Raw genomic sequence first — 52272 nt, forward strand, 5'->3', positions numbered from 1 at the left:
AAGTGCTTTTTCAAGAAAGCCTTGGCTTTTTCGTACGTTTCTAAACCTCGCGTGATAACAGTAGATAAGAACCCTGCCTATCCTGTAGCAATTCAAGCGTTAAAAGAAGAAAAACATATGCCCGAAGGCATAAAGCTAAGACAAGTTAGATATCTCAATAATATAGTGGAACAAGATCATCGTTTTATTAAGAAACGTRTACGTTCTATGTTAGGGTTCAAGTCTTTTGGCACAGCTACATYCATTCTTGCAGGAGTAGAAGCCATGCATATGATTAAAAAAGAACAGATTGATTTACAGGATCAGTCTGTTCAAAACCAGAAAGAATTCATCCATCAATTGTTTGGGCTAACAGCATAAAATACAATTCCGCTAGAAATATATGCGCTATATTCTCTTTTATTTTACTGTTCAAAACCAGAAAGAATTCATCCATCAATTGTTTGGGCTAACAGCATAAAATACAATTCCGCTAGAAATATATGCGCTATATTCTCTTTTATTTTATCTTTGCATCAGAACCGCAAAAGATATGGACAACACCAAGATTTGGGAAGGTGTAGGGCATTCTGTCGTACTAAATAAAGTACTAAGTAAAGATGTACACTTATATCCAGACTATGATCATGAATTGATCAAACTAGTGTTAGATAGATATGTAAGATTGTTTAATGAAAGAGTAATACACATTAGAGGATTAAAGCGTTTTGTAAAAGACATCTTTGGGGATGGATACAAAGAAATTCTGTTGAATCCTAAGGGTGGCGATCCATCTAAGATTTGGATGTATTATCTGGTATTCTTGTTAGGAAGCCAAGAAGAAGAGCAAATAGACATAAATCTAGTCAATAGGCTGATAAAAGAAAAGTTCGGTCTATTAAATAATGAGCTAAAGCTTGATAATAAACGGAATGAACAGATGCTTAAACAAATCATAGAGACAGAAGGGTACAGTGAATTACTAAATAAAGGTGCGGATAAAATCCGAAATACTTTGTTTGATTAAGCTTTGAAATGTGATTCTATCCTGTATTCATTTGATGGTAAGATTCAAAATTCAGCTCACATCTCAAAAACTAAGAATACTTTTCATTTTGAGATGTGAGTGTTTTTTTATTCATAGTTATATATAAACCTAGTAATTCAAAAAATCAAACATAGAGTGATGTGGATCTATAATAATCCAACAATTTTCCATTTCATCTCAATAAGATAACAATTCTTTTGATTTTGAGACAGAATATTTTCATGAAATCAACTACCGATAATTTATCTTATGTTAACTATATGAACGGGGATTATCTTTGGTTCATACAACCATTATGCGTTGGGTTCATCAATACGGTCCTGAATTAGATAAGCGAATTCGACGTCATCTTAAATCAACCAATGACTCGTGGAGAGTCGATGAAACTTATATTAAAGTAAAAGGTCAATGGATGTACTTATATCGTGCAGTTGATTCAGAGGGGAATACCATTGATTTTTATCTAAGTAAATCAAGAGATAAAAAAGCAGCCAAGCGCTTTTTCGTATGTTTCTAAACCTCGTGTAATAACAGTAGATAAGAACCCTGCCTATCCTGTAGCGATTCAAGAGTTGAAAGAAGAGAAACATATGCCTGAAGGCATACAACTAAGGCAAGTTAAATATCTCAATAATATAGTAGAACAAGACCACCGGTTTATTAAAAGGCGAGTTCGTTCTATGTTAGGATTAAAATCATTTAAAACAGCAATCTCTATATTGAGTGGTGTTGAAGCCATGCATATGATGAAAAAAGGACAAGTGGTTTTACCGGACAAGTCCGTCCAAAAACAGAAGGAATTTATTCATAAATTGTTTGGCTTAGCTTCATAAGATAGAAATGTAGAGGAAATTGCTATTCTATGTTTCTAACTAACATTTTTGCACCAGAACCAAAATACATCTGGAAGTTGAAATGCGGTTGAATCTAAGATACGAATACGCTTAAAAATAGAAGTATATGGAGAAGAAAGAAGCATAGATGAAGATAATTTTCGGTCGAGAAGTTTGGCTAATACTTGCTGTAAAAACTGCACAGCTGTAACGTTAAATCGTTGATTCAGTCCTTCAGGACTGATAAGTACTGCTGTTGATGCTTGTTGGGTTAAGGAAGTTTTCGCTACCCCTTGGCTTATCCATACGCATAAAGATAGTAGATCTTTTGCTTGATACTTACTAGCTCGCTGTACAAACCCAACATCTCTAGCAATGTTCTGTAAGATATTTGGAGATAAAAGACTCTGAATCTCCTGTGCAAATAATTGTAACTCGTCAGATATAGAAACAGACATACAAAAAACGCCATCCTTTCCTATGATTCTACAGAAAGAATAACGTATTCTTTATTTTTTGGATATTTTAAATTGCATATAAATAGACTTTTTTAATTGTTTTTCACTATAAGTACATTACAATGAAGTTATTCTACTTCTTTACTCTACCTATATACACTAATCCGTTAGAACGGTTACCATTCATTGTTACGTATTCTACTTTTTCATACTCTAATTTCTCGAAATGCTTTGTCCATTCCTTTACACGCTTTTCACTATAATGTCGCAAAACAGCCCCATCAGGTAATTCAAATACACCATATGTACGATACCTATCCTGATACTGCTCATAGCGTGCTTTATTTCTTTCATCCTCATTTAGTAAAAAATCATTAATATAAATAATACCCTCTGGTTTTAATACCCTTTTAATTTCATTTAAAATAGAATCCTGTTCTTGATTTAGATGTACACCGGTTAGAACTGCAAATAATAAAGCTGAATCAAAAAAATTATCCGGGAAGGGAAGTTTTCCGCTTTTAACAATATTAAAATCAATAACCACATCATTTGATTTAGCTCGTTTAATCATCTCTTCCGAAAAATCCACACCATATAGATTCGTAAATTGTTGTTTTTTTAATTCAAGTAATGTTCTTCCGTACCCGCAGCCATAGTCCAATAATGGTGCATCCTTATTTACATACTTTGAGAATAAGTCAAGTTGAAAAGGTGTCGTGAATTCTTTTTCATTTGCTACTCCATTCCAGTATTCTTGCTGTTTATTCATATGTGGCAACATTCCTTTCCCATAAATTCCCTTAATTATATTCCTAATAAAAAGAAAAAACAGCCTTTACATTCATTTGTTTATTTGATACAGATCTGAAATAGCTATAAAAAGCGCTTCCTATCTCTATGATTCTACAGTGGTCTGACCCCATTTGGTGAGACCATTAATAATTGTACGAAATGAATAGCGTTTTTCTTGTATTAAGACGATGTGGTTAACTACGATAGGTAAAGCTTCGATGCTATCTCTGCCTTTTCTTCCGCTCCAACTGTATCCACAGCTTGTTAAGAATTAGGGAATTTTAAGGTGACATGACATGCGTCAGGCTCCATAATTGTAAAGTGTTTTAGTATTCTACGCTTGAACCGAAAATAGCCTTTTATTTAACTTTGGAATATACATTACTAAAAATACAGAACGTCCTATACTAAATACGATAAAGGCGAACCATAAGCCGTGATTTTGAAAGCTAGACACTGCGATAAATTGAGCAACGAGATAAGCAATCAATGCCAAAATCATCGAGTTTCGAATGGGTGCTGCTTCTGTTGTTCCTGTAAAAATACCATAAATAATAATTCCAAAGCTTGCCGAAAGAAGGAATAGCGTAATCCATATTCCATAGCTGTTTGCCAACTCAATAACACTTGGTACACTCGTAAATAGTGTAATTATATTATGACCAAACAAGGTGTAAATACCTGCGATAAAACAGGACGAAAAGATCGCCCACTGACACGATAGTGAAAGTGTCTTTTTGTACAATTGTTTATCTTTTTCCCCAATTGCTTTTCCTACAAAAATACTAGAAGCATTCGCAAATCCGTCAAAGCAGTAAGCCATGATGTAATGAATTTGGATAAGAACAACATTTGCTGCCAAAACCTCTGTTCCAAAGGAAGCCCCTTTCGCTGTGAACATATTAAACATGGTTAACAAACAAAATGTTCTTATGAATAAATCGCGGTTAACGCTAATCATTTTTTTGAACGAAGCAAGATTAAAAATTTCTTTTAAAGGAAGCTGCTTACATGTAAAAGGAACAGCCTTCCATATAATGATGATACCTATCATAAAGGCCATTATTTCCGATATTAAGGTTGCCGCAGAAGAATAAAAATATTCCCTACTACAATTGCCACTACAAATGGTCTTGTTAGGGCTAAAACCCCTTGCATATCACCGTTTGCTCCATACGCTTGAGCAGCAAAGCCCGATGTACTCACTCGCAAAAAACCAAATAACCAATACATCGTATTAAGAATGATGGTTCCTACAGCCACTCCCCCAATATAAGCAGGTTCAGGCAGCTGCCCGACAACTGCTGTATCTACAGCCCCTAATAAAGGGGTTGTTATAGTTGAAATGATCAAGGGAATGGCTAATGTAAGATAGGATCGATGATTCATAGTTTTCCTCCTTCATCTCTCATGCCAGAGAATGGGAGTAATGCCCTCTCCAGAAAGAGAACGGTAACGGGGATGCTCGGAAAGAATGGACGAGAGCAAAGTTTGCACAGCGGGGTGCCGCGAGGTAAAAAACTGATCTTCATTTTCGCATAGTTCAACTACTTCCCCTTTCTCCATCACAGCCAAAGCATCAGAGATAGAATAGGCAGCTTTTATATCATGTGTAATAAAAAGGTATGAGAGACCAAAAGCTGACTTCAACTCACTCAACAAGTTTAAAATGTTTGTTTGGTTGACCATATCCAAACCACTTACCGCCTCGTCTAATACAATTAGCTTCGGTTTTAAGGAAATCGCTCTCGCAATATTAATTCTTTGCAGCTGTCCTCCGCTAAACTGATAAGGGTACTTTCTCATGTCCTCACGATTCAGACCAACTCTTTCTAGTAACTCTCCAACAGTCCGCTTCTGTTCATCTCGGGACATTCTTTCATAGTTTTGTAACGGTTCGATAATAATTTGTTCCGCAGTCATTCGTGGATTTACCGAAGAGTAGCAATCTTGAAACACTACTTGAAGATCGCAGCGAAGCCGTTTACGGGTGGTACGGTCTGTGTTATAAAAATCATGTCCCTGAAACAGAACCTGTCCCTTTTGCGGTTTCTCCAATCCAAGGATTACTTTTCCAAGCGTACTTTTCCCAGCTCCGCTCGTTCCGAGAAGACCGAGACACATTCCTGGCTCTATGGAAATAGAAACGTTGGAAAGTACCTCTTTTCGTTGATCCGTTCTGCCAAACAAATTATAGGAACCATACATATGCGTTACGTCCTTAACCTGCAGTAAACTCATGGGCTCACTCCCTATTTTTAAGATAATAATGCTACTTCAATAATGTTAGAAAATCCTGAGATCTTTCGTTAAATTGCAGCGTCGGTCGAGCATGAAGCAACTTTTTCGTATACTCATGCTGTGGATGATCAAATAGCTGATAAACGTCCGCTTTTTCTACAATTCTTCCGCGCTGCATCACAATGACATCGTCAGCCAGTTCTGAAATAACTCCTAAATCATGAGAAATTAATAGGATAGACGTACCATATTCCGAACGAATAAAATCCAACTGCTGCAGCACCTGCAATTGGTTTGTTACATCTAACGCTGTTGTTGGCTCATCAGCAATAATTACAGATGGCCGCAGGCACAAGGAAATAGCAATCATTACCCGCTGCAGCATTCCTCCGCTTAGCTGAAATGGGTATCTTCGCATGATGTCTGAAGGATTTGGCAAATTCACGTCTTGCAAAGAGGCAACAGCCAGTTCAAATGCTTCCTTCTTTGTTAAAGCGGTATGAGTGCGAATCGTTTCAATGAATTGGTTGCCAATTGTATATACAGGGGTAAAAGCGTTCATTGGGTTTTGCATAATAAGAGCAATCTCTTTTCCGCGAATACGCCGCATCTCCCTCGCACTTAGTCCATTTAACTCTCTGCCGTGCAATTGTATGCTACCTTCTATACTCGTTGTTTTATAGTCTAGCAGTTGCAGGAGTGACAAGGAAGTAACTGTCTTGCCGCTTCCGCTTTCTCCAACAAGTCCGAGCACACGCCCAGGCTTTAGTTCAAAATGGATGCCCTGTATTAAGGGAATTGTTTCAGTGGAAGTTTTCACCTTTACATACAGGTCACTTACCACCAAAACATTATGCTGTTTTTCTATCAATTGTCTCATTCCTTTTTAAAAACTTCGTTTTACTCCAAAGCGATCTGATAAAGCTTCTCCTAGTACATTGAAAGTGATAACAACGAGCATAATCATTACACCTGGATATATCATTAACTCCGGATTGCTTCGTATATATGATTTTCCTTCGTGAATCATAGCACCCCACTCCGGTGTGGGCGGCTGAATACCAAGTCCTAGAAACGACAGGGCAGAAATATCCATAATAGCCCACCCCATTTCGAGTGTCCCCATCACGAAAATCGGAGGAAGGACATTTGGGATAATATGTCGCCTAATAATTTTCCAGTGCGAAGCCCCGTTTATTCTCGCGGCCGCAATAAAATTCTGCTCCTTTAAACTAAGCACTAAGCTTCGGAACATTCTAGCGTAATACACCCACTGCACAAGCACCATTGCTAAAATCACCTGTTTCATCCCAGGACCGAATATCCCTACGAGTCCAAGAATCAGCACAAGATTTGGGAATGCCATTACTCCCTCGCAAAATCTCATCAATACAAGATCAATCCAGCCTCCCTTATAACCGGCAAATGTTCCGATAAGCAAACCAATCCCTAAGGAAGAAATAAAAATTAAAGACGCAATCCCTAAGGAAATCCGAGCACCATGTAAAAGACGGGACAGATTACATCGCCCCAAATAATCAGTACCTAATGGATATTCCATAGAAGGTGGCTTTAGTTTTAATGCTAAATTCACTTGAATTGGATCATGCGGAGAAATCCACGGAGCCAAAATCGTAAGCATAAAAAGAACGATTAAAGTGAATGAGCAGACTACGATGGTGGTTTGATGTTTGAAAACACCTCTTATACTCGTAATCATTGGTCCATTCCCCCTTTCCAAGAAATGCGCGGATCCATATGCATTTGCAAAATATCTACAATTAAGTTGCATAAGATAAATAGACAGGCCGCAAGAAACACATAGCATTGGATGACTGGTATATCCCGGTTAAAAATCGCCTCAATAAAATAACGGCCAAACCCGTGCCATGAAAAAATGGACTCAACAATAATCGTTCCAGTCAATAGCTTTCCAAAATTCATCCCAATCCCCGTAATCATCGGCAAAATTGCAATTTTCAATACATGCTTTACCATAATGATATGCTCATGAATGCCTCTTGTTCTCGCATACAAGACATAAGAATCCTGTAAATTCTCCAGCACACTAATGCGTAGCAAACGAGTATAAATTGCAATGAGCGGCAAAGCCAATGTTACGGATGGAAGAATCAAGTGCATCCATGTTCCTGCTCCCTCCACAGGAAACAGATTAAACTTCACTGAAAACAAATAAATTAATAAATAACCGAGCCAAAACTGCGGAATTGAAGCACCGAAAAAAGCCAGAACTCGACTAAACTGGTCCACGACACCATTTTTCCTCACTGCAGCTAAAAATCCGATAGGCACACTAACGAGTACAGCTACGAAAATACTGCTAAAGGCGAGCTGGATCGTTGCAGGCATCCGGTACACAACCTCCTGCCAAACTGGCTTGTTAGAAAGATAGGATATACCAAAATCAAGTTGGCATATCTTAATAAGAGATTGAATATATTGCACAAACAGTGGCTGATCTAGGCCAAACTCCTGTCTTTTCTGTTCTAACATCTCCGCTGTCGGCTGAATATGAGCAGCTGCCAAATATGCTTCAGCAGGGTCGACCGGCGACAGATGAATCAATAAAAAAGTAAGAAGTGTGGCAAAGAGAAAAATAGGAATGATGGCAAGAAATCGTTTGATAATATAGCTACCCATTATTTCTCCTCCTGCCGTTTCCTAGTTATTAATGTTAATTCCAGTGAATGGATGATCATCACGATTTGCCGGGAATTCAAAGCTAGTTACATCCTTTTGATACATAGCTGTTTTCTTAATATAAGAAATTGGCACGATTGCTGCTTGGTCCTGCAATGTCTGTAGGATAGAGCTGTATAATTCTTTTCGTTTTTTCTCATCCGTCGAGGCAAATACTTCTTTTATTTGTTGATCAAGCTGTTGCTTCACTGGCAAGTTTGACAAAGCATCTGAGAATCCAAATCCGTCCATTGAAACAATGTTAAGGAAGGTATGTGGATCATATGGAGCTCCATAGTTACTGTAGAAGTTCAAGTCAAAATTATTTTCGCCAAAACGTTTTACTTGAACAGGCAGCTCAACACCAGTAATATTCAGCTCAACACCTATCATCGCCCACTCAGCTTGAAGAGCTTCTGCCATTGCCTTTTGGATTTGGTTTGATTTATCATACATCAACTCAAGCTCCAATGCTTTACCATCTTTCTTTCGAACACTTTTTCCGGATGGCAGCTTCCATCCTGCTTCTTCTAAATACTTCTTCGCTTTTTCTACGTCATACTTAATAGGCATTGTTTTAATATTGGTATATAGGAGGTTTGGAGCCAAAATATTGTCTGCCTTCTCTTCCAGTCCAGAAGTTACTCCTTCTACCATCGCTTGCTTGTTAAAACTATATTGAAGCGCTAAACGTACCTTGATGTCAGAAAGCTGCTCTTTTGTCGTGTTCATAACCAATTGTCTTGTTGCAACAGGTTCAGAAATACTTGTTTTATATTTTCCTGACTCCTTTAATTGTTTAAAAGCATCTAAACTAATAGCGCCTTCTCCATAAATTAAATCGAGTTCACCTTTTTCGAAAGCAAGCACTCTCGTCTCTGCATCAGGAATTGTTTTAATTACGATTTTGTCAACTTTCGGACTTTCACCCCAGTAATTCGGGTTGCGAGTAAATACCGCATATTCATCCTTCTTATATTCCTCTAGCATCCAGGGGCCCGTTCCAATAGGTTTCTTCACTCCTTTTGAAGTATCACCATCATCCGGGAAGCCTGCTTCACCTAAAAAGCGTACTGGACGGACTACCGCTAACTCCTGCAATGTTGGATAATAAGCCTGCTTTAATGTGATTTTAAAGGTAGAATCATTTACTGCCTCAGTCTTATCAATCATGTTGATTAATCCTAGCCAGCTATGCATTTTCACATTTTTCATAATCGCATCAAAATTCTTTTTCACGATATTCGAATTAAAAGCGTTTCCGTCAGAGAATTTTACATTTTGACGAAGTTTAAAAGTATACTCCTTGCCGTCCTCAGATATTGTCCATGATTCAGCCAGCGCTGGCTCCAGCTTACCGCCTTCTTTATAGCTAACCAATGGTTCGTAAATCATCGCTTGTGCAATCAATTGCGAAGGATTGTAAACATGCGGATTCACCTCTCCTATATCCCTCGGCCAAGACAAAGTGAGAGTTTTTTCTTTATTACTCGTTTCTTTTTTAGCTGCCTGCTCATTATTTTGTGGTGTACAACCCACAAAGACAATAGACAAGAGTAGAATCATTGCTGATAGTAATATACCGATTTTCCTTTTCTCTCTAAACATTAGTAAATACTTCCCCCTTAATATTAATAAAACAAACAAAAAGGCTTGTTCCAAAACTCATGATTTACGACACTATTTTTAATTGTAATCAACTTTATTTTCACTAGCACCAAGAAAGATATTCAGACATATTACAGTCTGAATATCTTTCTTGGTTACATACTTTTCTTTTTTGAATTTGCAGTATCTTGATAATGCTCCCAATATTCAATGTTTTCAAGCCCTTTAATACTTCCTTTATAAAAAATAGGATCTTTACCAGCAAATACTTTGTTTACATAAAAATACATTGTCAATTTTACGGTATCTCAGGAATCTTTAACTCTATTTTCCTCTATAGATAAAGAAAATCATTAATAGATTTCTTTAATATCAGATAAATATATGAGAAGACTTTTTGCTGTTCATTTATTAAAATATGTGTTTGTTGGTGTAAATCAAGGTTGCGAACTCACCCCTTACATGTTTATAAAAATCCATTCTGATAGTAATCAATAGTGATTAGGTGATTTCTTGTTAATTATCTTAAGAACATGGATTTATCCCCTTTCTCACTACTAATCTATATAAATAGCCTGTAAGTAAAAGAATATAAGCTAAGTAAAAAATTCAAAGACCTCACCTTAAAGCGCTTTCGAGAATAAACTAATAGAAACATATCTTTAATTTATAATCAAAAGTACAGAATCTTACCCAAAAGTACAATTTTTTATAAAATAATTTTTAAAACATTTAAAAATTCATTTTGGCGCAAAAACTTCGAGATAATCATCGTGAATTTCTAAGAATATGGAGTTAAAATTACGACAGAAAATATATAAAAGGTACCGTTCTATACGTGGTAATACACATATCGCTATCAAGAGAAAGTTAAGAAATCGAATTCCCTCGCATTCATCAATTTAAGAAGTCTATTATTCCTTAAAACGAAAAAAATGAGCTGAATTGTAAGAAACAACTGTACAGAGATAAAATTTTCGTTTTGGGATACTTCGAAATCTTAGCTTGATAGACATGGGGTACCGACAGCATTTCGGAAAAAAACCATGCTAAGGCTAGGTCACGGGGGTGCGTACATTTAATGGGGGAAAATCATGCAATAAGTATTAATAGACATTATTCATATATATAGACAGGACCAACAAATTTTAGTCTCAATTTGTTGGTCCTGTTTTATTCTTAATCAACGTTAGAACCGTACATGAAATAGTAATACATAGCTTGTTTTAGCCACTCCTCTTCTTCCGCTGTAAATGGAGATGCAGGCATTAGATACTCTTCCTTTTCTATTTCATCGATATTTTTAACCATTTCTTCATCCATAAGCTCCATTGCAGAATAGAGATATTCATTAGCTCGCTGCATCCATCTACCCACCAATTCTTGGACTTCTGGATCATCTATCGGTTTTCCAAACAATTTTTTTACTCCTTTTGTAAAACGAATATATTCTTTAACAGATGTTATTAAATCTTCTTTTAATTTTTCATTTATACGTTCATCATTACGTCACCTTGTTCAATCAGCTTGCACTCGTATTCAATTAACCTATACATATCTTGAAAAAAAATGCCTATATCTGTCCCTAAGACTTTTATTATATGACGAATATTCCTTTTTCCTAGCAAACAATTTTAATCCTCAGGGGCAAATTTATCAAATATAACGATATGTCCTTTTGGCTTGGAAACACGTATCATCTCTCTCATAACTTTTTTGGGATCGGGTATAACGCTTAAAATGAGACTTGCGACTACAATATCGAATTGAGGATTTTGTGCGTCCATATGAAAGAATTTAACCTGATTATCAGGGTACTTTTCTTTTGCCTTTTGCAGCATTTCCATTGAGTAATCAATGGCTGTTGTATCTAATTAATCAAATGGAAAGAAAGCCAAATCTCCTCCTGTCCCTACTCCAACAAATAAAACCCTTTGACCTACCACTATTAAGAAAACATCATGAACAGGTACTCAACATTTATATAAAACGATTCCAGCTATTATTCATTTTCATCCCTCTCATTTCTTTATAATTTCATACTATCATGATTTGTTAAGGAAGAGACAGAATGAGGCATTATCGGAAGTGGGATTCCCTAGGAAATCCGCATGGGTACTGGTTTACTCGCAATCTTCGAATTTATTTCGTATGCAGAATTTTATGCAATGCCCGAGCGGCGCGGGTTCTGGTCTCCCTATCCTTTGACAAGTCTCCCTACTTTTCTCATAAAATCATGCATACTTTTTGTTCTTTTAAAACTTCATGTAAAGTAATTGAAATCAAGGCTGGATAACCCCTTTTCACGAAATGTTCAAAAAACATAACATTTAGTTTATATATGATATTATACTTAAAACAACATTAGTTTTTCTCAACTTAACCCCTAATGGGGTCCCGCCAACATTACGCGGATTTACAACGTTAAGGGCTCTAAGAAGAAAAAATTCCTTATTTCAGTCACGCTAAGAATCTGTTTCTATATGTCATAAAGTGTTTTGCAGGGATGACATATTACAAAATTCCCATTCAGGGCCTTGTGACATACTCTTTTCTAGACATATCGGGCCTGTCATAAAGCATACTTTTTGACAGGAGCCACAAATAAAAAATACCTTATATTATTGTTGTTGTTTGAAAACGTTAGTCATATTACTCCATTTAAGGGCCAGATTATGGAACAACTAATTGACAAGAAAAGCTATTAAATTTATTGCAATCTATGGCCTTTGTTGGATATATATTAAAGAATGCTTATTTAGGGTAAGAATTGTTCTTCCGTTTCCTTCTATTAACATAGATTACAGGTGGTGCATTGTGAAAGAAGTAATATTCGTCCAAAATAAAAAAAGAATCCTTATGAAATTTGTATTTTTAAAAAAGGATATAGTGCTTACCATTTCACTGATACTAGCAGTTGTAAGCTGTTTTATATATCCGCCAAGGCTCGAATATATTAACTTTGAAGTGCTGGTTAGCTTATTTAATCTAATGGTGGCCATAAAGGCCTTTGAAGAGCTAAAGTTATTAGACAAACTTGCCGTTGCTATATTGAATAAATGTAATAACAGCAGGTCAATATCAGTTATTCTGATTTTGTTATGCTTTATTTGTTCCATGTTTGTAACGAATGATGTCGCTTTGCTCACTTTTGTACCAATAACACTTGTCATTAGTAAAAAGACACAAATGAATATGATGGATACGATCATCCTGCAGACAATTGCGGCAAATATCGGAAGCAGCTTGATGCCTATGGGGAATCCGCAAAATTTGTACATCTATTCTTACTATGGAATTAAGCTCATCCCATTTTTGGGTTCAATCCTGTTATTAGCTGTGCTTGGCATCAGTTTGTTGTTTATATTTACTCAAAAACTTCATAAAACAGAATTAAAAATAGAACTTCCTGTTATTACCATAAAGGATCGAAAAAAAGCTACAGTCTGGATCCTGATACTTGTCATTATTATTGCATCTATTTTTGGAGTCATTAATTATTACATTGCGCTAATAATTACATTGATGACAGTATTTATTTTGAATAGAAAATTACTATTTAAGATTGATTATTTTCTTCTGATAACCTTTGTCTGTTTTTTTATTTTTATTGGAAATATTTCTAACTCAAATGCAATGGAGACATTTGCTCGCGCCAATTTAAGAGGAGATACATCAGTCTTTTTTAGTTCCATATTTTTGAGTCAATTGATTAGCAATGTGCCTGCTTCAATTCTCCTGTCAAACTTTACTTCTGATTGGAAACCCTTATTATTAGGAGTAAATATCGGAGGACTTGGAACAATTATCGCATCTTTAGCCAGTGTAATCTCCTATAAACTATTCATTCAGGCCAACCGTAAAGAGAGCAAAAAGTATTTAATCAAATTCAGTGTTTACAACTTTTCATTTTTAATCATACTTGCATGTATACAATACTTCATCTTTAAATTTCTAAAAATCTTTTAAAAAAATGATTACCGATGGGAGTATAAAAACCTATAGTGTTCTTATTCCTTTTCTGAAGTAATGAAAAAAGCCCAATTTCTCAGCATTAAATTGAGAAATTGGGCTTTTTAATATCGGTACGTTTAAGGGGTACGGCAGCCATTCCTTCTTTTTGGAGCCACTCACAAAAGTGGTCTTTTTTATGCGATTTTACTATACCGAACTAGATTTCAGTGTAGTTTTTGTTTATAATCCATTATTTTTTCTTTACCGAACATACTAAAATAAGAGTATGTTTAATGAATTATATAGGGGCCTCGCCACATGCCCATCAACTTAAGAATTACTACTGATAATGGGTGTCATGTAAAGGAAGGCCAGTACATAACAAAGAAAACTTTATCATATTTTACTATGAATAGTTTGTATATTATGTAAAGTAAAGAGATGCATCAAATTTCCATATTCATGGACCCAGCGCATGATGGTTGTAGGATGAACCAAAACACCACGTTCCTTCAGTATTTCAGATACATCGCGATAACTTAAAGAAAAACGAAAGTAATAGCCAACGGCTATTAAAATAATAGCTTTCTCGAACTGTTTTCCTTTAAAATATCCCATCTGTGATTCTCCTCGTTTTCTTTTCCGAAAGTGTAGCGTAGTTTAGAAAACTTTGCAACAGAACCTTTTTTCATTTTGGGGAACAATGAATTTCTTAAGTTGATAGGCATGTATAGTGAACCCTTATTATGAATTTTAAGGATAACATCATCATTCAAATGACTGTCGGAAATATAATGAGTTACTTGTCGTACATTCCAATTGTCGGCTTGTTACAAACGTTAATATTATTTAATTTGTTTAAATATCTGGAATAATGGTAACAGCTATTGTTCGAACTGGTGCATCTATTTCATTGCTCGCGGTATGGTAGTATTTAGTTATTAATTCATTTAATTCGCTTTGGAGTTGTATAAAGTGTTCCTCATCTATCTTTAATTCTACTAAAGAAAAAGTAGCACCATCTTCCCTACAGTTTTGCTCTTCTAATTTCTTAAGATAACTTTGATATTGATCCATAATTGATAATTGATAATATGAAACATAATCAAGTTTCTTCTCATTAGAAGCTTTTTTCCAATCTTCTACATTAAGTCTAGCCTCGATTTCATTTAAAGCGTAATATTTCTCGGAAACAGATTTCACCTTTTTTTCTTTAATAACGCGAATAATGCCAGAATCCAACATGATTTGTATATGTCTATATAGAGTTGCTTGAGGTACATCTTTAATAATTTTCACCATTTCTAAAGGGGTTAATCCATTTTCTTTATTCCTCATTAGTACCTGAGAAATTTTTATTCTTACTGGATGCATTAAGACTTCAACTTTATTACCCATAATGTTCTCCTTGTTTGTGTTTATCGATTGTTTTTCTATTTACCCATCAATTACATTCTTATTATAAATAATGAGAATGGGTATTGCAATGCACTCCTTTTAAAGTTATCATTATCATTATCAATAATGATAATGATAACTTTAAAAGGAGTGTTAAAAATGCAACTGCACTATGGGTTTGATGAATTAAAAAATATTGACTTAATGGCTTTTATCCCCATAATATTGCCGTTTATTGCAGTAGGTACCCTATTAGTTTTAATTGCATTAATTGATCTATACAGACATAGAAAAACTAGAAAAAGCGTTCTGATTTGGACATTTACTATACTTTTTGTTAATACACTTGGTCCAATTCTGTACTTTGTTATAGGGCGAAAGGATAGTGAGAGAATATGAAATTGGAAATCAAAAATGTGACGAAAACATTTAAAGAAAAAATCGCTGTTAATAACTTCTCGATGGAACTGCAATCGGGAGAATGTGTCGGCTTAATTGGACCGAATGGAGCTGGGAAATCAACATTAATAAAAGTGGTTTCAGATATTATTGACCCACACGCGGGCGAAGTTTTGCTGAATGGGAAAAAAATTTCGAAAATGAAAAGGGAAATAGGCTACCTGCCACAGTACCCTAACTTTTTTCATTGGATGACAGCGAAAGAAACACTTACGTTCATGGGACAACTTTCTGGATTGCAAAAAGAAGAATTAACAAATTCAATACCTGAAATTTTGACAAAAGTTGGACTAAGTGGTGAAGAAAATTTAAAAGTTGGCACATTTTCCGGTGGAATGAAACAGCGACTCGGTATTGCACAAGCACTATTGCATAAGCCTTCGCTTATTGTCATGGATGAGCCAGTATCCGCATTAGATCCAATCGGCCGAAGAGAAGTGTTAAATCTGATCAAAGAAATAAAAAAAGATACAACGATTTTATTATCAACCCATATATTGGGTGATGCGGAAGAAATATGCGAACGATTTGTAATTATAAAAAATGGATCAAAAATAGAAGATACAACAATCACCGAATTGTTAAACTGCAATAGCAAAGATAGGATAAGCTTAGAAATCACAGCGAAAGATCAAAATTGGATTGACATTGTAAAAAGATTACCTTATGTAAAGGAGATAGAAATCATTGGGCATAAAATCAAAATAAAAGTTAATAACATCGAAAAAAACAAAAATATGTTACTAAAAAATGCACTTGAGCATGAAGTGGACATCGTAAAATTTGAAGTTGATAATGATACTTTAGAAGAAATATTCTTAAAATTGGTGGTGGAAAAATGAATAAATTTATTGTACTGATAAAAAAAGAATTTGTTCAAATGGTACGTGATTTTAAAGTTATTTGGCTACCGATCGTCTTTATCTTTTTAGGGATAACTCAACCTATAGTAACTCATTACTTGCCTTCAATTTTGGGAGCATTAGGCGGTAGTCAGGGTATTACAATTGATCCGAGCATGACAGCTCAAAAAGGTGGAGAAGTACTAGCTAGTACATTAGGATCTCAATTTGATCAGCTCGGACTTATGATTCTTGCAATCTCAATGATGGGTATTATTCAAATAGATAAAGAAAATGGCATGCTGGCCTTTATTTTAACACGACCTGTTACTGTTATTTCGTATATATTTGGAAAAATTGTATCAAATTATTTGATAGCAGCTTTTAGTGTAGCAATTGGATACTTTGCTTCTTATCTATATGTAAATTATCTTTTTACAAATGTTCCATTTTTACATGTGATTACTGCACTATTATTTTATCTTGTATGGGTATTTTTTATTGTATCTTTTACAACGATGATTAGTACTATTTTTAACAGTCAGGGTATTATCGCATTAATTTCAATTGTTTTCCTTATAGGTTGCAAAATTATTGTAGGTTTAAATCCAGTTATAGATTTTGTAAATTCAGCAAGTATGAGCAAACATGCAATGGAAGTCTTAATCACAGGATCAGTAAATTTAAAAGTAATAGATAACGTACTAGTAACGCTTGTTTGGATTGTACTAATATTCTCTGCAACGTATTATTGGATTGCCAATAAAAAATTTAATCACGAATAAGCAAAATGAAAAGAGGTCTACCACATTGGGCTGTCCCATCGTTATCAAGCTAGGGTTTTGAAGTCCCCCCTATAAATAGAAATTTTCTTTCTCTATAGTTAGTTATTTTGAGAATTCAGCTCATTTTTGCGTTTTTGGGGTATTTGCTTTTCTTAGCTAGATAGCGATGGGGTACCGCCAGCATTTCGGAAAAAAAAACACGCTAAGCAAATTTCGACATAAAAAGCTGAAATTATGACAAAGATGCATCAGCACGTAAGTGCTGATGCATCTTTGTCAACAACCTGGGAACTCATTCTTTAAACTAGTAATTCCGCCTACATTTAAAGATATGCACTCCCTTATTTACATTCACATCAAATTTAAAGAATAATTTAGGAAAGAAGTATCCTTTTGATAGCCATTCTTTTCATACAATTTTTGCGCATTCGTATTCTCAGGAGCGGTTTGAAGTTCTAATGATTTGGCATTAAATTGAATAGCATGCAATTTTGCTTTATCTAGAAGGGCTTGAGCTATTCCTTGTTTTCTTGCTTCCTCTTGCACATATAAATCATTTAAAATCCATGTTCTCTTCATAGAAACGGAAGAAAATGAGGGATATAACTAAGTAAAGCCTAGGTATTCTCCTTCATGAACTGCTACAAAAATAACAGATTCTTCATTTTTTAAGCGGTCTGAAATGAAGGATTCAGCATCCTCATAATCAGAAGGTTGCTTATAAAAGATACGATATAAATTAAATAAATGAGAAACACGTTTCAGATCCGTTATTGTTGCTTGGTATATATTCATAATTCCGCCTCCTTAATTTATAACAATACCATTTCTTTATACTTATTCGTAATTACGTTGTTTCCTCATGTTGCTTTCTCTGAAAATCTTTTTTAGTTTAAATGACTGTTTTTTCTCTTTTATCTTAACTGTGTCAGGTTGAATGGTGGTGGTTAACATGACACCCACCCTAATGCCTCCTATAATCGTCATTAAGGTGGGTGTTTCTCCTAACCATACCCTAGCGATAACAAAAGATAAAAAAGGAGTGAGGTAAAGAGAGCTTGTAGATTCTGAAGCTCCTCTATGTGTGATAAGAAACCCTAATAGTATATAAGATAAGACTGTAGGGAACATTCCTAAGTATAAAGCACTCCATGTTGCTTCTTGTGGAGCTTTTGTATGTCCTTTACAAGGGTACATTTTAAGAAATGAAGGGGCTTCCCATTCACATAATCAGTAAAAGCAGAAGTAAAGTGGTACTAATTTTTTCGGCATTAGTACTCTTTGACTAATCACCATTTTAAATAAATCTTATACAATATTTTTTAATAATTATTTATTTTAAAATTATATTTATTCAATTAAAATTGTTATTTATATAATTCCTGTTATTTGAAGTGGAAGTTTATAGCTAAGTTTAAGAAAATACATTTAAGTTCCAAATAATTATCGTCGTAGATAATATTAAACAGAGTGTTGCAGGAATAATCATTAAGATAGATTGATGTGCCCGAAAAATATGAGCATGCATGGCTCCGACCATGAGAACTACTAATAATATATTTGATCCCAGAGCTAAGTATTGATTCCAGATACCACCGATTATTCCTATTGCTCCAACAATTTCAATAAAACCGATTATACACATGAGCCATAATGGATATTGATAGTGTTGCCAATGTTCAACCTGAAAAGGTATACGGAAAAGTTTTATGAATCCCCCTACTAAAATAAAAATTGCTAAAACTACCTGGAGAACAATCATCATTCGAGTTCGCTCCTTTTAAGATCTTGTTTGTTTCCGTTTTCATTTACAAATAACTAGATATATATGTATTTTATAAATAACAGAAAGAGTAACATACATATTTTAACGTTTTTATACGCTAAGAACTAAATAGTAGCTAAAAAAGTTGTTCATCAGGATGACCTTACTGTTTACATATTACCTAACAAATTCACTTTGTTTTGCTGACTATACCGTGACTCATAAGTAACCCCCTCCTGTTAGTTTGTTCTTGTTTAACTATTTTCCCCCCTCCTTTTCCTTAATTTTATCATTTGGAGAAATTAATTTATTGTACAAATTTGGATGAATAGGATATTCATGTGAGGTTGATATACCCGTCATATTATTAGTAGTCAACGATGCATAAAATTTTCGTTATGGCGGTAATTAAAAATCTTAGATTAATGGCAAAGGGATGGTACCCCATTAATCCTTTTTTCTCTATAACTAAAGAAAGTTATTAATACCAGATAAACAAATGTAGAAGACCTTTTGCTATTCATCTATTAAAGTAAGGGTTTGTTGATGTAAATCAAGGTTGCAAACCCGTCCCTTACATGTTTGTAAAAATCCACTCTGATAGTAATCAATAGTGATTAAGTGATTTTTTGCTAATTTTCTTAAGAACATGGATATATCCCCTTTCTCACTACTAATCTATATAAATAGCCTGTAAGTAAAAGAATATAGGCTAGGTAAAAAATTCAAAAACCATCCTTTAAAGCGCTTTCAAACATAAGCTAATAGAAACGTACCTTTAATTTATAATCAAAAGTACAGAATCTGACCAAAAAGTACAGGTTTTTATAAAATGATTTTTTTAATATGGGGTCCTACCACACATCCATCAACTTAAGGATTCGGACTATTCTTAAGTTGATGGATGTGGGGCGGCACCCCAATATGCTTGGATTAAAATCATTGCAAACAGCTAAAAAAGTGATTGCTGGAATAGAAGTTATGCATATAATCAAAAAAGGACAAACTCCCCAAGGTGAGAAGTCTGTCCAAAAACAGATATATCTTATCCATGATCTCTTTGGTTTAACAACATAAAATTCAATTCCACTAGGAATCTTTCGTTCTTTTTTCATATCCCACTATTTTTGCACCAGAACCAACAATAGTGAATTAGAATAATGACTTAATACTTGCTAGGACAGTAAGTACACCTATAACAATGACAAATACATTGCTCATTTTCCCTCTGTATTTAGCTAGTACTGGTACTTTACGGATCGCATACATTGGTAATAGACATAAGATAGCAGCAACTAACGGACCGCTAAGGGCATCAATGAGTCCAAGAATACTTGGATTTGCATAAGCAACATACCAGCATGTTAATACGACAAAAGCAAGGATCATTGTCTTAACTGTTTTTTCTTCTATAGCTTTTCCGCGTGTTTTACTGAACTTGATAATCATGTCACGCATTACCTCATATGCTCCTATATAATGGCCAAGGAAGGACTTTGTTATGGCCATAAAAGCAATGATAGGAGCTGCAATAGTGATTAGAGGCGAATTAAGCTCATTAGCAAGATATGATAGAATTGACAAGTTCTGTTCTTTTGCCATTATAAGATCATTTGGAGTCAAACTCAAGGCACTGCTCCAAACAAAGAACATAACAACAGCGAATGTCATGATATAACAAACTTTTTGTATTTGAGCACATTTGGCATCAGTAGCCTCTATTCCATAGGTAGCTCTCTGTTTCACAACAAATGACGAAATAAGAGGAGAATGATTAAACGAGAATACTATGATTGGTAGTATCATCCATATCGTTCCAAAATATCCTGTTCCTGTTGAAGCAGTAGAAACACTTGAAAAACTAAGCATTGACGTATTCCACTGTGGAATCAAAGATATTGCGATAAAAAGTAGAGAAGCTATGAAAGGATATACTAGCATGCTCATTATCTTTACAGTGATATCTTGACCAAAATTTAGTATAGCTATAAGACCGAGTACTAATACAAGCGATAAAATGGCCCTTGGAGGCTCCTTCATGTGCAATTGATTCACGATAAAACTACTTGCAGTATTTGTAAGTGCAACCGAATACATCAGCACGATAGTATAAATTGAGCCGAAATATACTATGTTAAAAATTATACTTGCCTTATTTCCGAAATACTCTCTTATTGTACCTGTAATCCCCTCATCAGCAGAATTGGAAGCGTATATCATTTTAGCAAGCGCCCTATGTGAGTAATACATAACAGGATATGCAAGTATGGTAATTAACAGTAATGATAATAAACCACCTGAACCTGCATTAATAGGTAAAAAGAGTACTCCTGCTCCAATTGCTGTTCCAAAAAGGCTCAATGCCCAGGTAGTATCCTGTTTATGCCACTTTTTAGGTTCTGGATATTTCTCATTTTTTACTGCAGTATTTTCAGCTTGAAATTCTATTTTTTTTGCAGTATTCCCATTCATATAATAATTCCTCCTTTAATCGCGGTATGAGCCAAGGATAATCCTCGTTCCTCCATCATTTCTACTACATCACGAAAACTTAAGTTGTCAACGTACTTTTAACAAAATAAGATCTGGCTGATAACGGTTCCATTTTCATATTGAATAAACTTTCCTTCTGATCACACACCTTTTTTAGAGTAATCGTATCAGTATGTCCAATTTTAGAAGATTACTTGCAAGGTCTTTAGAATTTTTACACCAGAACCAGGTTTGATATTTTCTCCGGAGGTAATAGATTATCTCTCGACGCCCTCATTATAACTTGTATATTTATAAGTTTAATATTTTTTTATTTTTAGAAAGATTGAATAAACAGAATTTTGAATAGATAATAAATTACACTTGGCATGTAGCAATTGTGTCTATTGCTTGAAGCTGTATTAGTTAGTAGAAAAGCAATAATAATACAGAGCTCCTTTGATTAACACATTGATTATATTGGGAACTCATTATAAAGGGTCACTATATCATTCTGGGAAAATTGTACGCTAAGGACTACAAACCCTTATCATTACATTATCTTATAAAGATGAATACATGTTCAGAAAAATAAAAACCTAAGTTTAATTGAACATGATTATAGCTAGAAAACGTTGATATTATTGAGTTTTATCCTCTGTTCATAAACATAAGATTTTCTGAACAAATATCTCTTAGCGTACAGCAAAAGGGGTTAATTGTGACAAAAATGTGTCTAAACGTACAGGATTCCCGGAATGATATGGTGAGGCCTATAAAGATAGTTATATTTTCCTTTGTTGAAACAACTTATTTTAGACGTGAAAGCTGTTGTAATAGATGATTAATGTAGATGGAAAGGAATAAATTAAGGGAATATAAAATCATTTTTAGATATTTATTATTCATTTTGCATTTATATACATTTTTCAGAAAAAAGGAACTTCTTTTCAGGGTGCCGATACATCGCTATTAAGCTAACAAAACTAAATTTCCTTAAAATGAAAAAATACGCTATTCTTTCTGTAGAATCATAGGAAAGGATGGCGTTTTTGTATGTCTATTTCTGTATCTGATGAATTACAATTATTTGCTTCAGAAGTTCAAAGCTTCTTATCCCCAAATATCTTACGAGATCTTGCTAGAGATGTTGGTTTTGTGCAACGAACTAGTAAGTACCAAGCAAAAGATTTAGTCGCTTTATGTGTATGGATGAGCCAAAATGTTGCTACCACTTCTTTAACTCAGTTATCTAGCTGTTTAGAGGTTCTGTTGCAAAGTTTGAAAAAAGCATAAACAGATTGATAAATGAGGAGAACTATTTAGGCAGTGATTAATAATTTTTGTAATTCACTGTATGCTGAAAAGACGGAGTCTGATCGAAGACTTCGTCTCTGTTTATATATCGCTTGAATTGTTTCAACTCCTTTTATTGTTCGTGAAGCATGACGAAGATATTGAAACCCAGCCGACTTTGTAAACCGACGTTTCACGTGCCGATGGTCTTGTTCAATGAGATTATTAAGATGTTTGAGGGTACAGTGTTTTGTATGAGTGTAAACACCATTTTTCTGTAATTTTTTAAATGCGCAAAGTAATGCAGGGGCTTGATCTGTAGTGAGAACCGTTGGTTCTCCAAAATGCTTTACCAATCTTTTCATGAAAGCATACGCTGCCTGATGATCACGTGTTTTTCGAAGTTGAAAGTCTAATGTGTGACCATCGCTATCAATCGCACGATATAAATAACACCATTTTCCCTTGACTTTGATATAGGTTTCATCTAAATGCCATGATGGTTGGGAAGTTTTGTTTTTCTTTTTCCAGATCTGATAGATAAGATTTCCATATTCATGAACCCAACGCATGATCGTTGTAGGATGAACCGAAACCCCACGTTCCTGATCTCAGATACATCTCGATAACTTAAGGAAAAACGACAATAGTAGCTAACAGCTATTAAAATAATATCTTTTTTAAATTGTTTTCCTTTAAAATATCCCATTTGTCATGCTCCTCAATCTATTTTGCAAAAGTGTAGCTTACTTTTTAAAACTTCGCAACAGAACCTTTATCAATCTTTACAAAAAGACACCCAAGAATTAACAAAGATATTGTTTCGTCTATTTAATCTCTTACAGAAAAACGGACGAAAATCTCATAGGTATGAGAAGAAAACGGTCTTTGATATCTTAGGCGTTGTATACAACATTTCTATGTCTCACAATCAAGTAGCGTAATCCAAAAAATTGAAACCCGATAGGGTTTATTTAGTATGCAAATCTTCAAGGGGTTTAAAATGAATATTCAGAAAAAAGGGAAATATTGCATGAAATTCAACTTATATAAGCTTAGCTTGATGGCTATGTGGCGAGACCCCTAATAGCATTTCCTGTGGTTATTATCTCGCTATTTTATCATGTGCTTTTGAAATTTTTTCCTCATTTAAATTACTGTGCTTTATCGAATAAACGAAATATATTACTGCTCCAATAGTTATCCAAATACTGAAGTACACCCATGTTCTTAATGGTAAATTTAGCATTAAGAATACACAACATACAATTGAAATGATTGGTAATATGGGTACAAACGGTACCATAAATCCACGTTTTAAATTTGGGTGTATTTTACGGAGGATAATAACTGATACACTAACTAGCGCAAACGTTACCAAACCACCAATATTAACTAAATTCGCTAATTCTTTTAAATCAATAAATCCAGCTATCACAGAGCTTCCTATTCCCGCCAATCCAATTGTAAAGGTTGGTGCTCCAGTCTTTTTATTAATCTTCGCAAGTGATTTTGGTAACAGTCCATCACGACTCATTGCAAAGAATACTCGTGTTGCAGCGTACATGGTCGAGAAAATAACAGCCATAAGGCCAATTACAGCCCCTGCAGCAATTACACCAGCGACTTTCCCTTGCCCTACGACTTCCATTACATAAGCCATTGCCTCAGGGACATTTAATTCTTTATAGGGAACCATTCCTGTCATAACAAGGCATACTATAATGTAAATAAGTGTACATATGATTAACGATACAATAATACCGATGGGAAGATTACGTTGTGGATCTTTTACTTCTTCTGCCGAAGTTGCTAATATATCAAATCCCATAAAAGCGAAGAATACGGCTGCTCCACCAGCAAAAACTCCACTTAAACCGTATGGTGCAAACGGTACCCAGTTCTCTGGCTTTACATAGAATATACCAACCATAATAAATAATATAACCATTCCAATTTTAATGAGAACCATAATGTTATTGATACGTTTACTTTCCTTCGTACCACGCGATAACATCCATGTTAATATCAATGTAATGATTACCGCTGGTAGATTCATAATACCACCTTGTGATGGAATCGTTAACAGAGCTTTTGGTATCTCTAATCCAAATCCACTTATTAAATTGTGGAAATATCCTGTCCATCCACCAGCGACAGCCGCTGTTGCCACGATATATATTGAGAGTAACGTCCAACCTACTAGATGAGCCACAAACTCACCGATTGTTGCATAGGAGTATGTATATACACTACCTGACGTCGGGAGTGTAGAAGCAATTTCTGCGTAACATAATGCTATAAATCCACAAACAATTGCTGCAAGTACAAATGAAAAAATAACTGCTGGACCAGCATCTCTCGCTGCTACTAATCCAGTTAACACAAGAACTCCTGTTCCAATTATCGAGCCTATTCCTAACATAATTAAATCAAATGCTCCTAATGTTTTCGTTAAGGTCTTACTTTGATTATGCTCTAACAATTGTGTAACAGATTTCTTTTTTAATAACTTACTCATATTCTCTGTATCCCCTTTTAAAAATAAGGTATGTTCTTCTAATTCTTGTAGTATATATAAATTTACTTAGATATTAGCTAGCCCAAAACTATCATCTTTACATTATATAGATTTAAAATATTCGATAAATTTATCGATACTTTTTTCAGAATCTTTATAGGAATAGATTCTATTTTTTTCTCTTTCATCCAATGTTCAACAAAAATCAGCTACAATTTATTTATAAATAGATTGTAGCTATTTTGAGTGATTCCCAAAAGAAAGAATAACAGATTTTTTCATTCTAAAGAGATGCTTAGTTTTATTACCTTGATAGCCATATGGTGATATCTCATACATAATAAATTATTTATTTAATCGAATTTCACCAGAACTAAGGGTATTTTTCTTCCGTAATACGCTAAAAATATAACCGCATACACCGCCTATAATAGCTGGAAGTACCCAACCTAAACCTACACTATACAAAGGAAGGAAATGAGCGAAAAAATTATGAATTATTTCGATTTTTATTCCAGCAGCATGTAAGCCATCAAATGAACTAATAATAAATGTTAATATCAAACTCCCTTTATATACTTCAGATCTACCATTAAATACAGAGTGTAAAAATGTTAAGAATATTAAGAGAATAGAAATTGGATACATAGCTATTAATACAGGGATTGAAATCGTAATTAATTGTGTTAATCCTATATTTGCAACTATTGTACTGAAAACAGACAAAATAATAGCAAATTTTTTGTAAGAGATCTTTGGAAATAATTCATGGAAAAAAGAAGAACAAGCAGTGATAAGTCCTACACTTGTGGTCAAACATGCTACTGTAATCATTAAACCTAATAAAATTGCACCATAAGAACCAAAATAATAGTTCGAAACTTTTGCTAAAACTTCAGCGCCATTATCTAAACGACCTAGTTTTTCAACACTAGAAGCCCCCATATAGGAAAGGGCAGTATAGATAAGAGCTAAGAGTGTAGCAGCAATAGCCGTTGCTTTTGCACAAACAATCATAAGCTGTTTTTTAGTGGTAGCCCCTTTTTCTCTAATTGCATTCACAATAATAATCCCGAAAACAAAAGCTACAAGAGCATCCAGTGTTAAATAACCTTCTTGAAAACCTTTAAAAAATGCATGTGATGTATACCCTTCAAAAGGTGCTTGAATTCTTCCAATTGGATGAACAAGAGCTACAACTACGAGCAATCCGATAAATGTCAATTTAATAGGCGTTAGAAATTTTCCAACTACATCAATAATTTTTGTAGGATTAAGTGATAACAAGCATGCAACTGTGAAAAATAAGATTGTAAATATGATTAATATAATAGGACCTGCATCATTTGATAAAAAAGGTTTAATTCCAATTTCAAACGATACATTACCAGATCTAGGGATAGCGAAAAAAGGACCAATTGCTAGATAGAGAACAGTCGTAAATACAATACCAAACAACGGATGTACCCGACTAGCTAAAGATTGTAAATCATTTTTACCTGAAAAAACAAATGCTGTTATTGCTAGCAATGGTAAACCAACTCCGGTAACTAAGAAACCTGCATTGGCTATCCATACATTCTTTCCAGCCATTTGACCAAGCATAGGTGGAAAAATTAAATTTCCTGCTCCAAAAAACAATGCAAATAGCATTAATCCTATAATTATGATAAAGGAAGAAGGAACTTTTTTTGACATAATAAATCCTCCGATTACAAGTTTTTATACGCTCTTTATTTGTTTATATAAATTACATACTAATTTAGGTTATTCCAGCTTAGAGTACAGTGGCGGAAGGCCATGTTACAGTCCCCCTCCCCTATCAGAGAATAGCAACAGGCTTTTAACTTTAAAAATAGCTTAAATTAATGGATGTGACGTTACCCCTAAACGTAGCTTCTTACTTATTAGTTAAACTGGATATTTCAACAGATTTTTGAGTACAACGTTTCATAGCTGAAATGATAGCTGTTCTTAAACCTTTTTCCTCTAGTGTTGCTACAGCTTCTATTGTCGTTCCACCTGGAGAACAAACCATATCTTTCAGTGTGCCTGGATGTATTCCTGTTTCAAGTACCATTTTTGCAGAACCTAATACAGCTTGAGCTGCGAATTTATATGCTTGAGCTCTTGGCATACCATCTAGTACAGCAGCATCTGCCATGGCTTCTATAAACATATATACATATGCCGGAGAAGAACCACTTACAGATGTTACAACATCCATTAATTTTTCATTTACTATCTCCGTTTGGCCAAAACTATTAAATATGTTTAGTATGTCTTCTAGATCTTTTTCTGTAACCATTTCATTAAAACATAACGCAGACATTCCTTCTCCAACAAGAGCAGGTGTATTAGGCATTACTCTAACAACCTTTAACTTTCTGCCGAAGGCATTCTCAGTGCTCTTAATACTTTTTCCTGCAGCAATAGTTACGACTATTACATCGTTTTTTATCTGCTCTTTTATTTGGTTAATTACTGATGAGTATAGGTCTGGTTTGATTGATAAAATTAAAATATTAGCACTGTTAGCTACTTCATTGTTGTTAGTAGTTGTAGTTATGTCATATTTTTCACTAGCATTTTTTAAATTAATGACATTTAAATCTGAACAAATTATTTTATCTGAAGAAACTATATTTTTGTTAATCATTCCACCTATCATAGCAATACACATGTTTCCACATCCGATGAATCCTATTTGTTTGTTCATAATAACTCGCTCTTGCTCCTTTTATTATAAATTTTATAGAAACGTATCTTTAATTTATAATTAATACTACAAAATCTGATCAAAAAGTACATGATTTTACAAAAAAATATTAAGTATTAGAAAAGTCATTTTGGTGCAAAAACCTCAAGATAACTGCATTGAATCTCTCAACTTCGAATATACTGACACTATAGATAGAAATATTAACTACATAGAAATTAACGGGACTATTACTCTTATCGACATATCAGATCATTTGATATACAAGATATATATAGTTGCCTAGCAAGGCAGCCCTTAGTTATATAATTATAATTATGTTAACTCAATGTATAGAATATACTGGATTCTTTGTTTAACTAAAGGAGCAATCTAGTGGCATAAGTCAATCTTTTTTAATCATATGTTTAGGAAAAATACAAAGGTGTGTAACAGTATTGAGCAAGAAATAACAAAATTAAGTTACTTTCTATACAATTAAAGTTTCAACAATTAAAAAATTTTTAAAATATAACAGGCTATCTCAGTCGGGATAGCCTGTTTCAAATACATGCAATCTTTGCACCATAACATTTTCTTTTCTCAAGACAAATACTTATTTAAATACAATTGTTTCTTCTGCTAATCTTAATAGATTGTTTTTAATTTCAGCTATACTGATATTTTTTCTTGAAACACCTGTTTCCATTGCAGCACGCGCAACAGCATATGCTACATGCGGCACCACCCTAGGATCAAACGGATCTGGAATGACATAGTTTACATGAAGTTCTTCTTCTGAAATTAACTGAGCTATTGCATAAACAGCTGCTAGCTTCATTTCTTCATTAATTTCTTTTGCTTGTACATCTAAAGCTCCACGAAAAACTCCAGGGAATGCTAATACATTATTTACCTGATTAGGAAAATCAGAACGACCTGTACCAACTACTAGTGCTCCAGCCAATTTTGCTTTATTAGGCATAATTTCAGGTGTAGGGTTAGCCATAGCAAAAATAATAGGATCATGATTCATAGAACAAATCATTTTCTCATCAACTACACCTGCAGCTGATACCCCAATAAATACATCAGCACCACTAAGAGCGTCTGCTAATGTCCCCTGCTTCTGTTCTATGTTGGTAATACGAGCTATTTCTTCTTTGAGTGTATTCATTCCAACAGGTCGCTCCTCATATATAATCCCTTTTGTGTCACACAAAATAACATTTTTAACATGCATATGAAGTAACAGCTTAACAATAGCTATCCCAGCAGCACCAGCACCATTTACAACGATTTGCACATCTTCAATTTTTTTATTTGCTAACTTAAGAGCATTAATTAGGCCAGCAATAGTTACAATAGCTGTACCGTGTTGATCATCATGAAAAATAGGAATATCACAGGACCTTCGCAAGCGCTCTTCAATTTCAAAGCATTGAGGTGCTGCAATGTCTTCTAAATTTATACCCCCAAAATTTGGTTCTAATAATTTAACAGCCTCAACAATCTTATCTGGATTATTGGTGTCTAAGCAAATAGGAAAAGCATCAATGTCAGCAAATAATTTGAAGAGCAAAGCTTTCCCCTCCATTACTGGTATAGCAGCTTTAGGCCCAATATTCCCAAGTCCTAGTACTGCTGTTCCATCGGATATAACTCCAACGAGATTACCTTTCATTGTATAATCATATACTTTACTTTCATCTTTATAAATATCTAGGCAAGGTTCCGCAACGCCTGGTGAGTAAGCGAGACTTAAATCTTTCGAATTTAGTACTTTAACTTTAGAATAAACACCGATTTTCCCCTGCTTTTCTTTATGCATTTTTAATGCTTCATCGCGTAAAGGTGACATATAATTTCTCTCCTATAATTTGATTTTCCTATTATTAAGTTATGATTTTTTAAAATCAACTTTTTTATAAATTCTATCTCTATCTTAAACTCGATAGTTTATGACGATACGTGAGAATACGAATATAATCATTATTTATTTTTAAGGTATTTCATGTTATTCTAAAAATTAAACTTCAGTTTATATTAATAACTACAAAAAAAGACATTAACTAACGTTTTGAAATTTATAAATATTTCTTATTTAATTCTCATTAAAAGATTCAAATTATTCATTTTTATGGTGTTTAATTTCGTTAGGTTAATGGCGATGTTTTTTGCTCGTTCTATATATTAAAAATCATTATTTATTTTTATAACCTTTTAACATATTTTTTGAATAACGATTTGGATATAGAGCATTTAACATCTCGTATGGACTACCATTCCAATATCTTCTTAATGGCGTCCATAATTTATGTTTTATTAACCACCTTTGTGTGTAAGTAGATAGTAATTGCTCCTCTGTTAGTTTTTCCTTTTTTTCAATAGTCCATTTCAGCGCCTCTAATGCTTTTTTTTCAGTCCAAAATCCGGTAGGTGTAAACTTAAATTCCCATTCTTTATTTTGATCAGGATATAAATCATTTAGCATAGAGTACGGGCTGTTCTCCCATAATATCTGACAAGGAGAGATTAATTTATGATTAGTTAGCCATTTTACACTGTAAACTTGTAATAATTGAGCGGGAGTTAATTTTTCTTTCTCTTCAATAGTCCATCTTAGTGCTGCTAATGCCTTATCTTTGGTCCAAAACTTGTTAGGAGTCATGCTAAATTCCCATTCTTTAAATTTATTAGGGTATAAAGAGTTTATCATTGCATAAGGGCTACCATTCCAGTACATAACTAATGGAGCACTGAGTTTATTTTCTTTTAACCATTTTTTCCCATAAACCTTTAGTAATTCTACCTCTCTTAGCTGTTCTTTTTCTTCAATAGTCCATTTTAATACTTCAAGAGCTTTTTCTTTAGTCCAAAAATTTAAAGGTGCCATACCAAATTCCCACTCTTTAAATCTATTGGGATATAAGTCTTCAATCATTTTATAGGGACTATTATCATAACTATGTTTGAGTGCACCAAGTAATCGATATTTTACAATTAAAGGCGTATTCCATTTTTGTTTAATATCCTCTTCATTCCACTTTAAGATTGTTTCAATTAAATATTTTGTTACTCTTCTAGCTAGCTCTCTATTATCATCCTCTTTCCATGTATTAGCTGGGAACCTACTTCTTTTACCGTCTAATAATTCCTGATAGATTTCCTCTATTTTCACTGCACTCGTTTGCACTTCAAAACTTCCTCCCATTTTAAATAGTAAAGGGCATATGGCGATACCCCTTTCCCCCCTAACGCAAAATAAAAACGCCCTTATTAACTGCTGTTATTTACTTTATGGAGTAGAAGCGATGCATATAATGAAGAAAGAACAAACTTTTAATAAAATTATTTCTTTAATTTATGATATAAGTAACAGAAAAAAACAAAAAGTTACAAAAATTTTTAAATTAAAATTTTTGTAACTAAGGTTCTGGTGCAAATATAATGTAAGTTTTGAAAAACTAATACGATTCCTAACGGAATGCTACTTAATACTATTAATTTAAACAGTTCGTGGATACAATTCACTTGATTTTGGAAAGACTTTTTCCCTTGGAATGTTTGTGATCAAACTTTATTTTAAAGCTACAACTGTGCCCAAGATTTAGTCGCTTTATGTGTTTGGATGAGTCAGAATGTCGCTACGGCTTCTTTAACTCAGTTGTCTATCTGTTTAGAAGCCTGAGACATCTTTCGATGAAAAAGCTAAAAATAAAATATATAACCCTTCTTATCTCAAAAAAAATTTGTTGACATTACAATAACTTATATTGTAAAATTCATAAAACTCAAAATAAAAATCATTGACGGGAACTAGTACATAATTTTTCTTGCGCAAGAGATTGGAATTCATAGGCTGAAAGATTCCTCGTAAAGAAATTATGGAACCTATCCCTGAGTCTTAAACGAAAGTTTAGGCGTATGCCTGCGTTACAGGTGGAAAGCGGATATGAATTATATCAATGAAGGTGGTACCGCGGAACAATGACTGTTTCGTCCTTTTTTAGGATGAAGCGGTCTTTTTTATTTGACTATTTAGCACCAATTTAGCTTTTAATGCAGAGTTTTTGCTATAAATGGCGCTTGGTAAAGGTGGATTTTCTTTTCATGCAAAAAAAGAAGTACACAATTTTAAAAAATTTTCATTTAACTGAGGTGTTGTAGAAGTGAAAAAGCAGAGAATTGTAGTCAAAATTGGAAGCAGTTCTTTAGCTGCGAAACATGGTGGCATCTCTGACGAACAGGTTTCAGATCATGTTGAAGCCTTGGTACAGTTAAAACAGAAAGGACATGAAGTTGTGTTAATTACATCTGGGGCTGTTGCCGCGGGCTTCTCCATTCTCGGATATCCTAGTCGACCAGTGACGACAAAAGGCAAGCAGGCTGCTGCGGCTGTTGGACAAAGCCTTTTGATGCAAGCTTATACAGAGAAATTTCGAAAATATGGGATTGTTACCGCACAGCTTTTGCTAACGAGAAGTGATTTTTCCAGAAAAGAACAATACAGTAACGCCTATGCAACTTTAACAGAGTTGTTGGAGCATTCTGCTTTGCCTATTATCAATGAAAACGATTCTGTTTCTGTGGAGGAGCTGACATTTGGTGATAACGACATGCTGTCAGCTTTAGTAAGTGGCCTTGTTTCAGCAGACATGCTCATGATTTTTACGGATGTGAATGGTTTGTACGATCAGAATCCTCATAAAAATCCTGATGCGAAAAAGTACTATTATCTCCCTAATGTTACAGAAGAAATTGCCTCCTATGCCGGAGAGGTCGGCTCAAATCTTGGAACAGGCGGCATGAAATCAAAAATTGAGGCAGCGAAGACAGCCCTCTCTCTCGGAGTTAGCGTATTCATTGGAACAGGACGCGGACAAGAGAAGTTTTTGGATGTGTTGAAAGGAAAAGGTGACGGAACATATATTGGCAATGCACCGCAAAAAGGAATTAAGATGAACAAACAATGGATTGCACTGCATTCTCCTGTAAACGGACAAATCGAAGTAGATGCTGGTGCCGCCACTGCCATTATCCAGCATAGAAAAAGTCTTCTACCTGCCGGTGTTACCGATGTATTTGGAAACTTTCAGGCCAATGAGGTTGTGGAAGTCATCACGGAAAAAAAACGTGTGATCGGCAAAGGTCTGTGTAAATATAGTGCAAAAGAATTGAGGGAATTAAAAGGTATGCAAAGCTGTGAGATCCAAGCGCGTGAAATAAGGCAGAGCTATGAGGTTATTCATAGGGACAATTGGGTTTCATTTTAAGAAATATGGGGTATTCCCTTTAATCATAAAATCCTAGGCCCTCCACTTTAAAATATAATTTTTGAATTTTCACGTTAAATCTGTAGTGTATATGTTTAAACACTTAGAAGCTTGATTTGTAGGAGAGTCTTGGATGATGGCATTTACTTGTGGGAGTTAGACACGTCTCAAATTTGATATTTTTGGTCTTTAAAAGGGGGAAACGGAAATGAATGAGGTATTGGTAAAAGCACAAAAAGCAAAGGCTGCCGCGGGAGAACTTGTAGCTAAATCTACAGATCAAAAAAATAAAGCTTTGGCAGCTATCGCTGATCAATTGATAATGGAAACCTCCTACATTTTAGAGGAAAACAAACGAGATATGGAACAAGGAAAAGCGAAAGGAGTTTCTAATTCCCTTCTCGACCGCCTTATGCTCAACGAACAACGTATAATTGACATGGCAGGTGGCATCCGACAACTGATAGATTTAAGTGACCCTGTCGGAGAATGCGTGGTAGCATGGGAACGACCAAACGGATTGTCTATTCAGGAGGTGCGTGTGCCACTTGGCGTTGTGGGGATAATTTACGAAGCGCGACCAAACGTAACGGTGGATGCTGCTACACTTTGCTTAAAAACGGGTAACGCGGTGATTCTACGTGGCAGCTCTTCTGCTACTTATTCTAACAAAGCTATTGTTGCAGTGATTCACCGAGCACTCGAACAAACAAGCCTGTCCCCAGACAGCATACAGCTCATTGAAGATACCTCACGAGAAAGTGCAAAGCAGCTGTTTACATTGAACGAGTACTTGGATGTTCTTATTCCAAGAGGAGGTAAACAATTAATTGACACAGTAGTAAGAGAAGCGTCTGTACCTGTATTAGAAACAGGTGCGGGAAATTGTCACATTTTTATCGATGAAACAGCGGATAAACAAATGGCATTCGATATTATTATAAATGCCAAAACACAACGCCCGTCTGTATGCAATACTATTGAAACAATTGTGCTCCATAAGAATTGGGCACAGCGTTATGGTATCGAATTGTTTTCCCTCTTGAAGGAAAAAGGAGTGGAACTTCGTGGGGATAAGAAAGCATTAGTAATTGATTCTTCTCTTATTCTTGCTTCAGAAAAAGATTGGGAAACGGAGTTCTTATCTCTTACGCTGGCAGTCAAAATCGTTTCCTCCATTGAAGAAGCGATTCATCATATTAATGTATACAGCTCTAGGCATTCCGAAGCAATTATTACAAAAAACGAGGAAAATGTCAGTAAATTTTTTACTTACGTCGATGCTGCGGTGTTATATCATAATGCTTCAACTCGCTTTACTGATGGATTCGAATTTGGATTTGGCGCTGAAATCGGCATCAGCACGCAAAAGCTACATGCGCGAGGACCAATGGGTCTCAAGGCATTGACTTCCACCAAATATGTGATTCATGGAAACGGACAGATTAGAGAATAAGGAGCAGAGGGGAAAATATAAATTCCCTCTTGTTTAATTTTTGTTCCATTCTTAATTGTAGCGATTGTATCTACAATCATTTTAACTATTTTATTAAAAGTACTGGAAAAGTTTGATACTGATACGAATAAATAAATGTTTGTGATAAAAAAAGGTATGCTCTTTGACGTAAGTAGTTCAGATAATGTGGAGAAAATTTAAATTAGCAATAAATTTTCCATTCCAAAAAACAATACAAGTAGTATTAGAATTAGCAGTATATTTAGCACATAAAAACGCTTGGAAATCTCCAAGCGTTTTTCATCGTATTATTTTTTGTTTTTAAACTCAAATCTCAGTTACTTAAATATTCATTTCCATTCCGCAGCTAAAAGTCCATAAATAACGTGGTCTACATAATGGTCATATAGTCACTTTGCTTGTCTTATTTTACCTTCCTCTACAAATCCAAATCGATCAGGAAGCGCTCTACTTTTTTGGTTTTCAACAGCGATACTAACCTCAATTTTACAAACTCTATATATTCATCTAATACAACAATATCGACTTTCCATTGAACGTCCAACCAAGCACTTGCTTGAACACGCGTTTTATCATCCGATTATCATGCTTTATGTACAGATACTGAGTTTATTGACACTCCCACCCCTAAAGGGGGCGCTGGCGCACCGTAGTGGGCTTTCTCGTTCGTAACATCTGTAAAAGAAAATCTGTTATTATGGAATAATGCGTCTCACTTTTTAAAATTTGACGCTCCATAATCTTCGATGGTTACATTCACATGATATTTAATCAGAACCTTACTAAAGGTTCGATCCCAATCTTTTTTGACTTTCTTCCATGTTTTCGGGTTTTTAATTCTTAATCGATTTCCAAATCCTGCCACGTCGACTTGATATTTTTTTTGCATTTTTTCTGTTACATGATTTACTAAACGTGTTACTTCTTGCTCAACAGCTTTTTCTGTCCTTTTTAAAAATTCATTTTTAACAGCTTTTCCTGAGCGCGTCCAATTTTCAGATAGTCTTCCTACTGATTCAATGTTCACATCAAAAGAAATAGTATTTCCGTTAACATGCGGTGTGATTTTGCTTTTTATTGACTTTATCTCGTAAATAATGGGTTGCCCTGTTTTTTTATCAAAAGCTTTTACCACACCACCTTTCCTTTTTCCGTTTATCCATATTAACCCTTCTAATTCCTCTTCATTTAAAAAACCACGCAGCTTATTTGTTTTTCCTTTAATTGCGGCAGCTCCTGCAAATTTTATTTCTCCATTTGTTGAAATCACATTTTGTAAAAGAAAACTGGAACCTGATTGCATCTTGCCTTCTAATTTAGCGAGTGATACAGGAGGTAAAATCCTTGTTGTTCTATATTGATTATCTCCAATCCCAATCAAATGAAACGCTGGAATTTCTCCTATTTCCTTTGATTCCAGCGTCTCACTAGCTCGCCCCTTACTGATTAACACAAGACAGCTAAGTCTGCTCTCATTTTCACGGAGATACTGCTCAAGTAATTGTTCTAAACTATATGTGCGTACAAGATTCTCGCTAATAACAATCACTTTTAAATGTGAAGCGAACAAAGGACGATCTCTTCTTAATGAAAATTCACGGATCATTTGATGAATAGAATCTCCAGTTTCAGAAATATTAACATAACGTTTTTGTTGTGCCCCGTCTCCTTTACTCCCCGTTTGTTGGCTTGCAATTTGATAAGTAGATGTTATAAGGTTTCTTTTAGGATATCCTCCTCCTCGGTCCTTAATCTCTTTCTCAATTGTTGACTCCTTCCCTTTATCCAATGCCACAGCTAAAACTAAACTAAACTCTTCAATTTCTTTACTACTCCAGCATCCTGTCAGAAACAGGAGCACAAGCATCGACAACAAGGGCAAAAGGAAGCGTCCATAATTAAGTTTTTTCTTCATGCGGTCCCCCCTTTAATCGCGTGACAATAAGAAGTAGAAGTGGTAGTAAACCAAATAAAAAACATGCAGCATTGCCGATTATATCCCCGAATGTAAGTAGATCATTTATATTTTTTGAAGCCATAGCAATAATGTAAATAATCGGCAATAAACCAAACATAAAGGGATGAATGCTCTTTTTGAAGAGTTGCGCCAATCCCAAAGCAGCAGCATAGTAACAGATTGTATAGGTAGCAAATATTTGCATAATCCATATTACGAGCAATAACGACTCAAAACGTTCAAATATCAAACCGGGAATTTCAAAACTGCGCATGAGATCAATGGTCGGCCATGTTCTCGTTACAACTCCATCGACAGATAATGCACCAATTACCATTACGACAGTTATTACGTAAAAGATTAACGGAATAGAAATACCAGTTAGAATGACTTTTATTGCTTTGTTTGGTTGTTCCATATACACCAAAAGAATTAACATAATTTCAGGACCTGTATATGCGAGAGTCGTTGTCTTTAATCCATTTAACACTGGCGTGAATCCTAAGCCTAATACGGGGCGGAGATTATCTATCTCAAATATTCCAACACTCATCAAGGAAATAAGTAAAAAAATAAAAATCGTAATAGGGAATATGATTTCAAACATCCTGGCAATTGAGTTGATGCCACCCATAATTAAATAGAGACCTATCCACATAAAAGGCATAATAACGGCCCATATAGGAGTTCCCTCCAGTAAAAATAAGCTAGTTACTTCTGCCATTGAGCGGATTTGAAACCCAGAAGTTGCAAGAAAATAACATACAACAAGTAAGCTAATTAAGCTTCCTATCCATTTCCCTACAAGTTCTTGGCTGTATTGATAAAATGTTTTTTGGGGAAACTGCTGACTTAATTTGACGATGATGACCCCTATAACCATCGCTATTATCCCGCCTAAAATCACACTTATCCATACATCTGGTGTTTTCGCTTTTTCCACAGATGCTCTGGGCAGGGTGAGGATTCCTGTTCCAAGAATAAAATTAACGACGACAACAACTGCTTGCGATGTCGTAATTCGGTCTTTTGTTCTGGTAATCATTGAGAGTCACTTCCTTTCGGCATAAGCTACCCTTTGCGAGTAGGATCTTTTGGATGCATCATCTTTGGTCGCCGTCTCATCATTCTTAGCGGCATGCGAACCATAAAATCTTTCCAGTCACTTAATCGAAAAGGAACAACTGGACTAGTATAAGGAACGCCAAAACTTTTCAGTTTCACCAAATGGCTACAAAGTAAGAGGAAGAAGAGAATGACTCCGTACAATCCAAACACGGCAGCACAGAACATGGCTACAAACCGAAGGATGCGTAATGTAATCCCTGCACTGTATTGTGGGATAGTAAAGGAAGAAATAGCTGTCACAGCTACAACGATTACCATAATTGGACTGACAATCCCTGCTTCTACGGCAGCCTGGCCAATAATTAGTCCACCCACAATCCCCATTGCCGGTCCAATCGGTTTAGGTAAACGTAACCCAGCTTCCCGTAAAATTTCGATGGCTACTTCCATAATCAACGCTTCTATAAGAGCAGGAAAAGGAACTCCTTCCCGTGTTCCTATAATAGAGATAACTAGCTTGGTGGGAATTAATCCTGGATGAAACGAAATAAAGGAAATATATAATGCAGGAGTAAATAATGAAACAAAAGCTGCAAAGAAACGCAATAGGCGGAGAAGCGTACTTGGAATCCAACGTTCATAATAATCTTCTGGTGATTGCAACAGCATACTAAATGTAACTGGAACAATTAACGCGAATGGAGTTCCATCCAGTAAAATCGCTACCCGCCCTTCCATCAAGGCACTAATAACACGATCGGGGCGTTCTGTATTCTGAGCTTGTGGAAAAGGACTGAGGTAATTATCTTCAATAAGTTGTTCTATATAACCAGATTCGGGTACATTATCTATATTGATTTTCAGAATTCTTGTTTTTACCTCTTCCACTAATTCTGGACTAGCAAGGTCTTTGATGTAGGCTATAACTAGCTCTTTTTTTGCACGTTCTCCTACTTGAAGCTTTATTAATGATAAGTTCTCATTTTCACCATGACATCGCAAAAGTGCGGTATTATCACTTAAAAATTCAGTAAAACCTACCCGTGGGCCTCTGACTAATGCTTCTGATACTGGTTCTTCAATATTCCGTTTGTTTGTTTTTGTTGTACCAAGAATGAACACATCTAATAATCCTTCAATCAAAAGAGCTGTCGAACCTGTCAATACTTTTGATATCAAATCTTTTATTTGATAGACTTCTGTTACTTCACTAATGGAAAGAGCTTTATTTTTAATAAATTCTTTCGAAACGGTCTCCTCCACATAAGAAGAATCCTTTTTATATTCGTCGAAGAAATCAACCATTAGTGATTTCATAATATGTTTATCGATTAGCTCTTTATCTGATAGCCCGTCGGCAAAAATGATCGCAGCTCGAATGCTTGTGCGCCCAATATTAAACTCTCGAAAGTGAACATCAGAATTATGACCGATTTCTTGCCTTATGAGTTTTAAAGTCAAGGTAAAATCACCCGTAAAATGAACGTTTGCGCTTTGAGAAGGCTTATATTGTTGTTCAGCTTTGCTTTGAATGATATTTTTTTGTACCTGTTTGTCCTTTAATTTCCACCAACTCATTCTTACCACTCTTTCTCTGATATATGGACCCAATGAAAAAATCTTGAGATAATATATGGAATTAAAAATAAGATAAAAGCTTGTACAAAAACTTTCCAATCTGGAAGATAGGAAACAATCATGTTCCACATTTTTATCACCTTATACATGTACTCTACTAGGAGTAAAATTCTGAGAAACCTGGTATTTGCTTAATAAAAAATCCCTATAAGACTAAGAAACAGAACGGCGAGACATTATGCTTATTCAGTACCGAACGCTAGTTACCACTAAGACTTTCTGTACTAAAATACGATTTTTTATTACAATTTGTTAGATATTATCTCCTTTTGCCTTATTTATATGCTCACATTCAAATTAAAGAAATATAAGTATGCAATGATACCTCTTAAAGAAAAGGCTCTGTTAAAGTTCAATATTGATAATAAGCGTAAAAAATAGAACTTCCGATTTTGTGGAAGTTCTATTTTTAATTATTTTCTTCTTCAACTAACGCCCCCGTTAGTTGAAGAAGAAAAAGAGACGCTTATTAAACTCGCGCCCTTTAATGGAATAAAAAAAATTGAAACACAGATGAAATAGGCTTATTTTTTCTTCTAATAACGTACACGTTAGTCAAATAAATAATTATTGTACTTTCGATATAAAGTTATGAACTGTCTTATTAAAAACATGGGGTTGACAAAGGTTACTTGGGTCAAAAGAATCATTAATAACCTGTATCTCTGAATTTTTTATTAAATTAGCTACTTGTTTCATCATCTGAACACCTAATTTAGTATGGTCTCCAACCAAACAAAGGGTCGGAGCTTCTATAATCGATAAATGTTTATTAAATTTAATTTTATTTATTGCTTTTCTTTGAATTTTAGCTTCATGTTTTCTCATGTTAAACATTACACTTTCCATCTCTGTGCTAGCCAAAGCCCATCTTTTATACGAGGCTTTTGTTAATTGGGCTAACCACTTTTTAGGGAAATTAATAACCCAAGTTTGGTTAGCACCAATCATAGCTAATAATTTTTGAAAGGAATCAATGGACGTGTCACAAAAACTATCCACTATTACTAATGCCTTAACAGTTTCGGGATAAGTAATGGCTAACTTTTGAATTAAAACACCGCCATACGAAACTCCAACAAATATTGCAGCTTCAATCTTTAAAAGGTTTAAAATTTCCTTTATATCATTTGTTTGCATTTCCAAAACACTTTCAAAGTGACAGTCTAGTTTTCCAGAATTTCCATTACCTCTTAAATCTATTAAAATTACTTCGAAAAAGTTTTTAAAATACTCTACTTGTGGTTTATACATCGAGGAAGAAGCACCTAATCCATGTATAAAAATAAGAGGTCTCCCTTTACCATAAGATTCATAAAATATTTTAATTCCGTCTTTAGTTCTTAAATAAGGCATTTCTCTCCCCCTTAACACAAAAATTTCACCATCATCTTCTTATCCTGCTTACGTTAGTTAAGTACATTCCCTCACAATCTTCTATATACTTTAACAAAATATCTAATCTCCTATTAAAGTTTTATTCCACAAAATGGCCCGATTGTTGTACACAAGTTAAACAATACTCTTCAACTAACCTGCCCGTTGAATAAGAAACAAAATTTATATCGTGAACTTAGATAACCTAAGTGTATGATATGTTTCTGTATTTTGTATTAGATTTCCTTTAATAATCAAGTCTTTCATAGTGACTTCATTTCTCTGATGCTGAATACTTTCTAATACTTGAAACCAAGTAAGATAATTGTCCAAATATTTGGTTGCAACCCCATTAAATCGTTGTACCCACGCTTTAAGTCTGCGGTGGTAATTGTTTACGTTTACCTTGCTAATAGTTAAGAATTTCTCCTAAATATAAAAGTAGTATACAATTCACATCAATACCAATTTTTAAATCGTTATTTATACATTCGATTATAAAAATAAAAAGGACAATTAGCCCTCATAATGGACTAATTATCCTATAAATTATTATCTAATTTTAATCATAACTATTATGTGACATCTTTTGTTTTTCATGACTTTTTACATTTTAGGTCTGATAAAATGCTTATTGCGCGATTTGGTTCCATTGCTACACAAAGGCCTTTTTATAGTTTTTTGTATTCGATAAAGAAAACTAATAAATTTTCATCTATCAACTATACCGAAGTCATATTCGCTATAATCAAATAGTTAGAGAAAAATTTATACTCATTTCTGTTGTTAGGTTTCCTTAGCGTGACAAAATTCACATTAGTTTATGCTGGAATTTGTTTAATAGTAAATGTTCTCCAAATAGTTCTTCAATGTATTGATTGAATTGTTGTATATGCATCTTTTCCTCTCCCCTTAATATTCTCATTTCCGCAAAAATTATATTTCAATGACTCTATTGCATACTTGTGCTACATATGAATCATGGGTGAAAATAACAATTGTTTTTCCCTCTTTATTTAGATTTTTTAAAATTTGTATAATTTCATTTCTATTGTTATCGTCTAAAGAGCCTGTTGGTTCATCGGCCAATATTAACTCGCACGGCTTTAGGAGTATCCTTGCTATGGCGACTCTTTGTTGTTCACCACCTGAAAGCTCGTGTATTTTTTGCTGTAATGATACGCACAGCCCAACTTTTTCTAAGGCGACTGTTTTTAATTCTTTCTTTTCCTTCTTTGTTTTTTTGCATAAATCAAGGGAATTTCTAAATTTTTATTTACAGTATCATTGTCGATGAGTGCGTAATTTTGAAAAAGATACGACATTTTCGTTCTCAGAAGCTTATTTGCTTTACTAGAACTCATACTAGGACTCTCTTCACCAAACAATTTAACGACTCCACTATCTGGATTTTCAAGCATTCCCATAATATTAAGAATCGTTGTTTTACCAGATCCACTTTTCCCTGTAATCGCAACCATTTCCCCTTCACAAATTTTCAAATTAAACTCATCTAAAACCGCATGATTGCCATAACTTTTACTAACATCTATCAGTTCACATATATACTGCATTCGTTTCTATGAACCTCCTTTAATGACCGTTGTTTTTTTCTTCGCTCCATAGTGATTAATGCGATAATAGACGCGATAAATTCAATTAAAATAAGCATTGCCACCGCCGTAAACAATTTCATATCAAACTCTTTTTTTACGATGAAGCAAATTGATAGTTGTACGACCCACGTCAATACAAATCACCACATGTATCCTCTATACGTTCTAAAAAAACTTATGCCAAATAAGCGATGGACCACTATTTTCTGCTGATTTTTATTGAAATACACAATAATATTCTGTGTAACCAAAAATAATATGCCGACAATTAATCCACTAGTAACCATGAATAACATTTTTATAGTTTGCTGCATATTGTATATATCTTTTAAAATATATTGGTCAACTGTTACAAGATATCTTAAATTATCATCTAACCCTAATCTTTTAAGCTCTGGCTCTAGTGTCTTATACGTCAATCCTACATCTCGCTTCATCAACTTAATCTTTAAAGGGTCGTTCGCTCCTCCCCCTAATATAGTGTCTCTTTCTCCAACAAGACTATTATTCTCGGTCATAACCTCAATAATTTCATCTTTGATCTTATTATGATTAGACTTATATATATCTGGATTGAAACTAAAGATTTCCTGATTGTTCTTTATCCAAATCACTTCTAATTGTCGATTTCGTAAATGATTTGGAACCTTACTCTGGATGTGATAAAGACCCTTTGTGCGAACCTTACCATCAGACTTGAACTGATAAATATTCATACCTTTTTCAGTAGCATATGTTTTAAAGGCACGCCAAGAGTCGGTGCATAAAACATTTTCACTTGAAAGTTTATGTCCGATAGCTTTGTCCAATTGCTCTTTTGTTAATCTACCCATTCCCAGTGTCTGCGAAAAAGTCAACTTATCACGGTCCCTTGCAACTAAAACACATACTTGTTCGTTGCTTATTCCACGTTTCTTTGCGGAACCACCACGTTTGGGGGGCTTTCTATCTTTAATCTTTCTTTGTCCTTTTTCTGAGTACAGGAAATAGGTATCGTCCATTTCGACGATACCTTCGAAACTCGATATATCCATTTGTTTTAATGATGATAAAAGTTTGTGCCTCCAGTAGCATAATGTGACATGAGATACATTTCCAACTAATTCAGCAGACTTACGAAGTGAGTATCCTTCTATCATACATTCTACAAATTTTATCCATTGGTTAAGACGACGTGTTCGATACAGAGCGGTATTTGTAAGGTCAGTAAATGTCATTTTACACGCTTTACAGCGATAACGTTGTTTTTTAACTTCTTCACCATCAACAATAGTTGAATATTTACCAAACCGAACAATATGCTCCGACTCTCAATCAGGACAATGATAGCCACTCTTGTTTTTACGCTCAGATATTTCTTGTAGTACAGTTCCTGTCGAGGACGATGCAGTAAGAGCATCAATTAAATACTCTCGTAGTCGATGTTTCTCTGCTGGATTTAATTTTTAAATGACTTTAAGAATATCAGTTGCTCTCACGGTCATCACCAACTTTTATATAGTTAAACCTATTGTAGAACGTAAGTTCCTGTGAATCAATTATCAACAACAAACATTAACAGAGCCAAAGAAAAAAAGATGCTAGATAGCATCCTTTTTCTTTAATTCAACTAACTATTTGTTTATATTTCTAGCCAAATTACTTTTGTTTTTTCCATATAACATATATATAACAAGTCCAATAAGCATCCAGATTATAAAACGAATCCAAGTAACTTCTGGAAGACTGATGATAAGATATAATGAAAAACAAATCCCAATCAACGGAATTACAGGAACAAAAGGCGTCTTAAATTTCCTTTCTAAATCTGGTCTTTTCTTTCTTAACACAATGATAGAAGAACAAATTAATATAAATGCTGATAATGTTCCGATATTAACCAATTCAGCTACCTCACTAATAGGGGTAAATCCTGATATTATTGCTGTAATTATACCTATAATTAATGTAGGACGATGTGGAGTCTTATATTTAGGATGTACCTTTGTAAACCATTTTGGTAATAATCCATCTCGACTCATTGCAAACCAAACTCGTGAACCTGCAAGTGTGAATGAAAATAAAACAGAAAGTATACCTGTAATAGCTGCAGCAGAAATAAATAAAGTAATCCATTTTAATCCTGCATCACTGAAAATCTTAGCTACCGGTGCAGCATTATTCAATGTATGATAGGGTGCCATCCCTGTAATCACTAAAGACATTCCAATATACAGACATAATGCAATTATTAAAGATATGACTACAGCTCTTGGTAAATCACGTTGTGGATTCTTGGCTTCTTCAGCTGCTGTAGTTAACGTATCATATCCAAATACTGCAAAGAATACAAGCGCAGCACCACTCATTACGCCATTAAAACCAAAAGGCATAAAAGGATGCCAATTTGCTGAATCAATGTAGAAGCTTCCAACAGCAATGACCACTAAGATAATACTTAGCTTAATAATTACCATCAATGTGTTGAATTTTGATCCCCACTCCATACCAAATGTTAATAATCCAGCAATAGCTAGACTTATAATAACTGCAATTAAGTCTACTCGATGCCCTTCTCCTGTACCTGGAGCCCCTTGGGCCCAAATTGGAATATGTATTCCGATTTGTTGAAGTAATTCTTGCATATATCCAGACCAACCAATAGCAACTACTCCCACTACTAAAATATATTCTAGTAACAGATCCCACCCAATTAACCATGCTACTCCTTCTCCTAATACAGCATAGCTATAAGTATATGCACTCCCAGAAACGGGGATAAGTCCAGCAAATTCAGCATAGCATAGTGCAGCAGCTGCACTAGCTAGTCCAGCAATAATAAAAGATAAAATAACTGCAGGACCAGCATGCTGAGATGCAGCTACTCCTGTTAGAACAAAAATTCCAACCCCAATAATTCCTCCTAATCCAATTGCAGTTAATTGCCATAATCCTAACACTCGATTTAGTCCAGTACTTCTAAGTCCTTCCTTTTGCAAATGATCAATGGACTTTTTTCTAATAAAAGCATTCATTTTTTTCCTCCTGAGATACATAAAGTGCGAAAATAGTTACAATTTGAATTATTCTAGCATAATTATTTATTTTTATTCAATGGTTTTATCAATGAATATTAATGTTAAAAAATAGAAAATGTATACTTTCTTACTTTAAGTTAGTACATCTTTATAGACACGCCACAGAATTTTCTGATTTTTAATTGCATATTAAGTAAAAGTGGACGAAAAGGTATACTCTCTTAGGCAGAGTATATAAGCTAAAATATATGGAAAACAATGATAAATGCATCATTTGAGATTAAGAATTAGCAAGAGTTCGTCATTGCAATTCCAAGTGTATTCGTTTTGCTTCAAAATAAAGAACCTGAATAAATTTTTTCGTATCGATACGAGTAGGTAATGTTGGCTCATTATTCAATTCTGTCATCTTTCTCCTTACGGTAGTAAAATCAAAAAATCTAGAAGCATAATTTTCGAACTTCGGGTTTAAAAAATCAGTAAGTCCAAGGGATGCTAAATGGTTTAATGATTGGTAAATTGCCCTCCGGATTCGTTGTTTGGAGGCTTCAATCGATCTTTTTAATTCGACCTCTTCGGTTGATTCTCCAAGTCTTTTTTGAGCTAAATTCACAAAAATTTCTTTTAGCGAGGGAAACCCTTGTTCAAACGTTTTATCTTGTTCATATTTATATAAATAATCCAGCATGTCCATTAAATCTTTACTTCCGCTTTCACTGGCTATCCCTAATTCGGATAGAAGAAAATGAATGGAATTTCGAAAATGATTGATAGTACTTAAATGTTTTTCATTACGGTATTTTTCCTGCGTACTTTGATCACTATCCAATTTAAGTACCATATTGAGTGATTCTTGAATGTTTTTTATCGATTTTTCCAATCGGATTCGTTCAATGACTTTCTGAACGACTGTTAATACTTCAATCCGGTTAATCGGCTTAATAATATAGTATTCAACGCCAAGCGAATACGCTTCAGCAATTAATTCTTTTGATTCTACTTGAGAAACCATGATGATTTTCCCTTTAAACGGTGGTTTTATTTGACGAATTGTTTTTATTCCATCTTGAATCGGCATTAACAAATCGATAAATAAAATGTCTATATTTTTGAGGATTAGCATTTGTTGATCTAACAATGAACCATCCTCAGCTTCTCCTACAACCTCTCCAAGATCCTCATCCTCGATAATGTGAGCCAACATTGAGCGAACCGCTTTCTCATCATCTACTATATAAAAATACATAGAATCACCCTTTCGAAATTATATGATCAATCCCTAATCTGATTATAAAAATCGATCCTTTTCCTTCGGTTCTGTCCTCAAACGTAACATCACCTTCAAGTTGTTCGACCATTTCTTTTACATACGATAGTCCGATACCTGTCGATGGGTTACCTACATCATCATATTTAGAAGTAAACCCAGGTTCAAAAATTGACTCTTTATACTTTGAAGAAATACCGGGACCGTTATCTCCTATTCGAAATTCAACGGAATGATGGTCTTTATTAATGTCAATTGTGATGGTTCCCATATCTTGGATAGCTTCTACAGCGTTTGCAACAATATTGTTTATAATTGATAAGATTGTGTAAATATGATAGTGAGGATGCACGCCATCAATCTTATACACAAATTGGATGTCTTTCTCTAGTAACCGGGCGTATTTCTCATTTGCTCGTATAATGATGTTTACCAGTTCATGTACAGACATATAATCTGTAAAACTTTCATCAGAAATTAACTTTGAAAGTCCAGCAAAAATACGTTGGTTATCTTTTTTAACGTCATGGACTTCACCAGCAATTTTCAATGCCTGCTGCCGTAAATCCTCAACCTGAAAGTTCATCTGTTTGTTCTCTAAAGAGTCTAAACTTTTGTATAAATCATAAGATTTTTTCGTTATATTTTCAGCATCTTGTAACGTTTTTTTTAAATGAACAGCATCTTCATATAAATTGGAGATAAGCATAAGCATGTGTTCATTTTGTTTTTTAATGTGTCTCTCCCTTGACTGCGCTTCATACAGTTTCATCATATTGAAAAAGCTTAGAACTATAAAACTGTGAGAAAACGCGATAACGATTATCTCATTTATTGCCTCTGGTGTGATGGTTGTCTTTAATACGAAATATTGAATCATTAATTCCACACAGTCTGATAATATTTCAATGATGCAACCGATAAACCCAATCATCAATGGTTGATGATGAAAGCGTTCGACTTTCGCTAAGTAAAAGAGACAAGAATAAGTAAAATAAAAGAAAAAACTAGGATAGTGGATATGGAAAGAAGCTATCCAATCTATATTTTCCTTTGTGATGACGTCCATTAAGATACGAAATACTACAACCACTATCGCTGTTAAAAAACCCGGCAAAAATGCTGGCATTCGTCGAAATAATAACAAAAAAAAGAAAAATGTTGGTGCACCAAAGCTCATTCTAAATGTTTCATTTAAGGGAAAAGACTTTATTTCACCTACTAAGGGTACTGTAAATACCATCAAAACCAGAATATAGATGTCTTTTTTTACTAAATTACTAAGATTCAAAATAATCACTTCTCACTTTCGCCTAACAGTCAGTATACAAATCTATTAACATTAATACAACACTTACTCTATTTTTTACAAAAAACGATAAATAAGATATAAACGAAAGCATTAAGCGTTGTGAGTATTCTTTACATTCTTTTACTTTAAAACAGGAAGATACTTTGTAACACAAAAATGTTCAGACACATTATACGGTCTGAACATTTTTATATTCGCTCTGACACCAAAACATCCATGATACTTTTTAGAATATACTTAAATCCCATTCTTGTGCAATATGTTCCAATAACATAACCCCTGGTAAACTATTCCCATATTCATCAATGGCTGGGCCATAAATACCAATACCACATCCATCTTGAAACGGTAGATCCCTCCTGGACCTTGAGGGGACAAGTGCCATAATCCCTCCGGACACCCCACTTTTAGCTGGTAACCCGATGAAAGCAGCAAATTTGCCAGAAGCATTGTACATACCACAAGTAAGCATTAAGGCTTTTGTTAATCTAGCGACCTCTTTAGGGAGGACTTGTTCTTTACGAATAGGATGATATCCATCATGTGCAAGTATAAGCCCTATTAAGGCAATATCCTCTGTATTTATTTCTATAGAACATTGTTTCAAGTAAACCTCTAATGCTTCCTCCACATCCGATTCTAAAAAACCATTCTCCTTTAAATAGTATGCTAAGGCTCTATTTCGATGGGCTGTTTGCCATTCAGATTGAAACACTTTTTCATTAATGGTGGGACGCTTCTCGATCATTTTTTCAATTAATGCGTAAAGGGATTCTAATTTTTCTTGTGCCGATGTTCCTGGTAGAAGTGAAGCTACCGTAATCGCTCCAGCATTAATCATAGGATTAAAAGGCTTTCCTGGTTTATGCATCTCTAAACGAATGATCGAATTGAAGGCATCTCCAGTTGGTTCAACATCAACCCGCTCTAATACATAAGATATACCTCGGTTTAAACAAGCCGCTATAAAGCCAATTACTTTTGATATACTTTGCAGAGTGAAAGGTACCTCCCAATCCCCTGACTTTATCATTGTTCCATTTGGCTCTACTATACAAATACCTAATTGCGATAAATTTATCTTTTCCAAAGCGGGAATATAACTGGCGCTTTTTCCTTTAGCAGCATAGGATCGATAATGAGTTACCCATTGATCTAGATCTAAGCAAGCTTTTTTTTGACTCTCAACCTGAACTCTATACTCCTTTATCATTTAACTATGTTCCCCCGTCCTATTAATTTGGTACAGTATGAATTTTTCTTAATAGAGAATAGACAATAAAGTGCGAAAAAACACTGTCAAGGCTATTCCCTTTTTCTATAGATTGATAGGTAAGGTAATGTTCTAAAGATATAGTATATTCAAGATTTATGATTTCTATCCCATAAACTTACTATTTATAAGCTATATGAATCTCTAGAATAATTGAATATGGTCAACTCAAAAACAGTCATCTTTTTCTTATTCTACCCATCTACGCGGCTAAACATATATTCACTTGATAGACCTATGATATTTGAGAAATCGTTTTAAAGAAATATACTATTCCTTTTGCTGTTGTTCAGGTCTCTCTTTTCAACATCTTAATATAGTTGCAATATATTAACTCCTTTTACTAACCTGCATCCGTTAGTTAAGAAAGAATCTGTTTCAAAACTCTTGATTTACGACAATTTTTTATTGTAATCAATTTTATTTGCACTAGAACCAAGAAAGATATTCAGACATATTACAGTCCGAATATCTTTTTTGTTACATACTTTTCTTTTTTGAAGTTGCAGTATCCTGATGATGCTCCCAACATTCAATATTTTCAAGCCCTTTGATGCTTCCTTTATAAAAAATAGGATCTTTACCAGCTTTTTTCTGTTTCATGTAATCCTGTAACGCAGCAAAGGCTATTTTTGATAGTAAGGTAATAGCAATTAAATTTATAATAACCATAAAGCCCATAAATAAATCCGCTAAATCCCATACAAGTTGGATTTTTGCAACCGAACCGAATACAATCATAGCCAACACACTTATTCGGTATACCATCAACCATACTTTACTTGTGTGTAAGAATCGAATATTTGTTTCTCCATAATAATAGTTACCAATTAACGCACCAAATCCAAATAGGAAAACAAAGATAGCAAGACAGCCCGATGCCCAAGGACCGATGTGTTCACTTAATGCTGCTTGTGTAAGTGCAATACCATTTAGCTCTGATTGTTTGTATGCATCAGAAAGTAAAATAATAAATGCTGTGCTTGTACAAATAATCAGTGTATCCGTTAATACGCCAAATGCTTGAATAAGTCCTTGTTTCACCGGATGGCTTGTTGTTGCCGTTGCAGCAACGTTTGGCGCACTTCCCATACCAGCCTCATTTGAGAATAAACCACGTTTAACTCCATTCATGAGTGCTGCGCCGATGGAACCGCCTGCTATTTGTTTAAAGCCAAATGCGTTTTGAACAATAAGAGAAAGAACTTCCGGCATTTTTGTTATGTTGGTAACTACAACAAATAATGCAACTCCAATGTATAACACCGCTAGAAACATCACCTTGTATTCTGCCATCTTTGCAATACGCTGTACACCACCAAAGATAATCGCAGCGAAAGCAATTGCCATGATAATCCCTACAGTTAAACGATCTGTACCGAATGAGTTCTCAAAAGCAATTGTAACGGTATTTGATTGTACAGAATTGAATACAAGACCGAAAGTAAGCGTAATTAAAATAGAGAATAATACTCCCATCCAACGTTTGTTCAATCCTTTTTCCATATAATAGGATGGACCGCCGCGGAAACCAGCTTTATCTTTTACTTTATATATTTGCGCTAATGTGCTTTCAACAAAGCTGGATGCTGAACTAATAATAGAAATAATCCACATCCAGAATACCGCTCCAGGACCACCTAGTGCAATTGCAATTGCAATTCCTGTGATATTTCCTGTTCCAACGCGAGCAGCCATACCAATACAGAACGCTTGAAACGGGGAAATTTGGTCTTTAGAACTATTCTTCCCTTCCATTAACACACGGATCATTTCCTTTAGCATTCGAAACTGTACAAATTTCGATTTAAATGTGAAATAAATTCCGCAAACAACAAGCATAATAATTAACAATTTAGACCATAAAAAATCATTCGTTGATCCAACTAGATCCACCAACAATTGTTCCATATCATCACCTCATATCAAAATTTCATATCCACTAATCTATATAAAATCACCTTTATTTTCTGACATAACTAACCTCGTTTCATATACACATGCAACAAAGACAAAATTTCCTATGAAGATGATATTTCCTTGTTTATACGAATATCCATGACATGTAACCGTACAGCAGAGATCTTGAAGGACATGATGCATCTACATGTAGATGCTCTAGCTCGTCCCGCAACAAAATAGTTTTTATCCAGAAATATGGCTGTACCATTATGCTTGTTCCGTATGCAGGATTTTTAAATTGTACTTATATAGATCCTTTTTGTCTCTTTTTATTATTTGCACAGTAATATAAACTGAATTATCAAAAAATACAAAACGATTATAAGCATTTTCATATTTTATTCTAGAATATAGTCTCTTTAGTTTATAATTAACGCTTCTTAGAAAAGCACTTGACTGCCCTGGTATTCCCTTCTAAATCAACACATGATACCAGTAGATCTACTGCCCCTCACTTGTCTTCAAATTTTTGCTACAGAACCTTCATTTAAATACTTTGTTTACAGAAGAATATATTGCCAATTTTACAGTATCTCAGGAAACTTTAATCCTATTTTCCTCTATAGATAAAGAAAATCATTAATAGATTTCCTTAATATCAGATAAGAATATAGAGAAGACCTTTTGCTGTTCATTTATTAAAATAATTGTTTGTTGGTGTAAATCAAGGTTGCAAACTCGCCCCTTACATGTTTGTAAAAATCCACTCTGATAGTAATCAATAGTGATTAAGCGATTTTTTGCTAATTTTCTTAAGAACATGGATATATCCCCTTTCTCACTACTAATCTATATAAATAGCCTGTAAGTAAAAGAATATAGGCTAAGTAAAAAATTCAAAAACCATCCTTTGAAGCGCTTTCAACCCCAAGCTAATAGAAACGTATCTTTAATTTATAATCAAAAGTACAGAATCTGACCAAAAAGTACAGGTTTTTATAAAATAATTTTTAAAATATTTAAAAAGTCATTCGGGCGCAAAAACTTTAAAATAATAATACAAAAGGATTTAGTCAAACTTCTACCCAAGATATTATGGAAGTCTCATTTTTGTCCAAAGGAGCAATCTATAGAAGATGGGTTCTGGTGCAAAAACTCTAAAGTCCTCGCAAGTAATCTCCTAAACTTGGACATACTGATAATATTACTCTAAAAAGGTGTGTGATCGGTATGGAAAAGG

General features: G+C 34.4%; 37 protein-coding genes, 15 pseudogenes and 1 other annotated feature. Of the genes and pseudogenes, 12 read left to right on the forward strand and 40 right to left on the reverse strand.

Features of this window, described 5'->3' with window-relative positions:
- The 3 genes and pseudogenes from AZF08_RS31305 to AZF08_RS15810 all read left to right on the forward strand — a co-directional run.
- Window positions 1-360 (forward strand): DDE-type integrase/transposase/recombinase (locus AZF08_RS31305; RefSeq protein ID WP_235604061.1); only part of this gene is annotated, 360 nt, incomplete at its 5' end.
- A gap of 172 nt (window positions 361-532) precedes the next feature.
- Window positions 533-1006, forward strand: a complete 474-nt coding sequence (locus AZF08_RS15805; RefSeq protein ID WP_063177309.1) for a hypothetical protein — start codon at window positions 533-535, stop codon at window positions 1004-1006.
- A 283-nt stretch (window positions 1007-1289) separates the two neighbouring features.
- Window positions 1290-1860 (forward strand): annotated as a pseudogene (locus tag AZF08_RS15810) (IS6 family transposase); the annotation flags it as partial.
- A gap of 62 nt (window positions 1861-1922) precedes the next feature.
- Here the strand turns inward: AZF08_RS15810 and AZF08_RS15815 are convergent.
- The 10 genes and pseudogenes from AZF08_RS15815 to AZF08_RS31310 all read right to left on the reverse strand — a co-directional run.
- Window positions 1923-2318: pseudogene (locus AZF08_RS15815) on the reverse strand (IS4 family transposase); the annotation flags it as partial.
- 133 nt (window positions 2319-2451) lie between these two features.
- Complete coding sequence (locus AZF08_RS15820) at window positions 2452-3090, reverse strand: class I SAM-dependent methyltransferase (protein WP_033679010.1); 639 nt, start codon at window positions 3088-3090, stop codon at window positions 2452-2454.
- 357 nt (window positions 3091-3447) lie between these two features.
- Window positions 3448-4502, reverse strand: a pseudogene (locus AZF08_RS15825) (MATE family efflux transporter).
- A 12-nt stretch (window positions 4503-4514) separates the two neighbouring features.
- Entirely contained in the window at window positions 4515-5354 is an 840-nt protein-coding gene (nikE, locus tag AZF08_RS15830) for a nickel import ATP-binding protein NikE (RefSeq protein WP_033679005.1), read from the reverse strand.
- A gap of 31 nt (window positions 5355-5385) precedes the next feature.
- Window positions 5386-6225, reverse strand: a complete 840-nt coding sequence (locus AZF08_RS15835) for an ABC transporter ATP-binding protein (protein ID WP_033679006.1) — start codon at window positions 6223-6225, stop codon at window positions 5386-5388.
- 15 nt (window positions 6226-6240) lie between these two features.
- Window positions 6241-7074 (reverse strand): nickel ABC transporter permease subunit NikC, encoded by an 834-nt coding sequence (nikC, locus tag AZF08_RS15840; protein WP_033679007.1) that lies wholly within the window; start codon window positions 7072-7074, stop codon window positions 6241-6243.
- Window positions 7071-8015: a nickel ABC transporter permease subunit NikB gene (gene nikB / locus AZF08_RS15845; RefSeq protein WP_033679008.1), complete on the reverse strand. Its 945-nt coding sequence runs from the start codon at window positions 8013-8015 to the stop codon at window positions 7071-7073. The genes nikC and nikB overlap by 4 nt, the downstream gene beginning before the upstream one ends.
- Window positions 8016-8036: 21 nt before the next feature.
- Window positions 8037-9662: a nickel ABC transporter substrate-binding protein gene (nikA, locus tag AZF08_RS15850; protein ID WP_033679009.1), complete on the reverse strand. Its 1626-nt coding sequence runs from the start codon at window positions 9660-9662 to the stop codon at window positions 8037-8039.
- A gap of 1179 nt (window positions 9663-10841) precedes the next feature.
- Entirely contained in the window at window positions 10842-11081 is a 240-nt protein-coding gene (locus AZF08_RS15855) for a hypothetical protein (RefSeq protein ID WP_051725910.1), read from the reverse strand.
- 215 nt (window positions 11082-11296) lie between these two features.
- The gene (locus AZF08_RS31310) at window positions 11297-11509 is read right to left on the reverse strand and encodes a class I SAM-dependent methyltransferase (RefSeq protein ID WP_051725912.1); all 213 of its coding nucleotides are present in this window, start codon (window positions 11507-11509) and stop codon (window positions 11297-11299) included.
- Between the two features lie 970 nt (window positions 11510-12479).
- Here AZF08_RS31310 and AZF08_RS15865 point away from each other — a divergent pair.
- The gene (locus tag AZF08_RS15865; RefSeq protein WP_033677669.1) at window positions 12480-13631 is read left to right on the forward strand and encodes an anion transporter; all 1152 of its coding nucleotides are present in this window, start codon (window positions 12480-12482) and stop codon (window positions 13629-13631) included.
- A 426-nt stretch (window positions 13632-14057) separates the two neighbouring features.
- On the opposite strand, the pseudogene AZF08_RS15870 reads toward AZF08_RS15865, so the two are convergent.
- Together AZF08_RS15870 and AZF08_RS15875 are read right to left on the reverse strand one after the other, a co-directional pair.
- Window positions 14058-14234 (reverse strand): annotated as a pseudogene (locus tag AZF08_RS15870) (IS6 family transposase); the annotation flags it as partial.
- Between the two features lie 240 nt (window positions 14235-14474).
- Window positions 14475-15014: a helix-turn-helix domain-containing protein gene (locus AZF08_RS15875; protein ID WP_033677671.1), complete on the reverse strand. Its 540-nt coding sequence runs from the start codon at window positions 15012-15014 to the stop codon at window positions 14475-14477.
- Window positions 15015-15173: 159 nt separating this feature from the next.
- Here AZF08_RS15875 and AZF08_RS15880 point away from each other — a divergent pair, with 159 nt between their 5' ends.
- The 3 genes from AZF08_RS15880 to AZF08_RS15890 are packed head-to-tail and all read left to right on the forward strand — an operon-like array spanning window position 15174 to window position 17100.
- Complete coding sequence (locus AZF08_RS15880) at window positions 15174-15413, forward strand: PLD nuclease N-terminal domain-containing protein (RefSeq protein ID WP_033677673.1); 240 nt, start codon at window positions 15174-15176, stop codon at window positions 15411-15413.
- On the forward strand, window positions 15410-16315 hold the full coding sequence (locus AZF08_RS15885) for an ABC transporter ATP-binding protein (RefSeq protein ID WP_033677675.1): 906 nt from the start codon (window positions 15410-15412) through the stop codon (window positions 16313-16315). The genes AZF08_RS15880 and AZF08_RS15885 overlap by 4 nt, the downstream gene beginning before the upstream one ends.
- Window positions 16312-17100 carry an ABC transporter permease gene (locus AZF08_RS15890; RefSeq protein WP_033677678.1) on the forward strand — a complete coding sequence of 263 codons (789 nt, stop codon included), beginning with the start codon at window positions 16312-16314 and terminating at the stop codon, window positions 17098-17100. Before AZF08_RS15885 ends, AZF08_RS15890 begins: the two co-directional genes overlap by 4 nt.
- A 351-nt stretch (window positions 17101-17451) precedes the next feature.
- Here AZF08_RS15890 and AZF08_RS15895 read toward each other — a convergent pair.
- The 5 genes and pseudogenes from AZF08_RS15895 to AZF08_RS31320 form a co-directional block, all read right to left on the reverse strand.
- Window positions 17452-17895: pseudogene (locus AZF08_RS15895) on the reverse strand (N-acetyltransferase family protein).
- A 42-nt stretch (window positions 17896-17937) separates the two neighbouring features.
- A complete protein-coding gene (locus AZF08_RS31780; protein WP_265182927.1) occupies window positions 17938-18063 on the reverse strand; it encodes a hypothetical protein in 126 nt (41 codons plus the stop codon).
- A 15-nt stretch (window positions 18064-18078) separates the two neighbouring features.
- Window positions 18079-18297 (reverse strand): annotated as a pseudogene (locus AZF08_RS31315) (EamA family transporter); the annotation flags it as partial.
- Between the two features lie 217 nt (window positions 18298-18514).
- Entirely contained in the window at window positions 18515-18865 is a 351-nt protein-coding gene (locus tag AZF08_RS15905; RefSeq protein WP_033677681.1) for a DoxX family protein, read from the reverse strand.
- A 519-nt stretch (window positions 18866-19384) separates the two neighbouring features.
- Window positions 19385-19516 (reverse strand): annotated as a pseudogene (locus AZF08_RS31320) (YolD-like family protein); the annotation flags it as partial.
- A gap of 270 nt (window positions 19517-19786) precedes the next feature.
- Between AZF08_RS31320 and AZF08_RS29940 the strand changes: the two are divergent.
- Window positions 19787-19942 (forward strand): annotated as a pseudogene (locus AZF08_RS29940) (IS6 family transposase); the annotation flags it as partial.
- Between the two features lie 75 nt (window positions 19943-20017).
- Here AZF08_RS29940 and AZF08_RS15910 read toward each other — a convergent pair.
- Window positions 20018-21337, reverse strand: coding sequence for an aromatic amino acid transport family protein (locus AZF08_RS15910; protein ID WP_033677683.1), 1320 nt, complete (start codon window positions 21335-21337; stop codon window positions 20018-20020).
- 1056 nt (window positions 21338-22393) lie between these two features.
- Here AZF08_RS15910 and AZF08_RS15915 point away from each other — a divergent pair.
- Window positions 22394-22621 (forward strand): annotated as a pseudogene (locus AZF08_RS15915) (IS4 family transposase); the annotation flags it as partial.
- A 38-nt stretch (window positions 22622-22659) separates the two neighbouring features.
- On the opposite strand, the pseudogene AZF08_RS15920 reads toward AZF08_RS15915, so the two are convergent.
- Window positions 22660-23342 (reverse strand): annotated as a pseudogene (locus tag AZF08_RS15920) (IS6 family transposase).
- Between the two features lie 64 nt (window positions 23343-23406).
- Here AZF08_RS15920 and AZF08_RS28785 point away from each other — a divergent pair.
- Window positions 23407-23577: pseudogene (locus tag AZF08_RS28785) on the forward strand (IS4 family transposase); the annotation flags it as partial.
- A gap of 161 nt (window positions 23578-23738) precedes the next feature.
- Here AZF08_RS28785 and AZF08_RS15925 read toward each other — a convergent pair.
- The 5 genes from AZF08_RS15925 to AZF08_RS15945 all read right to left on the reverse strand — a co-directional run bounded on the left by AZF08_RS15925 (window position 23739) and on the right by AZF08_RS15945 (window position 31048).
- Window positions 23739-25154, reverse strand: coding sequence for an amino acid permease (locus tag AZF08_RS15925; protein WP_033677686.1), 1416 nt, complete (start codon window positions 25152-25154; stop codon window positions 23739-23741).
- Window positions 25155-25499: 345 nt separating this feature from the next.
- Window positions 25500-26852, reverse strand: coding sequence for a branched-chain amino acid transport system II carrier protein BrnQ5 (gene brnQ5 / locus AZF08_RS15930; protein ID WP_033677687.1), 1353 nt, complete (start codon window positions 26850-26852; stop codon window positions 25500-25502).
- A 202-nt stretch (window positions 26853-27054) separates the two neighbouring features.
- Complete coding sequence (proC, locus tag AZF08_RS15935) at window positions 27055-27873, reverse strand: pyrroline-5-carboxylate reductase (RefSeq protein ID WP_033677688.1); 819 nt, start codon at window positions 27871-27873, stop codon at window positions 27055-27057.
- A gap of 595 nt (window positions 27874-28468) precedes the next feature.
- Window positions 28469-29713 (reverse strand): NAD(P)-dependent malic enzyme, encoded by a 1245-nt coding sequence (locus tag AZF08_RS15940; RefSeq protein ID WP_033677689.1) that lies wholly within the window; start codon window positions 29711-29713, stop codon window positions 28469-28471.
- A gap of 342 nt (window positions 29714-30055) precedes the next feature.
- The gene (locus AZF08_RS15945; protein WP_033677690.1) at window positions 30056-31048 is read right to left on the reverse strand and encodes a DUF4046 domain-containing protein; all 993 of its coding nucleotides are present in this window, start codon (window positions 31046-31048) and stop codon (window positions 30056-30058) included.
- Between the two features lie 604 nt (window positions 31049-31652).
- Window positions 31653-31862: a binding site (T-box leader), on the forward strand.
- A 162-nt stretch (window positions 31863-32024) separates the two neighbouring features.
- On the opposite strand from AZF08_RS15945, the gene proB reads away from it, so the two are divergent.
- Together proB and AZF08_RS15955 are read left to right on the forward strand one after the other, a co-directional pair.
- Entirely contained in the window at window positions 32025-33128 is a 1104-nt protein-coding gene (gene proB, locus AZF08_RS15950; protein ID WP_033677691.1) for a glutamate 5-kinase, read from the forward strand.
- Window positions 33129-33336: 208 nt separating this feature from the next.
- On the forward strand, window positions 33337-34584 hold the full coding sequence (locus AZF08_RS15955) for a glutamate-5-semialdehyde dehydrogenase (RefSeq protein ID WP_033677693.1): 1248 nt from the start codon (window positions 33337-33339) through the stop codon (window positions 34582-34584).
- A gap of 410 nt (window positions 34585-34994) precedes the next feature.
- Here AZF08_RS15955 and AZF08_RS32170 read toward each other — a convergent pair.
- The 16 genes and pseudogenes from AZF08_RS32170 to AZF08_RS16015 form a co-directional block, all read right to left on the reverse strand.
- Window positions 34995-35081, reverse strand: a pseudogene (locus AZF08_RS32170) (GNAT family N-acetyltransferase); the annotation flags it as partial.
- 236 nt (window positions 35082-35317) lie between these two features.
- Window positions 35318-36520, reverse strand: a complete 1203-nt coding sequence (locus tag AZF08_RS15960) for a Ger(x)C family spore germination protein (RefSeq protein WP_033677695.1) — start codon at window positions 36518-36520, stop codon at window positions 35318-35320.
- Entirely contained in the window at window positions 36504-37607 is a 1104-nt protein-coding gene (locus tag AZF08_RS15965) for a spore germination protein (RefSeq protein ID WP_033677697.1), read from the reverse strand. Before AZF08_RS15965 ends, AZF08_RS15960 begins: the two co-directional genes overlap by 17 nt.
- A 26-nt stretch (window positions 37608-37633) precedes the next feature.
- A complete protein-coding gene (locus AZF08_RS15970; RefSeq protein WP_033677699.1) occupies window positions 37634-39208 on the reverse strand; it encodes a spore germination protein in 1575 nt (524 codons plus the stop codon).
- Between the two features lie 627 nt (window positions 39209-39835).
- The gene (locus AZF08_RS15975) at window positions 39836-40624 is read right to left on the reverse strand and encodes an alpha/beta fold hydrolase (protein ID WP_051725919.1); all 789 of its coding nucleotides are present in this window, start codon (window positions 40622-40624) and stop codon (window positions 39836-39838) included.
- A gap of 204 nt (window positions 40625-40828) precedes the next feature.
- Window positions 40829-41047 (reverse strand): annotated as a pseudogene (locus AZF08_RS29955) (IS1595 family transposase); the annotation flags it as partial.
- Window positions 41048-41581: 534 nt separating this feature from the next.
- Window positions 41582-42219 (reverse strand): annotated as a pseudogene (locus AZF08_RS15980) (ABC transporter ATP-binding protein).
- Window positions 42198-42395 carry a hypothetical protein gene (locus AZF08_RS30800; protein WP_162177854.1) on the reverse strand — a complete coding sequence of 66 codons (198 nt, stop codon included), beginning with the start codon at window positions 42393-42395 and terminating at the stop codon, window positions 42198-42200. Before AZF08_RS30800 ends, AZF08_RS15980 begins: the two are co-directional and overlap by 22 nt.
- A gap of 6 nt (window positions 42396-42401) precedes the next feature.
- Window positions 42402-42779 carry a DUF1430 domain-containing protein gene (locus AZF08_RS32005; protein WP_321141623.1) on the reverse strand — a complete coding sequence of 126 codons (378 nt, stop codon included), beginning with the start codon at window positions 42777-42779 and terminating at the stop codon, window positions 42402-42404.
- Between the two features lie 111 nt (window positions 42780-42890).
- Window positions 42891-43745, reverse strand: a pseudogene (locus tag AZF08_RS28790) (IS1595 family transposase); the annotation flags it as partial.
- 129 nt (window positions 43746-43874) lie between these two features.
- Window positions 43875-45275, reverse strand: coding sequence for an amino acid permease (locus AZF08_RS15990; protein ID WP_033677701.1), 1401 nt, complete (start codon window positions 45273-45275; stop codon window positions 43875-43877).
- A 304-nt stretch (window positions 45276-45579) separates the two neighbouring features.
- Complete coding sequence (locus tag AZF08_RS15995; protein WP_033677703.1) at window positions 45580-46524, reverse strand: response regulator; 945 nt, start codon at window positions 46522-46524, stop codon at window positions 45580-45582.
- 4 nt (window positions 46525-46528) lie between these two features.
- Window positions 46529-47845, reverse strand: coding sequence for a sensor histidine kinase (locus tag AZF08_RS16000; RefSeq protein ID WP_033677705.1), 1317 nt, complete (start codon window positions 47843-47845; stop codon window positions 46529-46531).
- Between the two features lie 238 nt (window positions 47846-48083).
- On the reverse strand, window positions 48084-49070 hold the full coding sequence (locus AZF08_RS16005) for a glutaminase (RefSeq protein WP_033677707.1): 987 nt from the start codon (window positions 49068-49070) through the stop codon (window positions 48084-48086).
- A 540-nt stretch (window positions 49071-49610) separates the two neighbouring features.
- Window positions 49611-51041: an alanine/glycine:cation symporter family protein gene (locus AZF08_RS16010; protein ID WP_033677709.1), complete on the reverse strand. Its 1431-nt coding sequence runs from the start codon at window positions 51039-51041 to the stop codon at window positions 49611-49613.
- A 630-nt stretch (window positions 51042-51671) separates the two neighbouring features.
- Window positions 51672-51854: a YolD-like family protein gene (locus tag AZF08_RS16015; RefSeq protein ID WP_033677712.1), complete on the reverse strand. Its 183-nt coding sequence runs from the start codon at window positions 51852-51854 to the stop codon at window positions 51672-51674.
- Window positions 51855-52272: the final 418 nt, after the last annotated feature.

Source organism: Bacillus gaemokensis (assembly GCF_001590835.1).
GTDB lineage: Bacteria > Bacillota > Bacilli > Bacillales > Bacillaceae_G > Bacillus_A > Bacillus_A gaemokensis.

Coding starts and splice junctions, on each gene's coding strand:
- AZF08_RS15805 (WP_063177309.1), top strand. CDS start 533: ATGGACAACACCAAGATTTGGGAAGGTGTAGGGCATTCTGTCGTACTA.
- AZF08_RS15820 (WP_033679010.1), bottom strand. CDS start 3,090: ATGAATAAACAGCAAGAATACTGGAATGGAGTAGCAAATGAAAAAGAA.
- nikE (WP_033679005.1), bottom strand. CDS start 5,354: ATGAGTTTACTGCAGGTTAAGGACGTAACGCATATGTATGGTTCCTAT.
- nikC (WP_033679007.1), bottom strand. CDS start 7,074: ATGATTACGAGTATAAGAGGTGTTTTCAAACATCAAACCACCATCGTA.
- nikB (WP_033679008.1), bottom strand. CDS start 8,015: ATGGGTAGCTATATTATCAAACGATTTCTTGCCATCATTCCTATTTTT.
- nikA (WP_033679009.1), bottom strand. CDS start 9,662: ATGTTTAGAGAGAAAAGGAAAATCGGTATATTACTATCAGCAATGATT.
- AZF08_RS31310 (WP_051725912.1), bottom strand. CDS start 11,509: ATGGAAATGCTGCAAAAGGCAAAAGAAAAGTACCCTGATAATCAGGTT.
- AZF08_RS15875 (WP_033677671.1), bottom strand. CDS start 15,014: ATGGGTAATAAAGTTGAAGTCTTAATGCATCCAGTAAGAATAAAAATT.
- AZF08_RS15880 (WP_033677673.1), top strand. CDS start 15,174: ATGCAACTGCACTATGGGTTTGATGAATTAAAAAATATTGACTTAATG.
- AZF08_RS15885 (WP_033677675.1), top strand. CDS start 15,410: ATGAAATTGGAAATCAAAAATGTGACGAAAACATTTAAAGAAAAAATC.
- AZF08_RS15890 (WP_033677678.1), top strand. CDS start 16,312: ATGAATAAATTTATTGTACTGATAAAAAAAGAATTTGTTCAAATGGTA.
- AZF08_RS15905 (WP_033677681.1), bottom strand. CDS start 18,865: ATGATGATTGTTCTCCAGGTAGTTTTAGCAATTTTTATTTTAGTAGGG.
- AZF08_RS15910 (WP_033677683.1), bottom strand. CDS start 21,337: ATGAATGGGAATACTGCAAAAAAAATAGAATTTCAAGCTGAAAATACT.
- AZF08_RS15925 (WP_033677686.1), bottom strand. CDS start 25,154: ATGAGTAAGTTATTAAAAAAGAAATCTGTTACACAATTGTTAGAGCAT.
- brnQ5 (WP_033677687.1), bottom strand. CDS start 26,852: ATGTCAAAAAAAGTTCCTTCTTCCTTTATCATAATTATAGGATTAATG.
- proC (WP_033677688.1), bottom strand. CDS start 27,873: ATGAACAAACAAATAGGATTCATCGGATGTGGAAACATGTGTATTGCT.
- AZF08_RS15940 (WP_033677689.1), bottom strand. CDS start 29,713: ATGTCACCTTTACGCGATGAAGCATTAAAAATGCATAAAGAAAAGCAG.
- AZF08_RS15955 (WP_033677693.1), top strand. CDS start 33,337: ATGAATGAGGTATTGGTAAAAGCACAAAAAGCAAAGGCTGCCGCGGGA.
- AZF08_RS15960 (WP_033677695.1), bottom strand. CDS start 36,520: ATGAAGAAAAAACTTAATTATGGACGCTTCCTTTTGCCCTTGTTGTCG.
- AZF08_RS15965 (WP_033677697.1), bottom strand. CDS start 37,607: ATGATTACCAGAACAAAAGACCGAATTACGACATCGCAAGCAGTTGTT.
- AZF08_RS15970 (WP_033677699.1), bottom strand. CDS start 39,208: ATGAGTTGGTGGAAATTAAAGGACAAACAGGTACAAAAAAATATCATT.
- AZF08_RS15975 (WP_051725919.1), bottom strand. CDS start 40,624: ATGCCTTATTTAAGAACTAAAGACGGAATTAAAATATTTTATGAATCT.
- AZF08_RS32005 (WP_321141623.1), bottom strand. CDS start 42,779: ATGACCGAGAATAATAGTCTTGTTGGAGAAAGAGACACTATATTAGGG.
- AZF08_RS15990 (WP_033677701.1), bottom strand. CDS start 45,275: ATGAATGCTTTTATTAGAAAAAAGTCCATTGATCATTTGCAAAAGGAA.
- AZF08_RS15995 (WP_033677703.1), bottom strand. CDS start 46,524: ATGTATTTTTATATAGTAGATGATGAGAAAGCGGTTCGCTCAATGTTG.
- AZF08_RS16005 (WP_033677707.1), bottom strand. CDS start 49,070: ATGATAAAGGAGTATAGAGTTCAGGTTGAGAGTCAAAAAAAAGCTTGC.
- AZF08_RS16010 (WP_033677709.1), bottom strand. CDS start 51,041: ATGGAACAATTGTTGGTGGATCTAGTTGGATCAACGAATGATTTTTTA.
- AZF08_RS16015 (WP_033677712.1), bottom strand. CDS start 51,854: ATGTTCTTAAGAAAATTAGCAAAAAATCGCTTAATCACTATTGATTAC.